The organism is Paraburkholderia tropica (assembly GCF_914484835.1).
Lineage (GTDB): Bacteria > Pseudomonadota > Gammaproteobacteria > Burkholderiales > Burkholderiaceae > Paraburkholderia > Paraburkholderia tropica_A.
Window position 1 is genome coordinate 1 of record NZ_CAJZAR010000072.1, and the last position, 56836, is coordinate 56836.

Sequence of the window (56836 nt, forward strand, 5' to 3'; positions counted from 1 at the left end):
GCGCCTGCGCGGCGGCGTCGCCGCGCAGCAGCACGTTAAGACGCGGCGCGGCGCGCACGGCGAAAGCGAGCACGACGGCAAGCGCCGCGAAAGCGGGCCACGGCGCGGCCACGCCGTTGAGATCGCCGGTCAGCCAGAACAGCATGCCGCGCAGACGCGCATCGGGCGCGAGCGTCAGCAGCAAGGTGATCAGCGCGCCCCACCCGGCCGCCGTGACGGCGCCCGTGAGCAGCAGACGCGGCGCGCTGTCCTGCGGCTCGCCGCGCCACAACTCGCGGCGCGCGAGACCGAGCACGAGCAGGATCGACACGAACGCGCCCGCGCAGGCGCTCGCCTGCACGGCCCACGTCGCGAGGCCCGCGATCATCGCGCACAACGCGAACGCCGCCGCGCCGCCCGAGACGCCGAGCACATACGGCTCCGCGAGCGGATTGCGCAGCAGCACCTGCAGCAGCGCGCCCGCGAGCGCGAGCAACGCACCGCACGCAAAGCCGCCGAGCGCGCGCGGCACACGCAAGGTACGGACGATTTCGGTGGTCATGTCGCTCGCGCCGGTGAGTGGCGTCGACATCGACGTCGATGGCGCGAGCGCATGCAGCGCCTGCGCGAACGTCACCGGCACGCTGCCGATCAGCAGCGACGCCGCGAACACCACGAGCGCCGCGAGCGCGAGCACGCACCAGATGACCGCCGCGCGACGCGCGTTCATGCCGCGACGCGGCGGCGCGCCACGCACGCCAGGCGCGTTCGGCGAGCGCTCGCGCGCGTGGCGCGGTTCATCGGGACTGGCGGTTCGCATCCTGGGTTCGGCGTGGCTGGGGTAATGGCGCGCTTACGTGCGGTTCGTGCGGTCGGTGCAGTACGTCGCGGCGTGTCGCAAATTCGAGATGTCGAGATGTTATAACGCGCTGCGCATTTGGCTGCGGATTCTCGCATCGGCATCGCGAGGCCAGGCATCGCGATGCCTACGCGTCGGGATGCACAAACGGATGCACGTCGGATGCAAATCGGACGTCCATCGGAAGCACTTCGGAAGCACTTCGCGCCCTCATTCGCAATGCGCACTACACGCGCAAGCAAAATGCAGCCGGAAAAAGGCGCAAAAAAATGAGGAAGTGGCGTCGAGCGAACGTCAAGAAAGCGCGATTATTGCCGTAAACGTGGCGATCGAACGTGAGCGCGCTTCGGACTCTGCTCGGCAAAATATGTTCCCGCAGCGCCATGCGCAACACGTCAAAGTTCAAAAAACGCAAGATGCAGGCACGAAGCGGGGCTGTTACGTCTGGAAACGACGCAATTATCGGAATACGCCGCAATCCGCGCTAGAATGCCTGTCTTTAGAGGACGCAGCACATGCTCAACGAACTCGAAACACTCTCACAAAACATCGGGCGGCTGATCGAGATCAATCAGCGCCATCACGAAGCACGCGTGGCGCTCGAAGAGCAACTCGCACAACTTCAAGCGCAATGCGAAGCCACGCGCACGGAACTCGAGCAGGTGCGCGAGGAGCGCAACGCGCTGCAAGCCGAACGCGATGGTCTGTCGGCGAAGATCGACGACGCCCAGGTCCGCCTGAACGCGATCCTCGAAAAGCTGCCGCGCGCACGCGCCGGCGCCGACCGTGACAGTCAGCTCGATCTGCTCGAACCGCAGCAAAGCGCCGACGACGACAACGCCGCTCGCCACGGAGAAAATGCATGACGACCAAACAGATCGAAGCGACCATTCTCGGCCAGAGCTATCGCCTCGCCTGTTCGCCTGAAACCGAAGCGGCGCTGCTCGAAGCGGTGGCGCGCGTCGACGCGGAAATGTCGAAGATCCGCAATCACAGCAACGTGCGCGGGCAAGACCGCATCGCCGTCATGGCGGCGCTTTCGCTCGCCTCGGAACTGCTGCGTTTGCAGACCAGCGTGCGTCACGGCGAAGCATTCCCTGCCGAGGAAATCCGTCGTACAATGCGCCAAATGAATGAACAGCTTGGCGCAGTGATCCAGCAATATGGCGTGCAATAAAACCGCCGCTGAATAATGCGCTAGAATGGTCTTCATCGAAACGTAGGAAGTGAATACGTTTCTAAACAGGTTTAAGCAGCTGTGGTTGTCATCAACGGCAGTTGCAATCAGTTCAGCTTCCCTGCCTGGTTCGCCAAGGTCATATATTCCTTGAACCAATGCCATGTGCACGGTTGCGGAAATTTGTAGCACGGGTGTGCGCGTCACTTGTCTGATGTACCCGAAGTGCTGCTAACTGCGACCAATTCTGAACCTCAGGTTCAGGATGCCGGCCTAGCGGCTAAGGCGGGGACCTATTCGAACGGCATCGGACACGCGTCCGATGCCGTTTTCCTTTTGTCGTCCCCTTTCTCCCCTTCTCCTTCGAATCGATCTTCACGTCATGCGCTACTGGCTGATGAAGTCCGAACCCGACGAAGCGAGCATCGACGATCTCGCCAACGCGCCGCAGCACTCGCTGCCCTGGACCGGCGTGCGCAACTATCAGGCGCGCAACTTCATGCGCGACACCATGCAGATCGGCGACGGCGTCCTCTTCTATCATTCGAGCTGTCCCGAACCGGGCATCGCGGGCCTCGCGCAAGTGTCGTCGACGGCCTATCCCGATCCCACGCAGTTCGATCCCAAGAGCCCTTACTACGACGCGAAATCCACGCAGGAAACGCCGCGCTGGATGCTCGTCGACGTGGTGTTCAAGAAGAAGTGCGCGTTGATTGCGCTCGCCACGCTGCGCGAGCATGACGAACTCGCCGAGATGCGCGTGCTCGCCAAGGGCAATCGCCTTTCGATTACGCCGGTCACGCGCGCCGAGTGGGACTTCATCACGAAGCGGCTGATGTAGCCGCGATGTAGCCTGATTTCCAGCGCTCAATCTTCAAACTTTGCAAAACAGCCCGCGCGCGGGAACCCGCACGGGAACCCCACACGCGGCGCATCGCCTAACCAGCACGCCCGGCCGCATCACACAACCCGCCGCGGCCCCGTACATGCAGCCGACACGCGCGCGCGAACTTCAGCACAATCATGCGCTCGTGCCGGGGCGCGTCTGCGCAGTGAACACACAGGCAGCCGCGCGATGTAGCGGGCAGCCGCGCGCCGCTGGCGCACTCGTTCTGCAAGGAGCCTCAATGAAGAAAAGAACCGCCGTCACGCTCGCCGCTGCACTTTCCGCCGCCATTCCGCTCGCCCTGACGCTCGCGCCCAGCGCCGCATTCGCGCAGAGCGACGCGCGCTATCAGCCCTCGGGCGTGCTCTCGCTGTCGGCCCAGGCGAGCGCCGAGGTGCCGCAGGACGTCGTCACGATCACCCTGTTCTACGAGCAGGAAGCGAGCGATCCCGCGTCGCTGACCGCCACGCTCAATCAGCGCGCCGACTCGGCGCTGCAAAAGGCCAAGGGCGTCGCCGGCGTGACCGCGCGCTCGGGCCAGTTCTCGATCTATCCGTCCACCGACCGCGACGGCCGCATCTCCGCATGGCGCGGCCGCACCGAGGTCGTGCTCGAATCGCGCAACTTCGCAGCGGCATCGAAACTCGCGGGCGATATTTCGTCGGTCATGCAGGTGGGCAACGTGGCGTTCTCGCTCTCGCCCGAAGCGCAGCGCGCCGCCGAGCAGAAGCTGTCGAGCGAGGCGATCGCGTCGTTCCGCGACCAGGCGTCCGCGAATGCGCGCGCGTTCGGCTACAGCGGCTACGCGATCCGCGACGTGAACGTGGGCCACTCTGGCGTGCCGCCGCGTCCGATGATGATGATGAGCGCGCGCGCCGCCAGCGCCGACGCGAAGATGGCGCCCATGCCGCTCGAAGGCGGTACGTCCACGGTGACGGTCAACGTCTCGGGCTCGGTGCAGATGAAGTAAGCGCGACGCGCTCGCACACGGGCACACGCTCGCGCGCAAAACAAAAAAGCCACGGCAGACGCCGTGGCTTTTTTCATGACACTTCAGCGTTTCGCTTCAGCTTTTCGCGGCAGCCGTCTGCTGCGTACCATTCGTGCGTTTCGCGCGGCGATACGCCCAGATCATCAGCAGCACGCCCACGATGATCATCGGCAGCGAGAGCCACTGCCCCATCGACAGACCGAGCGCGAGCAGGCCGAGGAAGTCATCGGGTTCACGCGCGAATTCCACCGTGAAGCGCGCGAGGCCGTAGCCGATCAGGAACATCGCCGAAATCGCGCCCACGGGACGCTGCTTGCGCGAGAACAGGATCAGCACGAAGAACAGCGCAATGCCTTCGAGCGCGATCTCGTACAGCTCGGACGGATGGCGCGGCAGCAGATGATATTGCGCGAACACTTCGCTCAGATGCCACTTCGCGGCCAGCGCCGGATGCGTTTGCAGCCAGGCGGCGTCGTCGTTCGCGGCGCCGGGGAACATCATCGCCCACGGCGAATCCGGCGAGGTCACGCGGCCCCACAGTTCGCCGTTGATGAAGTTGCCCAGACGCCCGGCGGCGAGACCCGTCGGCACCATCGGCGCGACGAAGTCGGTGACCTGCAGCCACGTGCGCCCGCGCTGCCACGCGAACAGGACCATCGCGAAGGTCACGCCGAGGAAGCCGCCGTGGAAGGACATGCCGCCTTCCCACACCTTGAAGATGTCGAGCGGATGCGCGAAGTACCAGCTCGCCTTGTAAAACAGCACGTAGCCGAGTCGCCCGCCGAGGATGGTGCCGAGCACGCCGTAGAACAGCATGTCGTCGATGTCCTTGGCGGTCCAGCCCTGCGCGGCCACGTAGGGCAGGCGCAGGCGCAGACGGCCGATCACGATCGCGAGAATGAAGCCGACGAGATACATGAGGCCGTACCAGCGCACGGCGAGCGGCCCCAGATGGATGGCGACGGGGTCGAAATTCGGGTGGATGAGCATCGTGAAGTGGATTCTTGTCGGCGGTGAGCTTGAAAGCGGGTTGCAAGATACGCCACGCGGGTTGCACGTTACGCGGCGCCGAGGGGTGACATTATCGCCGACGCCGGGGCGTGCGAGCCAAAATGCACATGTCGCGTTGACTCAGGATTTTAAGGGACAGGGATGAAGCCGCCGTGCACACGCCTCCGCGGCGCAGACTTCACGCGTCCCGCTTTGCGTTCACCGTCGCCGCATGCGCGCGCACGATCTCGATGAAGGCCGCCAGCACCGGGCTCACCTCCTCCGCGCGCCAGACGAGCCCCGTTTTAATCGTCGGCACGGCCTGCGCGAGCGGCCGGTAGACCACGCCCGTGCGCCGCAGATGCCGCAGCGATTGCGGCACGAGCGCGACGCCCATGCCCGCCGAGACGAGGCTCACGATCGTCTGCATCTGGATTGCCTCCTGACCCACGCGCGGCGCGAGCCCGGCCGCGCCGTAGCAGTCCATGATCGTGTCGTGGAATCCGGGGGCCAGATGACGCGGAAACACGACGAGCGGCACATCGGCGAGATCGCGCAGGTTCACGGGCGTGGCGCACCAGCCGTCGTCGGCGTCCGGCTCAACATCCGCCACGGCTTCCGGGCCGCCGATCTGCGCCGAGAGCGCGGCAGGCATCGCGATCACCAGCGGCTCGCGCGCGACCGGCAGATACGCAAGCTGCGCCGCGTGGCGCGGCGGCACGGGCGCGATCACGAGGCCCGCGTCGATGCGCCCCGCCACCAGTTCGTCCACCTGCACGTCGCTGGTCGCCTCGGCCAGTTGCAGGCGCACACGCGGATAACGCGCGCCGAAGTCGCGCAGCAAGAGCGGCAGCAGCCCGTAGTCGGCGGTCGAGACGAAGGCCAGCGCCAGCACGCCCGCCTCGCCGCGCGCGAGGCTCTGCGCGAGCGGCCGCAGCGCCTCCGCCGACGCCAGAAGGCGCCGCACCTCGGGCAGCAGGTCGGCGCCCACGGCCGTCAGTTCGACCGAGCGGCGCGTGCGCGCGAACAGTTCCACGCCCAGCGCGTCTTCGAGCGCGCGGATCGCCTGCGAGAGCGGCGGCTGCGTCATCGACAGACGCGCGGCGGCGCGGCCGAAATGCTGCTCCTCGGCCACTGCCACGAAGTAGCGCAACTGGCGCAGATCGGGACTCGCGAGACTCATCGTGCGCGCTCCATTGATATGTTTTTCGACTCAATAAGCCACGAATAATATATTGGACATTGCGCTCGCGACACACCATCCTGACACGCACGTCCCCACAACAATCGCAATCGAGACACGGAGCGTCCCCATGGCATACAACCGTCGTTCGAAGCACATCACGCAAGGCGTCGCGCGCTCGCCGAACCGATCGATGTTTTACGCGCTCGGCTACGAGAAGGCCGACTTCGACAAGCCGATGATCGGCGTCGCCAACGGCCACTCGACCATCACGCCCTGCAACGCGGGCCTGCAACGGCTCGCCGACGCCGCCGTGGACGCGCTCAAGGGCGCCGACGCCAACGCCCAGACCTTCGGCACGCCGACCATCTCCGACGGCATGTCGATGGGCACCGAAGGCATGAAGTACTCGCTCGTCTCGCGCGAAGTGATCGCCGACTGCATCGAGACCTGCGTGCAGGGCCAGTGGATGGACGGCGCGGTCGTGATCGGCGGCTGCGACAAGAACATGCCGGGCGGCATGATCGCGCTCGCACGCATCAACGTGCCGGGCATCTACGTCTACGGCGGCACGATCCGGCCGGGCCACTGGAAGGGCAAGGACCTGACCATCGTCTCGGCGTTTGAGGCGGTCGGCGAGTTCACGGCGGGCCGCATGAGCGAGGAGGATTTCGAGGGCGTCGAGCAGAACGCGTGTCCGTCGACGGGCTCGTGCGGCGGCATGTACACGGCCAACACGATGAGTTCGTCGTTCGAGGCGCTCGGCATGTCGCTGCTCTATTCGTCGACGATGGCGAACCCCGATCAGGAGAAGGTGGATTCGGCGGCGGAGTCGGCGCGCGTGCTCGTCGAAGCGGTGAAGAAGGATCTCAAGCCGCGCGACATCATCACGAAGGCGTCGATCGAAAACGCCGTGGCGCTGATCATGGCGACGGGCGGCTCGACCAATGCGGTGCTGCACTATCTGGCCATCGCGCACGCCGCCGAAATCGACTGGACCATCGACGACTTCGAGCGCATGCGCAAGAAGGTGCCGGTGATTTGCGACCTGAAGCCCTCGGGCCAGTACGTCGCCACCGATCTGCACGCGGCGGGCGGCATTCCGCAGGTGCTCAAGCTGCTGCTCGACGCGGGCCTGCTCAACGGCGACTGCATGACCATCACGGGCAAGACGATCGCCGAAGAACTCAAGGACGTGCCGTCGAAGCCGCGCGCCGACCAGAAGGTGATCTATCCGATCGACCAGGCGCTCTACAAGGAAGGCCACCTCGCGATTCTGAAGGGCAACCTCGCGACCGACGGCGCGGTCGCCAAGATCACGGGGCTGAAGAATCCGGTGATCACCGGCCCGGCGCGCGTGTTCGACGACGAGCAGAGCGCGATGGACGCGATCCTCGCCGACAAGATCCAGGCCGGTGACGTGGTCGTGCTGCGCTACCTCGGGCCGAAGGGCGGACCGGGCATGCCGGAGATGCTCGCGCCCACTTCGGCGATCATCGGCAAGGGGCTCGGCGAAACGGTCGGGCTCATCACCGACGGGCGCTTTTCGGGCGGCACGTGGGGCATGGTGGTCGGGCACGTCGCGCCCGAGGCGTTCGAAGGCGGCACGATCGCGCTGGTGCAGGAAGGCGATTCGATCACCATCGACGCGCACAAGCTGCTGCTGCAGCTGAATATCGACGACGCCGAACTCGCGCGCCGCCGCGCCGCGTGGAAGCAGCCCGCGCCGCGTTACACGCGCGGCGTGCTCGCGAAGTTCGCGGCGCTCGCGCGGCCTGCCAACAAGGGCGCCGTCACGGGCTAGGCACGCGGTCCCGGCACAGCGGCTGTGACAACGCAAAGGGCGCACGGAAAATCCGCGCGCCCTTTGCTCTTATAATGCGTCGACACAGCCGGCGCCTACGCTGGCGGAGACCAGCATGAAACAGAAGTCGCAAGCGAAGAACAAGACAGCGACGCTCGCCGCCGCGCTCACGCTCACGTTCGGCCTCGCCGCGTCGGACGCGCAGGCGCAGAACGGCCCCGGCGGACTCGCCCTGGCCCAGCAGCAGAACTGCATGAGCTGCCATTCGGTCACGCGCACGTTCATGGGCCCCGCGCTGCGCGACGTGGCCGCGAAATACGCAGGCAAGCCCGACGCGCAGAACTATCTCGCGCACAAGATCGCGGAAGGCAGCAGCGGCGTCTGGGGGATGGTGCCCATGCCCGCCAACACGCAGTTGAGCCCCGGCCAGGCGGCGACGCTCGCGAGCTGGATTCTCACGCTGAAATAACGAACGAGCACACGAAGAACAGCGCACGAAGAAACGCGTACAAAGCAACGCGCAAGACAGCACGCGCAATCAAGACGCGTGCGGCGCGCGCACATCGTGACGCGCCGCAGCGAAAGCGATCAGCGAAGCAAGATCAGGAAGCGTGCAGACGCGCTGCACATCACCCCGCTCAGACTTCGTGAGAACCGGTATGTCCGGCGCGCGCGGCCAGCTCCTCGCGCACGGCGGCCTTCACCCAGCCCTTCAATTCCGTTTCGAGTGCGAGACCGATCTCGCGTGAAACCTGCCCGACGATCCAGTGCGCGTGCTCCTGCATCGCGGCGCTGCAACGCGCCTCGATCACGCCGCGCCCTTCGCCGGTGAGCCAGCTCAAGGCGCGTCCGCGCAGACGCTCGACGAGCGCGTCGGCGTCGTGGGCGAAAAGACCTTCGGGTTCGTAAGCCGCCGACGATGGCACGGCCGGCTGAGCAGAAGGCGGCGCGGAGAACTGCGGCTCGGATGCCGCATGTGCCGCATGCGCCGCCGCGAACGCCGCAACGCCCGCGGGCAAAGCCGGCTCGGGCGGCACGAACGACATGTGCGGCTCGAAGCGGTCGACCAGTTCGGGCAGATCGTCGTGCTCGACAGGGCCGGGGGCAACCCGATGATCGGCATGAGCGGCTTCGTCCGCATGAACGGCCGCATGGGGCGCATCGGCCTGCGGCGCCGCAACGTGCTCGAACGGCGAGCGCGCGCGCAGCAGGTTGCCGTTGACCAGCACCTCGTCCAGCATGGGAATCGGCGCCTCTTCGACGTCGTGGAGATCGGGCATGATCGCCTCCTTCGAAAGTCGGTCAAGCAAGGCGGGGCGCGTCAACTGCCTTGCTTGTAGTTGTTCAGCGCATAGCCGCGATCGCGATAGAAGCGGTAGCGCTCGCGCCCGGACGCGAGTTCCTCGGGCGCGTCGCCGATCACTTCGAGCAGGCGCTCGAAGCGGGCGAACTGCGGCGGCACCTCAGCGCCGAGATTGAGCAGCACGCGATGATGCGGCGCGCGCTCGAGGTCCGTGGCGAGCACGATGGGCGTCTCGGCCGCGTGCGCGCTGTCGGCCATGCAATGCGGCACGAAGTCGAGCGGCGAAAACGTCCACAGCATCTCGTCGAACGCGCGCAGGCGTCCAGGCTCGGCCAGCACCACTGCCTGCTGGCCCGCCTGATACGCCTTGCGCACGAGACGGCACGCGTACAGCAGCGAGTCGCCGACATTCGTATGAAAGTCGATGCGCGTCATGCCCGCCCCGCCGCTATTTTCATGCCTGCCCCGCTTTGCACTGCCAGCATCATTGCGAAGCGCGATCGATCAGGAATTGCGCCAGCAGCGGCACCGGACGGCCCGTCGCGCCCTTCGCCGCGCCACTCTTCCATGCGGTGCCCGCGATGTCGAGGTGCGCCCACGGATACGCTTCGGTGAAGCGCGAGAGGAAGCACGCCGCCGTCACGCTGCCCGCCGGACGCCCGCCGATATTGGCGAGATCGGCGAAATTCGACTTCAGCTGATCCTGATACTCGTCGTCGAGCGGCAGACGCCAGGCCGGATCGCTCGCTTCGCGCGAGGCGTCGAGCAGCTCGCCCGCGAGCGCGTCGTCCTTCGAGAACAGGCCGCTGTTGTGATGACCGAGCGCGATGATGCAGGCGCCCGTCAGCGTGGCGATGTCGATCACGGCGGCCGGCTTGAAGCGTTCGGCGTAAGTGAGCGCGTCGCACAGGATCAGGCGGCCTTCGGCGTCGGTGTTGAGCACTTCGACCGTGAGGCCCGCCATCGTCGTGACGATGTCGCCCGGCTTGGTGGCGTTGCCCGCGGGCATGTTTTCGCACGCCGGGATGATGCCGATCACATTGAGCTTCAGGCCCATTTCGGCGACCGCGCGGATCGTGCCGAGCACCGAGCCCGCGCCGCACATGTCGTACTTCATCTCGTCCATGCCCTCGCCGGGCTTGAGCGAAATGCCGCCGGTGTCGAACGTGACGCCCTTGCCGACCAGCACGACCGGCGCCGACTTCGCGCTGGCGCCCTGGTAATGCAGCACGATGAATTGCGGCGGTTCGACCGAGCCCTTTGTTACAGAAAGAAACGAACCCATCTTGAGCGCTTCGATCTGACGCTGGCCCAGCACCTCGACCTTGAGCTTCCAGTCGCGCGCGAGCTTCTTCGCGGTGGCGGCCAGATAGGTCGGCGTGCAGACGTTGCCCGGCAGGTTGCCGAGGTCGCGCGTGAGGTCCATGCCGTTGGCGAGCGCCACGGCCTGCTTGGCGGCGACCTTCGCCACCTTCTCGTCGGCGGCGTCGACGCTGAACACCGTGCGCTTGAGCGCGCGCTGCGTGACGTCGGGCTTGCTCTTCATCTGCGTGAAGCGGTAGGTCTCGGTGCGCAGGACCTGAATGGCGGCGCGCACGCCCCATTCGCTGGTGCGCTCCTTGATGGGCAGCTGCGCGAGCGTGAAGGTCACCTGGGCGATGCGCGTGCCGAGGATCGCGCGCCATGCCGCACGCGCGGCATCGTTATAGGCTTTCTGGCCGAATGCATCCTGCTTGCCGAGACCGACCAGCAGAACCCGCGACGCGCCGATGCCCGTCACTTCGGGCAGGAACAGCGTGGAGCCGGCTTTACCGTCGATATCGCCGGCCTTCACGACGCGGGCGATCATGCCGCCGAGCGCCGCATTGAGCGCGAATGCCGCGCCCGAGAGGGTTTGGGCCTCGAAGACGCCCACCACGACGCAATCCGACTTGCCGGTCAGGAAGGGGCCTTCCCCGCCTTTGCTCCAATCACAGGCTTTTATGCTAAAGTCCATCGCGCTTGTCCTCGGATAAAATCAGGGCTTAGGATGAAAGCCGCAATTATCCGCTATTTTTCCCGCGGCGGCTCCTCGGCGGTTGCGCGAAAGGCGCGGCGCCTGGTCCGAGCCGCCCGCCCTGCCCATCTAGAATGATCTTCGAACGTTCCCTGCAGCGCGAACTCGCGTACACGGCTGGCGCTGTGTTCATGGTTCTGCTCACGATCATGCTGACGACGATGATGATCCGCATCGTCGGTTTCGCCGCTTCGGGCCAGATCGACCCGCGCGACGTGCTGGTCCTGATCGGCCTGACCGTGATCGGCTATCTCGCCGTGATGCTCATCGTCACGCTCTTCGTGTCGATCCTGTTCGTCCTCACGCGCTGGTACAAGGATTCCGAAATGGTCGTCTGGCTCGCCTCCGGGGTGAGCCTCACGCGCCTGATCAAGCCGATCGCCGTGTTTTCCACGCCGATCATCCTGGCGATCGTCTTTTTCGCGTTCATCGGCTGGCCGTGGTCGAACGCGCAGAGCAAGCTCATTCGCGCGCGCTTCCAGCAGCGCGACGAGGTGTCGCTGCTTGCGCCGGGCCAGTTCCGCGAATCGCCCACCACGCACCGCGTGTTCTTCATCGAGTCCATGAGCCCCGACCAGGGGCGCGTGGAAAACGTGTTCGTCACGAGCACGGAGAACGGCAAGGTCAACGTCATCGTCTCGAAGACCGGCCACACGGAAACCACGAAAAACGGCGACCGCTTCGTGGTGCTCGAAAACGGCCGCCGCTACGACGGCGAGCCGGGTCATCCCGACTTCCGCATTTCCGAATTCCAGCGCTACGGCGTCAAGGTCCAGAGCCAGCCGGTCGTGAACACGCCGTCGGCCAGTTCGACCTCCACGCCCGATCTGCTGCGCCACCCCACCGAAGACAATCTCGGCGAATTCGCCTGGCGCGCGGGCCTGCCGCTGATCGCGATCAATCTGATGCTGCTGGCGATCCCGCTTGCGTATCAGAATCCGCGCCGCAGCCGCACGATCAACCTCGTGATGGCCGTGTTGATCTATCTCACGTACTCGAATCTGCTCAACGTCGTCCAGTCGCAGATCGAGCAAGGCAAGATGTCGTTCGGCCTCGGGATCGCGGTGCTGCACGTGATCGTGCTCGCGCTCGTGGTCTTCATTTTCTGGCTGCGTGTGCGCAACCGGCCGCTCTTTACACGCGCGATGTTCAGCCGCGCGTCGCAGGGGAACTGACCGATGCGCATTTACGAGAAATACTTCGCGCGTCAGGTCTACCTGACGTTCGTGTTCATCCTGTTCGCCTTCTCGGGTCTGTTCTTCTTCTTCGACCTGATCAACGAACTGAACTCGGTCGGCCACGGCAATTACAAGTTCGCCTACGCGGTGCTGCGCGTGGGCTTGCAGGCGCCGTCGCGGCTCTATGAAATCATTCCCGTCGCGGCGCTGATCAGCGCGATCTATGTGTTCGCGCAGATGGCGGCCAGCTCGGAATTCACGATTTTCCGCGTCTCGGGTCTCGCGACCGGCCAGGCGCTGCGCTCGCTGCTCAAGATCGGCGTGCCGCTCGTGCTGCTCACCTATCTGATCGGCGAAGTCGTGGGCCCGTACACCGACCAGCTTTCGGAGCGCGTGCGTCTCGAAGCGCTGGGCTCGGCCGTGTCGAGCAACTTCCAGTCGGGCGTGTGGGTGAAGGACACGCTCACGGCGCGCGTCGACGGCGAGCAGGTCACGCGTTTCGTGAACGTCGGCAAGCTGCAGCCGGACGCGACCATCACCGACGTGCGCATCTACGAATTCGACAAGCAGTTCAAGCTCTCGAACGTGCGCATCGCGAAGACCGGCACCTATCAGCCGCCGGGCCACTGGCTGCTCAAGGACGTGACCGACACCGAACTGACGAGCGTGCCGCCGCCGCCGAACACGCCGACCGACGCGCTCGCGCCCGTCTATCGCGCGAGTCAGACGGCGCTGCCCGAATACTCGCTGCGCTCGGAACTGACGCCGCAGATTCTCTCGGTGCTGCTGGTGTCGCCGGACCGGATGTCGATGTTCAACCTGTTCCGCTACATCCAGCATTTGCAGGAAAACCATCAGGACACGCAGCGCTATGAAATCGCGCTGTGGCGCAAGCTGCTCTACCCGTTCGCGGTGTTCGTGATGCTGGTGCTCTCGCTGCCGTTCGCGTATCTGCATACGCGCGCGGGCGTGGTCGGCATGAAGGTGTTCGGCGGCATCATGCTCGGCATGAGCTTCCAGCTCGTCAACACGCTGTTCTCGCACATCGGCAACCTGAGCAGTTGGCCCGCGCCGCTTACAGCGGCCACGCCCGCGCTGATCTATCTCGCGCTCGGCCTAATCGGGCTGAAGTGGGTCGACCGGCACTAGCGGCGCACGTAGATCAGGGAGAATCGACGATGGGCACGCACGGCATGATTCTCTTCGGCCACGGCGCGCGCGACGCACGCTGGAAAGAGCCGTTCACGCGCCTCGCCGCAAAGCTCGCGGCGGCGCGCGGCGCTGACGGCGCCGAACACGAGAGCGGCCCCGTCGCCCTCGCCTTCCTCGAACTCATGGAACCCAGCCTGCCCGACGCCATCGCCGCGCAGGCCGCGCAAGGCTGCACGGTCATCACCGTGGTGCCGGTGTTCTTCGGCCAGGGCGGACATATCCGCCGCGATCTGCCCGCGCTCGTCGCGCAATGCCAGGTCGCGCATCCGGGCGTGCAGATCCGCTGCGCCACCGCCGTTGGCGAGGACGATGGCGTGCTCGACGCGATCGTCGGCTATTGCCTCACGCACGCGTCGCCCGGCGACGACTGAGTCCGTCGCGCTAAGGCGCGTCGGCGCGTCAGCGCGTCTAACAGCGCAAAAGAAAAGGGCCGCTTTTCAGCGGCCCTGTTCCCTTCTGCTTTCGTGCTAGCCCTACGCACAACCCCCGTTTTTTATGCTTTACGCGGCGGCGCGGCGCGGATCCTGTTCGTCCTGCATCGTGTCGTGCGAACCAGCGGCCTCGCCTTCCTGCTGCGCGGCGCGCGCGCGAAACGCCTCGCCGATCATCAGCAGGCTCGGCTGCGCCGCGTCGAGCCAATCCTGCGCCTCGCCCGCCTGCAGGCGCGCCAGCGTCAGCGTGAGCGAGCGCTCGCGCGCGGTGCTGCACGCCTCGACGATCGCCACCGGCGTCTCGCCCGCGCGGCCCGCTTCGATCAGCTGGCGCGCGATCTCGGGCGCGCTGTCGCGGCCCATGTAGAACACCAGCGAATCGGCGTTCACGTGCTCGCGAATTTCCTCGCTGCCCGCCGCGCGCGAATACGTGGCGAGCGCCACGCTGCGCGACACGCCACGCAGCGTCAGCGAGCGTTGCAGCGTCGCCGCGCTCGCGAGCGCCGCCGTGATGCCCGGCACGATTTCATACTCGATGCCCGCCGCTTCGAGCGCGCGCATTTCTTCGTCGGCGCGGCCGAACAGCATCGGGTCGCCGCCCTTCAGGCGCACGACCACGTCGTGCTCCAGCGCGGCATCGACGAGTTGCTTGTTGATGAAGTGCTGCGCCGTCGAGCGTTGCCCGCAGCGCTTGCCGACCGCGATGAACTTCGCGTCGCGCGGCGCGTACTCGAGCATCGCCGGCTCGACGAGCGCGTCGTGCAGGACGACCTGCGCCTGCCCGAGCAGACGCGCGCCGCGCACCGTGATGAGATCCGCGGCGCCCGGTCCGGCGCCGATCAGATAGACCTTGCCCATTTGCTAGAAGACTCCAAAACCGCACGCGCTGGACGCGCAAGCCAGGCGCTGCGCCGCGCGCCGCCACGTATCGTGAACCGGCGCGGGCGCGACGCGCAGCGGCGTCAGGCGGCGACTGCGCGGATCATGCCCGCGGCCACCGTGTGGTGCGTGGCTTCGTCGATGAGGACGAAGGCGCCGGTGCCCGGATGCACATCATACAGGTCCGCGACGAGCGGCTTTTGCAGCGTGAGCGAGACGCGGCCGATGTCGTTCATCGCCAGGTTGTGGCGGTCGACGGCGTGCGAGAGCGTATGCACGTCGAGCACTTCCTTGATCGCACCGATCTTCGCGAACACCGTGCTCGTGGTCTGCTTGAGCAGGTACTTGCGCTGCGGCGAGAGCGGCTCCTCGTCGAACCAGCAGAGGTCCGCTTCGAGCTTTTTGGCCGGTTGCGTGTCGTCGCCGGCCGGCACGAAGGTGTCGCCGCGCGAGACGTCGACGTCTTCCGCGAGACGGATCGTGACGGTCTGGCCCGCGAACGCGCGGTCGACCTGCGCCGTGCCGCCCGGCACCGGCGCGATGATTTCCGCGACCGTTGCTGCGCGGCCCGCCGGCAGCACCGTGATGGCGTCGCCGACCTTCACTTCGCCCGCTTCGACACGGCCCATGTAGCCGCGGAAGTCGTCGGCGCTCGAACCGTCCTGGCGCGCAACCCACTGCACCGGGAAGCGCAGCGCGTCGCCCGTCGCCTGCGCGACCGGCAGTTGCTCCAGCAGATCGAGCAGCGGCTCACCCACGTACCACGGCATACGCTCGCTCAGGCCGACGATGTTGTCGCCCTTGAGCGCCGACACCGGCACGAAACGCACGTTTTCCAGACCGAGCTGGCGCGCGAGTTCGACGTAGGCTTCGCGGATCAGGTTGAAGGTCGCTTCGCTGTAATCGACCAGATCCATCTTGTTGATCGCGACGATCACGTGTTGCAGACCGAGCAGCTTGACGATCGCGCTATGGCGCTTCGTTTGCGGCAGCAATTGCGTCACGCCGTTCTCGACCGTCACGCGCGTGGGGTCGATCAGGATGATCGCGGCGTGCGCCGTCGAGGCGCCCGTAACCATGTTGCGCGTGTACTGCTCGTGGCCTGGGGTATCCGCGATGATGAACTTGCGCTTGGCCGTGGCGAAGTAGCGATACGCCACGTCGATCGTGATGCCTTGCTCGCGCTCGGCTTCGAGGCCGTCCGTGAGCAGCGACAGGTCGATTTCGTCGCCGACCGTGCGCTTGTTCTTCGCGCGCGAAAGCGCCGAAAGTTGATCCGAAAGGACTGCCTTGCTGTCGTACAGCAGGCGGCCGATCAGCGTGCTCTTGCCGTCGTCCACGCTGCCCGCCGTGATGAAGCGCAGCACGCCGAGGTCTTCAGGTTGATGCGTCGTAACCATGTTCAATTCTTCCTCTGCGTGCTCTTTAGAAATAACCTTGCTTCTTGCGCTGTTCCATCGCGGCTTCCGACGCCTGGTCGTCCATGCGCGTGGCACCGCGTTCCGTGATTTCGGTCACGGCCGTTTCGGCGATGATCTTCTCGACGTTGTCGGCATCGCTCGCCACCGGGCAGGTGCAGCTGATGTCGCCCACGGTGCGGAAACGCACCTGCGCCATTTCGCTGACTTCGCCTTCCTTCATCGGCGTGAGCGGCGTGACCGGCACGAGCAGGCCGTTGCGGCGCACGATCTCGCGCTGGTGCGCGTAGTAGATCGACGGCAGTTCGAGCTTTTCGCGCTCGATGTATTGCCACACGTCGAGTTCGGTCCAGTTCGAGATCGGGAACACGCGCAGGTGTTCGCCGTTGTGCAGACGCGCGTTGTACAGGCTCCAGAGTTCCGGGCGCTGCGCCTTCGGGTCCCACTGGCCGAATTCGTCGCGGAACGAGAAGATGCGCTCCTTCGCGCGGGCCTTCTCTTCGTCGCGGCGCGCGCCGCCGATCATCGCGGTGTAGCCGTATTGATCGATGGTTTCGAGCAGCGTGACCGCTTGCGCGGCGTTGCGCGAGTCGGTTTCGCGGCGCAGACGCACCGTGCCCTTCTTGATCGAATCTTCGACGTGACCGACCACGAGTTCCGCGCCGATTTCAGCTGCGCGGCGATCGCGGAAGTCGATCACTTCTTCGTAGTTGTGGCCCGTGTCGATGTGAACGAGCGGGAACGGCAGCGAGGTCTTGCGGTTCGCGCCGAGACCGAACGCCTTGAGGGCGAGCGCCAGCACGACGACCGAGTCCTTGCCGCCCGAGAACAGCAGCGCCGGCTTGCTGCATTCGGCGACCAGTTCGCGCAGGATGTGGATCGACTCGGCTTCGAGCCAGTCGAGATGGTCCATGCGGTTCGCCGTCACCTGAAGCGGGGCGTTCACTGCGGAATCGAGCGTCGTGCTCATGTTCGGAATCCTTCGTCTGATCGCGCCCTTTGCGTCGGGCGCGTTACTCTGTATTCGACTTCGCTGCCGTTCGACGTTCGTTAAAACATCGAAAGCGGCGCGAAAACTTCAATCTTAGCTCGCCTGGCCGATCGGCGACACCGCCACCACCGGAATCGCGGACACCGACGTGATGTGCAGTCCGCATTCCTTCGTGTCGCGCGACTCCCACCACCAGCGGCCCGCGCGGCTGTCTTCGCCGGGACGGATCGCACGCGTGCAGGGTTCGCAGCCGATGCTCGGATAGCCGCGCGCATGCAGCGGGTTCACCGGCACGTCGAAGGCGCGCAGATAGTTCCACACATCGGCTTCGGTCCAGTCCGCAAGCGGATTGAACTTGTCGATGTTGCGCGCTTCGTCGCGTTCTTCCTCGTGCAGCTCCGCGCGCGTGACCGACTGCTCGCGGCGCTGGCCCGTGACCCACGCCGACACGCCCGACAGCGCGCGGTTGAGCGGCTCGACCTTGCGGATCTCGCAGCAGCGCTTGCGCAGATCGACGCTCTCGTAGAACGCGTTCAGGCCGTGCTGCGCGACGTATTCGTCCACCGCGTCCTGCTGCGGAAGGAACTGTTCGATCGCGTAGCCGTAGCGTTCGCGCACCGTGTCGAGCATGCCGAGCGTTTCGGCGTGCAGGCGGCCCGTGTTCAGCGAGAAGATGCCGATCTTCACGCCGCGCGACAGGATCGCGTGCGTGAGCAGCATGTCTTCGGCGGCGAGGCTGCTGGCTAGCTTGACGTCGGCGTGACGCGCGGCGATCGAGTCGAGCAGCGCATCGAGCCGCTCGATCTTCGCCTGCAGGTCAGCCGTGACTTCGCTGGCTGCGGTAGAAGCGGTGCTCATGCTGCCGAACCCGCTTGTGCCGCTTGTGCCGCACGGCGGCGGAACAGCGGCGACGGTTCGTCGAACGCGCCCTGGTACTGCACCGTGAATTCCGTGAACGCCTTCAGCGCGTCGTGGATGTCCTTGTCGGCGCGCAGCGCGTAGGCGTCGAAGCCGCAGCGCTCGTAGAAGCGCAGCTGGTCGCGCAGCACGTCGCCGATCGCGCGGATCTCGCCCTTGTAGCCATAACGCTCGCGCAGCAGACGCGCGATCGAATAGCCGCGGCCGTCGCGGAACACCGGGAAGTCGATCGCGATCAGCGCGATCTTGTCGAAGTCGGCGACCACGTCAGCCGGTTCGCTGTCCGGCGCGAGCCACACGCCGAGTTCGTCCTTGCCGCGCGCGGCCAGCGCGTCGCGGTTGGCCTGCCAGTACGCGAACGGAACCAGCACCTTGCCTGCGGGCAGCGCAGCCACGTCGGGCAGCACGCCGTCTTCCGCGGCGCGCACGACCTGCCAGCTGTCTTCAACGATCTCGCGATTCTTGATGATCAATGCCATTGCTTAACTCTCGTATCTCGTTGCGGGCGGATCAGGCGTGGGCCGGCTGGCGCGATGCGTACACGCGCTCCTTGAACGGGCCCATGCCGATGCGGTCGTACGTGTCGATGAAACGCTCGCCGTCGATGCGGTTTTCGACAAACGTGTCGATCACCTTCTGCACCACGTCGGGCATCTCTTCCGCCGAGAACGACGGGCCGATCACGCGGCCAAGGCGCGCGCCGTTGGCGCCGGTGCCCTGCTCACCGCCGAGCGTGACCTGATACCACTCCGAACCGTCCTTATCCACGCCCAGCACGCCGATATTGCCGACGTGGTGATGACCGCACGCATTAATGCAGCCCGAGATGTTGAACGTCAGGTCGCCCAGGTCGTAGACGAAATCGAGGTCGCTGAAACGCTGCTGGATCGCTTCGGCGATCGGCAGCGACTTGGCGTTCGCGAGCGAGCAGAAGTCGCCGCCCGGGCACGCGATGATGTCGGTCAGCAGGCCGACGTTGGCCGTCGCGAAACCGACTGCCTTCGCCTTTTCCCACAGCGCGAACAGGTCCTGCTTCTTCACGTCCGCGAGAATCAGGTTCTGCTCGTGCGAGACGCGCACCTGGCTGAACGAGTACTCGTCGGCCCAGTCGGCCACGGCTTCCATCTGCACGTCGGTCGCGTCGCCGGGGGCGATGCCCTGCGGCTTGAGCGAGAGCGTGACCGAAGCGTAGCCCGGCACGCGGTGCGGACGCACGTTGCGCTCGACCCAGCGTGCGAACGCGCGGTTTTCGAGCAGATGCTTTTCGTACGAGGTGTCGGTGTCGGTCAGCTTTTCGTAGGCCGGCGGCGCGAAGTATTGCGACACGCGGTCCACTTCAGCCTGCGTGATCGTCGACGGGCCGTCCTTCAGGTGCTGCCACTCTTCTTCCACTTGCTGCGCGAACTTCTCGGGCGACAGCGCCTTCACGAGAATCTTGATACGCGCCTTGTAGAGGTTGTCGCGGCGGCCATAGCGGTTGTACACGCGCAGCACGGCTTCGCAGTAGGTCAGCAGATGCTGCCACGGCAGGTCGCGCTTGATGATCGCGCCGATGATCGGCGTACGGCCCAGACCGCCGCCCGCGAGAATGCTCGCGACGACTTCGCCCTGCTCGTTGCGGTCGAGGTAGACGCCCAGATCGTGAATCTGCACGGCGGCGCGGTCTTCCTTCGAACCCGAAACGGCGATCTTGAACTTGCGCGGCAGCCACGCGAATTCGGGGTGGAACGTCGACCACTGACGCATGATCTCGGCCCACGGACGCGGATCGATGACTTCGTCGGGCGCGACGCCCGCGAACTGGTCGGCGGTGATGTTGCGGATGCAGTTGCCCGAGGTCTGGATGCCGTGCATCTGGACCGACGCGAGCTTGCGCAGGATTTCGGGCGTTTCTTCGAGCTTGATCCAGTTGTACTGGATGTTCGAGCGCGTCGAGAAGTGGCCGTAACCGCGGTCGTGCTCGCGCGCGATGGTGCCGAGCATGCGCATCTGGTCGCTGCGCAGATTGCCGTACGGAATCGCGATGCGATGCATGTAGGCGTGGCGCTGGTAGTACAGGCCGTTTTGCAGACGCAGCGGGCGGAATTCTTCTTCGCTCAATTCGCCCGACAGGCGGCGGCGAACCTGGTCGCTGTATTGCGCGACGCGCTCGTCGACGATGGTCTGGTCGTACTGATCGTATTGGTACATTCGGGGACCCCAGGGTTGTATCAATCGCGGCGTTCCGGTTACGCCGCGCTCTCCGACTTCGACTTCGCTATTTCTGTTCCAGCCCGACCGGCACCTTCAACTCGCCGGTCATTTGCTAATGACCAAAACAGATATCCATATTGGAAAAGTTGGGGAAATGGTAATAAACTCGCCTTATATTTCAAACGATTCAAAAATCAGGTTGATATGCCAAGGGGTTATATATGAACCTCCACCAGTTCCGCTTCGTGCGCGAGGCCGTGCGCCAGAATTTCAACCTCACGGAAGCGGCGAAGGCCCTGTATACCAGTCAGCCCGGCGTCTCGAAGGCGATCATCGAGCTGGAGGATGAATTAGGGGTCGAAATCTTCACGCGCCACGGCAAACGCGTGCGCTCGCTCACGGAACCCGGCCGGATCATCCTCGCCTCCGTGGAGCGCATTCTTCAGGAAGTGGAGAGCCTCAAGCGCGTAGGTAAGGACTATGCGGCCCAGGATCAAGGCAACCTGGTGATCGCGGCCACGCACACGCAGGCGCGCTACTCGCTGCCGGGCGCCATCGCCGAGTTCAAGCGGCGCTTCCCGAAGGTCCACCTTTCGATTCTGCAAGGTAGCCCGACCCAGGTCGCGGAGATGGTGCTGCACGACCAGGCCGACCTGGCGATCGCCACCGAGGCGATCTCCAACTATAAGGAACTGGTCTCGCTGCCCTGCTTCACCTGGCATCACGTGGCCGTGATGCTACCCGATCATCCGCTGCTGGAACGCAAGCCGCTCTCGCTCGACGATCTGGCCCAATTTCCGCTGATTACCTACGACAACGCGTTCGCGGGCCGCACCAAGATCAACGAGGCGTTCCGCCTGCGCGGGCTCTCGCCCGACATCGTGCTCGAAGCCATCGACGCGGACGTGATCAAGACCTATGTGGAACTGGGTCTGGGCGTGGGGATCATGGCCGATATCGCCTTCAACGCCGAGCGCGACCGCCATCTGCGCGCCGTGCCGGTGGGGCACCTGTTCGGCAGCAACGTGACGCGCGTGGCGCTCAAGCAGGGCGCGTATCTGCGCAGTTATGTCTACACGCTCGTGGAACTGCTTTCGCCGAGCCTGAACCGCAAGCTGATCGAACAGGCGCTCAAGGGCGAGCACGAGACCTACGAGCTGTAAGCGAAGGGAATGTTGGCGACAGGCACGCCGGATGTGGGGTCGGCGGCCCGTCGGCGGCCGCGCCGCGCTCACTCAGGTTCACACCCACTACTAACTAGATAGAACGCTTCTCGCTTTTTTCCTTCCTGGAGACCGCTGCATGAAGTCGTATCTGCGTCTGAGTCGTCTGAGTTCCCTGCGCCCTGCCTTTCGTCCACTGGCCGTCGCCGCCGCCTTCGCGCTCGGCGCTGCCGCCCCGGCCGCGCACGCCGACCTCAAGGTGGGCATCGACCTGTCGAGCACCGGCCCCGCCGCCGCCATCGGCATCACGAGCAAGAACGCCATGCTGATGTGGCCGCCGACCATCGCCGGGCAGAAAGCCGATTACATCGTGCTCGACGACGGCTCGGACCCAGGCGCCGCGGTGCGCAACATCCGCAAGCTCATCAACGAGGATCACGTCGACGTGATCGTCGGGCCGAACATCACGCCCGCCGCGCTCGCGGCGCTCGACGCCGTGGCCGAAAGCAAGACGCCGATGATCACGCTGGTGGGCTCGGCTTCCGTGGTCGAACCGCAGCAAGGCGCGCGCACCTGGGCGTTCAAGATGGCGCAGACCGACGCCGCGATGGCCGACGTGATGACGCGCTACATGGCCGCGCACGGCGTGAAGACGGTGGGCTTCATCGGTTTCGCGGACAGCTACGGCGATAGCTGGCTCAACGAGTTCACGAAATTCGCGAAGGAACGCAACCTCCAGATCGTCGCGACCGAGCGCTTCAACCGCAGCGATGCGAGCGTGACCGGCCAGATCCTCAAGCTGATCGCCGCGAAACCCGACGCCGTGCTGATCGCGGGCGCGGGCACGCCGACCGTGCTGCCGCAGCGCACGCTGGTCGAGCGCGGCTACAAGGGCGCGATCTATCAGACGCATGGCATTGCCACGCCCGAATTCATCAAGCTGGGCGGCAAGGACGTGGAAGGCACGCTGTTCCCGACCCAGCCCGTGGTGGTGGCGCGCACGCTGCCCGCCGACCAGCCCGCGCAGAAAGCGGCGCTCGCTTTCGTGGATGCCTATGAGGCCAAATACGGCCCCGGCACCGTCACGCAGTTCGCGGGCGACGCCGCCGGCGTGTACCCGCGCCTCGCGGACGCCGTGACGCGCGCGCTCAAGACCGCACAGCCCGGCACCGAGGCGTTCCGTGTGGCGCTGCGCAGCGAACTGGAGCACGCGCACGAACTGGTCGTGCCCAACGGCGTGGTCAACACGAGCGAGAAGGACCACGTGGGTCTGGACCAGCGCGCGAGCGTGATGGGCACGATCCGCGGCGGGAAGTTCGTGTATCTGGCGCAGTGAGTTGGTGAGGCGACATGAAGCGGCGCTAGCTTCGGCGCGCGCGCCGCTTCGCGAAATGCGCCTCGACCGCCTCGGCCTCCACGGCGGGGCGCGGGTCTTCGAGCGCTTCCCGCACTTTCGCGCGGAACCACGCGTCGTGCGTGGCCGGATCGACGGCGAAATCGACCGGCAGCGCGCCCTCGTTCGCGACGCGCGTCAGCAGGATGCGCACGGCATCCGACACCGTGAGCCCCATCTTTTCCAGCACCACCGTGGCGCGCTCTTTCAACGCCGGATCGATGCGGACCTGTACCAATGCGCTTGCGCCCATCGCCTGACTCCCTCGCGTGGTAATCGACGCCGCATTGTAATTCAACTGTATGACGTTAGACATGAGCATCCTTGAAGCGTGTTAGACACGCCGCAAGTTTTGCCCTGTCCCGAAATACGCGCCATTCATCCGAATGGCTAACGAGCTAACGATGCTCGCCGATCCGCGAACTCACGCGAGCGCGCGCCACGCCCCGTCGGCGGCACTACTGGCCAGCACCGCTTCGATAAAGCGCAGCCCGGCCACGCCGTCGTCGACGGTCGTGAGCAGACGGCTTGCGGGCGGCGGCGGCTGACCCGCGTCGCGCGCGCGGATCTGCGCCGCCGCGTCGCGGTACAGCTGCGCGAACGCTTCCAGATACCCTTCGGGATGCCCCGGCGGCACGCGCGTCGCGTGCGATGCCGCCGCGCCCGTCACGCGTCCGCGCGTGAGCCGCTGCGCCTCGCCGCCCTGCGGCGTGAGCCACAACACGTTCGGTTCCTCCTGATCGAACGCGAGCCCCGCCTTCGTGCCGTAGACGCGCAGCCGCAGCGCGTTCTCCGCGCCGCTCGCCACCTGGCTCGCCCACAGCATGCCGCGCGCGCCGTTCGCGTAACGCAGCATCGCCTGCACGTGATCGTCGATACGCCGTCCCGGCACGAACGTATGCACCTCCGCGGCGACCGCCACCGGCTCCATACCACTCACGAACGCCGCCAGCTGATACGCATGCGTGCCGATATCGCCGAGACAACCGGCCGGGCCCGCCAGCGCCGGATCGGTACGCCAGCTCGCCTGACGATTGCGGCTGTCGGCGCCGCCCTGCTCGATCGGATTCGCGAGCCAATCCTGCGCGTACTCCACCTGCACGACGCGCACCTCGCCCAGTTCGCCCGCCGCCACGAGTTCGCGCGCGTGACGCACGAGCGGATAACCGGAATACGTATGCGTAAGCGCGAACACCACGTTCGCGTCGCGCGCGTGCCGGGCGAGCGCGCGCGCTTCGTCGAGCGACACCGTCAGCGGCTTATCGCAGATCACGTGGATGCCCGCATCCATGAACGCATGCGCAACGCTCGCGTGCAGATGATTCGGCGTAACGATCGCAACCGCGTCGATGCCATCCGTGCGCCCGCCCTCCTCGCGCGCCATCTCGCGCCAGTCGGCGTAACTGCGCGCGAGGCCGATCGCTTCGGCGCTCGCCTGTGCGCGGGCCGCATCCGACGACAACGCGCCCGCCACCAGTTCGAAGTCGTCGTCGAGACGCGCCGCGATCCGATGCACCGCGCCGATAAACGCGCCCTCGCCGCCGCCCACCATGCCGAGTCTCAATCTGCGTGTCATTACCTTGCTCCTGGTTGTCCTCCGTTACCTGTCAGAGACCCAGCACGCCTTTCAGTTGCGCGTCGTCCACGCCGCTGCCCGCGAAGTCGTCGAACGCATGCTCAGCCACGCGGATCAGATGCCGCTTGATGAACTCCGCGCCCTCGCGCGCGCCGTCGTGCGGATGCTTGAGCGCGCATTCCCATTCGAGCACCGCCCAGCCCGGAAAGTCGTACTGCGTGAGCTTCGAGAAGATCGCGCCGAAATCGATCTGCCCGTCGCCGAGCGAACGAAAACGTCCCGCGCGCTCGACCCAGCCGCTGTAGCCGCCATACACGCCCTGCTTGCCCGTGGGCCGGAACTCCGCATCCTTCACGTGAAAAGCCTTGATGCGCGCGTGATAGATGTCGATGAACGCGAGGTAATCGAGCTGCTGAAGCACGAAATGGCTCGGGTCGTAGAGGATGTTCGCGCGCGGATGATCGTCCACGGCGGCGAGAAAGCGCTCGAAGGTCACGCCGTCGTGCAGGTCCTCGCCCGGATGCAGTTCGTAGCAGACATCGACGCCCGCTTCGTCGAACGCATCGAGTATCGGCCGCCAGCGGCGCGCGAGTTCGTCGAACGCGGCCTCGACGAGACCGGACGGACGCTGCGGCCACGGATACACATACGGCCACGCGAGCGCGCCCGAAAACGTCACGTGCGCGCTCAAGCCCAGATTGCGCGAGGCGCGCGCGGCCAGCTTCAGTTGATCGATGGCCCACGCCGTGCGCGCCTCGCGATTGCCGCGCACGTGCGGCGCGGCGAAGCCGTCGAACAGCGCGTCATACGCCGGATGCACGGCCACCAGTTGCCCTTGCAGATGCGTCGACAACTCGGTGATCGCGATGCCCGCATCGTCGGCGGTCTGACGCAGCTCGTCGCAATACGCCGTGCTCGTGGCCGCCTGTTCGAGATCGATCAGGCGCGTATCGGTCGGCACCTGAATGCCTTTGTAGCCCAGCTGCGCGGCCCACTGCGCCATATGCGCGAAGCTGTCGAACGGCGCTTCCTCGCCCAGAAACTGGGCGAGGAAGATCGCCGGACCCTTGAGTGTTTTCATCGGTCCGAATCCTCGGCTGGGCCGCCGCGCCTCGCGCGAACGCCACGCGATGCCACGCGACGCAACACAACGCGGCGGCGGTTAACTCACGAAGAAGCTCGCGCGTTCAGAACGGCGAATCCGGGAAATAGAACTGCCTGGCGTTCTCCTTCGTGATCAGCACCGAAGGAATGATCGTGGTCGGCGGCAGCGACTTGCCCGCGAGCCGCGCCTCGGCCGTGAGCTTGATCGCGTCGTAGATGAACTTCGGCGAATACGACACGTCGGCCTGAATCAGCGGATCGCCGTCCATCACGCGCTTGACCATATCCTTCGAGCCCGCGCCGCCGAACACGATCTTGATGTCACTGCGTTTGGCCTGATCGATGGCCTTGAGCACGCCCACGGCCATGTCGTCGTCGGCGGCCCAGACGGCGTCGATGTGCTTGAAGCGCGTGAGAAAGTCCTGCATGGTCTTGAAGGCGTCGTCGCGATTCCAGTTCGCATACTTCGCGTCGAGAATCTTCATGCCCGGATAGTTCTTCAGCACCGCCGTGAACGCGTTCCAGCGCTCGTTGTCGAGCGTGGTCGGAATGCCGCGCAGCGCGACGATATCGCCCTTGCCGTTCAACTGCTTCGCCAGATACTCGGCGGGAATCTTGCCGAACGCCGTGTTGTCGCCGGCCACGTAGGCGTCCTGCGCGCTCTTGTCGGTCAGGCCGCGATCGACCACCGTCACGTAGACGCCCTTCTTCTTCACCTGCGCAACCGGCTGCGTGAGCGAAGCCGATTCATACGGGAAGATCACCAGCGCGTTGATCTTGTTGACGGTCACGAGGTCCTGCAACTGGTTCGCCTGATCGGGCGCATTGGCCGCCGTCTTGACGATGATCTTCAGGTCGGGATGCGCCTTCTCCAGATCCTTCTTCGCCTCGTTCGCCCACCAGACGATGCCGCCCGTGAAGCCGTGGTCGGCCGTGGGGATGGCGACGCCGAGCGTCACCTTGTCGTCGGCGCGCGCCGGGGTTGACGTGAAAGGCGAAGCGAACATCGCCGCCACGCCGAGCGTCAGCGCGCCTGTCCACATCGCACGAATCGTATTCTTCATGATGCCGTCTCCGATGATTGTTGTGCGGGCGCGCACGCCCGTCCTGTGAAAGCGTCTTGCACCGACGTTTTTGATTCGCCATCCGAAACAATTTCGACTCGACCGCCTACCGCCTGCCACGCTGCAAAAACGCCACGGCGATAATCGCCACGCCCTGCACCGCCGCATTCAGATACACGCTGATGATGCTGGTGAGATTCAGAATGTTCGCGATCACTGAAAGCAGGATCGCGCCGACCACCGTGCCCGCCACGCGCCCTTCGCCGCCCTTGAGCGCCGTGCCGCCCACCACCACGGCCGCGATCGCCTCGAGTTCCCACAAGATGCCCGTGGTCGGCGTGGCCGAGCCGAGGCGCGGCACGTAGAGCACCGTCGCCACGCCCACGCACAGGCCGAGCAGCACGTAAGTCGCGCACTTCACGCGATCGACGCGAATCGCCGCATAACGCGCGACCTGCTCGTTCGAGCCGATCGCCTGCACGTGCCGCCCGAACGCCGTGCGGTTGAGCACGAGCGCGCCGCCCGCCGCCATCGCCGCGAACACCCACACGGGCACCGGCACGCCGAACAGGCTCGCGTAATACACAGGCCCGTAGAGATCGACGAGATTGTTTTGCAGCGTGAGCGCGCCGCCGTCCGCGAGCCACGTGAGCACGGAACGGAAAATGCCCAGCGTGCCGAGCGTGACGATGAATGGCTCGATGCGTCCGCGCGTGATCAGCAGCCCATGCGCGAGGCCGAACATCGCGCCCAGCACGAGCGCGATCGCCATGCCGATCGCAACGATCGCGAGCGGCGCGAACGCATGACCGCCCACGCCCGCCGCGAGCGTGTTCATCACCCAGATCATCACGCCCGCGATCAGCGCCGCCATCGAGCCGACCGACAGATCGATGCCGCCCGAGATGATCACGAAGGTCATGCCCACCGCGATGATGCCGATGAACGAGGTGCGCGTGAGCACGTTGAGCAGGTTGTCGACGGTGGCGAAGTCGCGGTTCAGCAAGGTGCCGACCACGCACAGCGCGACGAGGCCGATCAGCGGCCCGACGCCCGCGAGCCGGTGCGCGAGCCGCACGACGAAGCGCCGCGTGCGCGCGTGGGCGCTCGCCGCTTCAGTGGGTGCCGGTTGCATGGGCGATCAGCTCCTCTTCGTTCAGATGTTCGTGTCCGAGCGTGGCGACGAGCCGTCCCGCGCGCATCACCGCGACGCGATGCGCGAGCCCGATCAATTCGATCAGCTCCGACGAGATCACCACCACCGCGCGCCCCGAGGCCGCGAGCCGCTCGATCAGGAAATAGATGTCGCGTTTCGCGCCGATATCGACGCCGCGCGTGGGTTCGTCGAGCACGATCACGCGCGGATCGGGCTGCAGGAATTTGGCGAGCGCGAGCTTCTGCTGATTGCCGCCCGAGAGCATGCGCGCGCGGCTCGACAGGTCGCCGGTGCGAATGCCGAAGTCGCGCACCGCTTTTTCCAGCGCGGCGCGCGCGGCCTTCAGATCGAGCAGCGGATGGCCGTAGCGCTCGAGCGTCATCAGCGTGAGGTTGTCCTGCAGGCTCAGATTCAGATGCAGACCCTTGCCCTTGCGGTCCTCGCTCAGATACGTGAGGCCGTGGCGCATGGCGTCGCGCGGATGCTTGAGCGTGACCGCGCGTCCGCCGATTTCCACTTCGCCCGCGTGCTTGCGGCGCAATCCGACCAGCGCCTCGAAAGCCTCGCTGCGGCCCGCGCCCACGAGTCCCGCGAAACCAAGTATCTCGCCCGCGCGCACCTCGAAGCTCAGGTCCTCGACCCAGCCCGGCACGGTCAGGCCGCGCACGCGCAGCGCGACGGGCGCATCGTCGGCGGCGATGCGCTTGTCGGGGAACATGTCGGAGACGTCGCGGCCCACCATCAGGTTCGCCATCTGCTGGCGCGCGAGTCCCGCCGTCGCGCTCGCGGCCACGAAGCGGCCGTCGCGCATCACGATCACGTCGTCGGTGATGCGCTCCACTTCGTCGAGCTTGTGCGAGATGTAGACGATCGTCGCGCCGTCCGCGCGCAGCTTCGTCATCAGCGTGAAAAGGCGCGCGGTTTCGCTCGGCGTGAGCGTGGCCGTGGGTTCGTCCATGATGAGCAGGCGCGCGTGGCGCGCGAGCGCCTTGGCAATCTCCACGAGCTGCTTTTCGGCGACGATCAATTCGCGCACGGGCGTGTCGGGATGGCGTTCGAGCCCGACCTGGGCGAGCAGCGCGCGCGCTTCGCGGCGCATCGCGGTGTCGTCGACGAACAGGCCGCGCTTCTTTTCGTGGCCCAGAAAGATGTTCTGCGCGATCGTCAGATGTTCGGCGAGATTGAACTCCTGATGGATCAGCACGATGCCCGCGGCTTCGGCGGCGCGTGAGCCGTCGAACTGGCAGGCGCGGCCGTCGACGAGCATCTCGCCCGCGCTCGGGCGCTCGTAGCCCGCGAGGATCTTCATCAGCGTGGACTTGCCCGCGCCGTTCTCGCCGAGCAGGCCATGAATGCGGCCCGGCGCGAGTTCGAAGCTCACGCCGTGCAGCACGCGCACGGGGCCGAAGTCCTTGCGGATATCGTTGAATCGCACGGCGACGCTCATGGCCGCTCGCTCCTCCGGTTCGGGCGGGGTCCGGCGGGCGGCGCGCACGTTGTACGACCGGTGCGACGCCGCCCGCCTTCTCTCGCGGGTCTCCTCAGCTAATCACTTTTGTCCTGCGTTCAAACAGGTTCAATCACGGCGACGCTCGCTCAAGCACGCTCAAGCGCTTTGCCTTACCACCAGTCGATGCGGCAGCAACACGCCCGGCACGCTCGCGCGCGGATCGGCGAGCCGCGTCAACAACAGGCGCGCGGCCGTCTCGCCGAGCGCGCGCATCGGTTGCGCGATGGTCGTCAGCGGCGGATCGATCTGCGCGGCCAGCGCGATATCGTCGAAACCGACCACGGCGACGTCCTCGGGCACGGCCCAGCCGGTGCCGCGCAAGCCGTTCACGACGCCCACCGCGAGCGTGTCCGAAACGGCGAAGATCGCGTCCGGCTTCGCCGCGCGCGACCCGCGTTGCTGCATGAGCGCGGCGGCGGCCTGCGCGCCCGCGTCGTAATCGAGACAGTTCAGGTTCACGCGCCACGCCTCGCGCGGCTCGATGCCCGCCTCGGCGAGCGCGGCGAGGTAGCCGTCGCGGCGCTGCTGCGCATACTGATAGTGATCGTCGGAATTGATCAGCGCGATGCGCCGCCGTCCGCGCGCGATCAGATGGCGCACCGCGTCGCGCGCCGCCGCGAAGTTGTCGATGCCCACGTAAGGCACGCCCGCGGCCGGATCGAACTCGCAGCACGCGACCCACGGCAGCGCCGGTTCGTGCGCGGCGGCGCGGTTGGCCTGCTGGACCGTCGCCGGATCGAGGCAGATCGCGCCGTCCGCGCGATGGCGGCGCAGCAGGTCGAAGTAGCCGCGCTCGCGGCCCGCGTCGGCGCCCGTGTCGCAGAGCAGCATGAAATAGCCGTGCTGGCGCGCGACGCTGTCGATGCCGCGCACGATCTCCGCGTAAAACGGGTTGCCGAAGTCCGGCACCATCGTCAGCAGCAGGCGGCTTTCCGCCGTGCGCAGATTGCGCGCGAGTTCGTTGACGCGGTAACCGCTCGTCTCGATCTCGGCGAGCACGCGCTCGCGCGTGGCGGGCCGCACGTTGGCGTGACCGTTGAGCACGCGCGACACCGTGGCCACCGAGACGCCCGCGCGCCGCGCCACCGAGGCGATCGAGCCGCCGCGACCTTCGCCGCCGTCGTCGCGCTCACCATCGACGCCCTCGCCCGCGTCGGCGAGACGCGCCGGATCGGCGTGGGCGGCATGCGGCTGGGCGGGAATCGTCATGGCGATGGCGGTCGATGGGAGCCGTTCGTGGCCATTCTTGGCCGTCCTGCTTCGGGAAAATGTAATCGATTACATTTTTGATACGCGGACGGCGAAACTTCAAGGCGCACGGAGCCAGGACAAATACTGATCCCGCGCCGGCCCGGCACTGCCGACGGGCAGACGCCGCCGCAAAGGCCTTTGGTACAATCTCGCGATTGCCTGGCACCGTTTTTCGCGGCGGTCCGCGAGACCCGCTCCGCTCGATCAGCGCCAGGCAGCCTGTCCAAATCCGTGTCGAACCGAACTTCAACCCGAACTTCGAACCGAACCATAACGCCGAGTCACCATGAACATCGAACAAGCGCGTTTCAACATGATCGAACAGCAGATTCGCCCCTGGGACGTGCTCGACCAGGACGTGCTGAATCTGCTCTCGATCGTCAAGCGTGAGCATTTCGTCCCCGCGGCCTATGTCGATATCGCGTTCGCCGACCTGGAACTGCCGCTGCCCAATGGCCAGCACATGCTCGCGCCGCGCGTCGAAGCGCGCGTGCTGCAGGAACTCGCGGTGAAGAAGCACGAAAGCGTGCTCGAAATCGGCGCCGGTTCGGGCTACATGGCCGCGCTGCTCGCGCACCGCGCGCAGCAGGTGCTGACGGTGGAAATCGACACGGAACTGGCCGAATTCGCGCGCGCCAACTTCGTGAAGAACGGCGTGCTGAACGCCGAAGTCGCGGTCGGCGACGCCGCGCGCGGCTGGGCCGCGAACGCGCCCTACGACGTGATCTGCGTCTCGGGCGGCCTGCCGGTCGTGCCGCAGGAACTGCTGGAGCAGCTCAAGGTCGGCGGCCGTCTGGCGGCCTTCGTCGGCAGCGCGCCGGTCATGGAAATGCAGATCATCACGCGCATGGACGAAAAGCAGTACCGCATCGCGGGCGTGTTCGAAACTTACGTCGAGCCGCTGCAAAACGCCGTGCAGCCGTCGCGCTTCAAGTTCTAAAATGGTCGCCGGGCCGCGCGTGCGGCCCGTTACCGTATTCGTATTCCGCTGGTTCCGTTTATCTTCCGATTGAGTCTCCCATGCAGATCCTGACCGCCCCCGCCCTCGCCGAATGGCTCGCCGACTCCGCGCGCCCGGCGCCCGTCCTGCTCGACGTGCGCGAGCCGTGGGAGATCGAGACCGCGAAGATCGACGGCAGCATCTCGATCCCGATGGCGCAGATCCCCGCGCGCAGCGAAGAACTCGACGACGACGCGCAGATCGTCTGCATCTGCCATCACGGCGCACGCAGCGCGCAGGTCGCGATGTTCCTCGAATCGCGCGGCCATACGCAGGTGTTCAACCTGCAAGGCGGCATCGACGCGTGGTCGCGTCAGGTCGACCCGAAGGTGCCGACGTACTGATCGCGGCGGGATCGGCGCAACGCCGGTCCGCTTGAGGTCGATGTCACGCATCGCCAGAAGGGCGCGGCTCATCCCGCGCCCTTTTGCATTTCTGCGCGTGTCTCTCTATCACGCGTAACACCCAGGCCGCCCCGGCCCGCCTCTGTCCATCTCCTTGTCTGCACAACGATGTAGCGCGCGGACAGCCTTCCCTGCCTGTTGAATGCATCGGGCATGCACCCGAGATGCACACGAACACCTCGCCATGCACTGCGCGCGACGCATGCACCGCGACGGTCACCCCGCGCCACGCACGCGCGCACTGCAACGATGCAGCGCGCCCGAAAGCGCGTCCCCTTGCACCAGATTCGCCCGCGCATCGCGCGCCGCATTCGCAAACTTGCGTGCGCCCTCATCCGCCGAGGCCCGCGCGACGCTTGCCCGCGCACGCCGGGCGCGTTCCACGCGGGTGCATCGCGCAAAACACACGCGCTGGCATAGCCTTTGCAGTAACAACCCCGCAAGGCTGGACACACCAACGGGGGCGCGTAATCAGACGCGCCGAGACCCACGACTTCACCCATAGGGGCATCTACATGAAACGTCGCAGTCTGTTGAAACTCGGGACGATGTCGGGCGCACTCGCCGTAGCGGGACGCGTGCCGTTCGCACAAGCTGCCGACACCGGCAGCGGGCCGATCAAGGTCGGCATTCTGCATTCGCTCTCGGGCACGATGGCGATCTCGGAGACGTCGCTCAAAGACACCGCGTTGATGACGATCGCCGACATCAACAAGAACGGCGGCGTGATGGGGCGTCAGATTCAGCCCGTGGTGGTCGACCCCGCATCGAACTGGCCGCTGTTCGCGGAGAAGGCGCGCCAGCTGCTCACCCAGGACAAGGTCGCGTGCGTGTTCGGCTGCTGGACCTCGGTCTCGCGCAAGTCGGTGCTGCCGGTGTTCGAGGAACTGAACGGCCTGCTCTACTACCCGGTGCAGTACGAAGGCGAGGAAATGTCGCGCAACGTGTTCTACACGGGCGCCGCGCCGAACCAGCAGGCAATTCCGGCCGTGGAATATCTGATGAGCGCGGAAGGCGGCGGCGCAAAGCGCTTCTTCCTGCTCGGCACCGACTATGTCTATCCGCGCACGACCAACAAGATCCTGCGCGCCTTCCTGCACTCGAAGGGCGTGCAGGACGCCGATATTCAGGAGGTCTACACGCCGTTCGGTCATAGCGACTATCAGACCATCGTCGCGAACATCAAGACCTTCTCGCAGGGCGGCAAGACCACCGTCGTCTCCACCATCAACGGCGACTCGAACGTGCCGTTCTACAAGGAACTCGGCAACCAGGGCATCAAGGCGACCGACGTGCCCGTGGTCGCGTTCTCGGTGGGCGAAGAAGAACTGCGCGGCATCGATACGAAGCCGCTCGTCGGCCACCTCGCGGCGTGGAATTACTTCATGTCGGTGAAGGGCGGGCAGAACACGAAGTTCAAGGAACAGTTCGAAGCGTGGGTGAAGGCGAACAATCTGCCGGGCGGCAGCAAGCGCGTCACCAACGATCCGATGGAAGCGACCTTCGTCGGCATCCATATGTGGAAGCAGGCGGTCGAAAAGGCCAAGAGCACCGATGTCGACAAGGTGCGCACGGCGATGATCGGCCAGACCGTGGCGGCGCCTTCGGGCTTCACGCTGACGATGGACGGCAACCATCACCTGCACAAGCCGGTGATGATCGGCGAGATTCGCGGCGACGGCCAGTTCAACGTCGTGTGGCGCACCAAGACTGCGATCCGCGCGCAGCCTTGGAGCCCGTTCATCGCCGGCAACGAAGGCAAGCCGGACGTCGTCAGCCAGGACGTGCTGCCGAACTTCCTGCGCCGCTCGCGCACGGCCTGATCGTACGGTCGTCATGCCTGCCACGCGCGGCGCGTCTCTAGCGCCGCGCGCGTTCTGCCCACGGGCCGCCGCGCCAGACGTCGCTTCCCCTGTCGTTCGCGCGGCGCGGCGGCCCGCATCATAAAGACCTCATCATGGCTCTCTCATTCCCGAGGTTCGCCCGCGTGCTCGGCAACGTCACGCTGTGCATGACGTTCTGCGCCGCGTTCGCCACGTCCGCGCACGCGCTCGAAGCCGCCGATGTCGCCCCGCTCGGCGGCGACGACTTCGACGCCAAGGCCGCCGCCGTCGACAAGCTGATCGCCACCCACGACGCCGCCTCGCTCGCGCTGCTCAAGGCGCTCGCCGACGACAACGTCAGCGCCACCGATGCCGGCGAAGTGCTCGTCACCGACGGCGACACCGCGCGCGACGCCGCCACCGGCAAACCGGTCGCCGCCGACGTCGCGTCGAGCGCGCAGCCCATCACGCTGAACAATCTGCTGCGCTCGAAAGTCGCGGGCGCGGTCTCGGGCCTGCAACTCGCCTCGCCCGATCTGGAAACGCGCCGCGCGGCCATCGCGGAGCTGCTGAAGAATCCCGATCCGTCGATGAAGCCGATGATCGACGCCGCGCGCGCCAAGGAAACGGATCCCGCGCTCAAGCGCCGCCTCGACACGCTCTGGGCCATGACCGCGCTGCGCGATCCGAACGCGGCCACGCGTCTCGAAGCGACGAAGCTCGTCGCGGCGCGCCACGATCTCGACATGTATGAACTGCTGCGCCCGCTCGTCGCGAAGAACGCGAGCGGCGCCTTCAACGAACCCGATGCCGATGTGCGCGCCGTCGCGCAACAAGGCATCGACGCGCTCGACTCGATCCAGCGCCGCAGCGAAATCGCGGGCACGCTGTTCGCGGGTCTCTCGCTCGGCAGCGTGCTGCTGCTCGCGGCGCTCGGCCTCGCGATCACGTACGGCCTGATCGGCGTGATCAACATGGCGCACGGCGAGTTTCTGATGATCGGCGCGTACGCCACCTATGTCGTGCAGACGCTGTTCCAGCGCTACGCGCCGGGCGCGTTCGACTGGTATCCGCTGCTGGCGATTCCGGCCTCGTTCGTCGCGGCCGCGCTCGTGGGCGCCGTGATCGAGCGCCTCGTGATCCGCCATCTTTACGGACGTCCGCTGGAGACGCTGCTGACCACCTTCGGCATCAGCCTGATCCTGATTCAAGCCACGCGCATGATCTTCGGCGCGCAGAACGTGCAGGTCGAAAACCCCGCGTGGATGAGCGGCGGCGTGACCGTGATGCAGAACCTGATCCTGCCGTACAACCGCCTCGCGATTCTCGCGTTCGCGCTGATCGTGGTCGGCATCGCGTGGACCGTGCTGACGAAAACGCGCCTCGGCCTGTTCGTGCGCGCCGTCACGCAGAATCGCCGCATGGCCGCCTGCGTGGGCGTGCGCACCGCGCGCGTCGATGCGTGGGCGTTCGCGTTCGGCGCGGGCATCGCTGGACTCGGCGGCTGCGCGCTCTCGCAGATCGGCAACGTCGGCCCGGACCTCGGCCAGAGCTACATCATCGATTCGTTCATGGCCGTGGTGCTCGGCGGCGTGGGCCAGATCGCCGGCACCGTGATCGGCGGATTCGGGCTCGGGCTCGTCTCGAAGGCCATCGAGCCGTTCTGGGGCGCGGTGCTCGCGAAGATCGCCGTGCTCGTGCTGATCGTCCTCTTTATCCAGAAGCGCCCGCAGGGCCTGTTCGCCCTCAAGGGCCGCAGCGCGGAGGCTTGATCATGACGACCGCCACTTCCACTTCGCCGCGTCCTTCGCTCGCGCCGCACGACGGCAGCGCCGAGACCTTCGCGCTCGGCCTGCCCGCGCGCCCCGCCCTGCTCTCGCGGCGCGCGTGGCTCGCACTCATCGCGCTGATCATCGTGATGGGCGTGGGCGTGCCGCTGTGCGCGCTGGTGCTGCCGCAATCGAGCGCGCTGCATCTCTCGGCCTACACCATGACGCTCGCGGGCAAGCTCATGTGCTACGCGATCGCCGCGCTCGCGCTCGATCTCGTCTGGGGCTACTGCGGCATCCTGAGTCTCGGCCACGGCCTGTTCTTCGCGCTCGGCGGCTACGCCATCGGCATGTATCTGATGCGCGAGATCGGCCATGACGGCAAGTACGGCAGCGATCTGCCCGACTTCATGGTGTTTCTCGACTGGCACAGCATGCCGTGGTACTGGAGCGGCACGCAGCATCTCGGCTATGCGCTGCTGCTCGTGGTGCTCGTGCCCGCCGTGGTCGCGTGGGTGTTCGGCTTCTTCACGTTCCGCTCGCGCGTGAAGGGCGTGTATCTGTCGATCATCACGCAGGCCATGACCTTCGCGGCGATGCTGCTGTTCTATCGCAACGAGACCGGCTTCGGCGGCAACAACGGCTTCACCGATTTCAAGCGCATCGCGGGCATGCCGATCACGCATCCGGGCACGCGCACGGTGCTGTTCCTGCTGACCTTCGCCACGCTCGTGCTCGCGTTTCTCGCGGCGCGCGCGATCGTCACCTCGAAGCTCGGGCGCGTGGTCACGGCCGTGCGCGACGGCGAAACGCGCCTGATGTTCCTCGGCTACAGCCCGCTCGGCTACAAGCTGTTCATCTGGACCGTCTCGGCGATGTTGTGCGGCATCGCGGGCGCGCTCTATGTGCCGCAGGTCGGCATCATCAATCCGAGCGAAATGTCGCCGGGCAACTCGATCGAAATGGCGATCTGGGTAGCCGTGGGCGGACGCGGCACGCTGATCGGCCCGATCATCGGCGCATTCGCCGTGAACGGCGCGAAGAGTTTCTTCACCGCCTACTTCGCCGAATACTGGCTGTTCTTCCTCGGCCTCATTTTCGTGCTCGTGCCGCTGTTGCAGCCCAACGGCATCATGGGCCTGATCGAACTCGCCGCGCGGCGCCTGAAGCTCGCGGCAGGAGGCAAGCGCTCATGAACGGACACATCATGCTCAACGATCCGCTCAATCACAATCCGTTCGACGAGGAAGGCCTCACGCTCTCGGGCGTCGCCGATATGGGTCACGTGGTCGAGCCCGGCGTGATCGACACCTCGCACGGCACGATCCTGTATCTCGAAGACGTGACCGTGAGCTTCGACGGCTTTCGCGCGCTCAACAAGCTCTCGCTGGAGATCGACTCGGGCGAGCTGCGCTGCGTGATCGGCCCGAACGGCGCGGGCAAGACCACGATGATGGACGTGATCACCGGCAAGACCTCGCCCGATTCGGGCAAGGTGTTTCTCGGCCAGACGCTCGACCTCACGCGCATGAACGAACCGGCGATCGCGCGCGTGGGCATCGGCCGCAAGTTCCAGAAGCCGACCGTGTTCGAGCAGCATCCCGTGTGGGAAAACCTCGAACTCGCGATGAAGGCCGACAAGGGCTGGTTCGCCACGCTGCGCGCGCGACTCGGGCGCGACGCGCAGGCGAAGATCGAACAGACGCTCGAAACGATCCGCCTCGAAAGCGACGCGCGCCGACTCGCGGGCGAGCTTTCGCACGGCCAGAAGCAGCGCCTCGAAATCGGCATGTTGCTGATGCAGAAGCCGCAACTGCTGCTGCTCGACGAACCCGCCGCCGGCATGACCGACGACGAGACGATGGAACTCGCCGCGCTGCTCAATCGTCTGCGCGGCAGCTGCTCGATGATGGTGGTCGAGCACGACATGGAATTCGTCGCGGCGCTCGCGGGCGAGACCGGACGCGTGACCGTGATGGCCGAAGGCCGCGTGCTCGCGCACGGCACGCTCGACGAGGTCAAGCGCGACGAGACAGTGATCGAATCGTATCTGGGCCGCTAAGCCGCTTCCACCAAGCCCGACAAGGCATCGACATGCTCACAATCGAATCGCTGAACCAGTATTACGGCGGCAGCCACATCCTGCGCAACGTCTCGATGACGGTGCCCGAAGGCGAACTCACGGTGCTGCTCGGACGCAACGGCGTGGGCAAGACCACGCTGCTGCGCTGCCTGATGGGCGTGGTGCCGACGAAGAACGGCAGCATCGCGTGGGGCGACACCGCACTCACGAAAATGCCCACGCATGCGCGCGTGGCGCATGGCCTCGCGTATGTGCCGCAAGGGCGCGATATCTTTCCGCGTCTCACGGTCGAGGAGAATCTGCTGGTGGGCGCGGCGAGCAAGAAGCGCATGCCCAAGGGCGTGCCCGAGCACATCTACACGCTCTTTCCCGTGCTCAAGGACATGAAGGCGCGGCGCGGCGGCGATCTCTCGGGCGGCCAGCAACAGCAGCTTGCCATCGGCCGCGCGCTGATGAGCGAACCGCAACTGCTGATTCTCGACGAGCCGACCGAAGGCATTCAGCCTTCCATCATTCAGGAGATCGGGCGCACGCTGCGACGGCTCGTCGAAGAAATGAACCTCACGGTGCTGCTGGTCGAGCAGTATTACGACTTCGCGAAGGCCATCGCCGATCGTTACTGGGTGATGAGCCGTGGCGAGATCGTCGCGGGCGGCGCGGGCGCGCAGATGGATGCGGACGGCGTGCGCGAGCTGATCGCCGTTTAATCAGGCAATCACGCGGATTTTGCACCGGTCGGGACGCGCGGCCTCGCATGCTATCCTCCACGCCAACTTCCGCACTGGTCCGCACGAAATCCGCATGTCGCTTCACGAAGATCACGCCGCGCTCGCCAACACCACGCTGCGCAACGCCGCGCAACCCGAATGGGCCGCGAAGCTCGAACTCGGTTTCGAGCTTCAAAAGACGTCGCGCACGGCGCTCACGCATCGTCTGCATGTGGGGCCGCTGCGCGTGCAACGTCCGCTCTATCCCGAAGGCGATGCGATCTGCCACGCGGTGATCGTGCATCCGCCAGCAGGCATCGCGGGCGGCGACCGGCTCGATATCGACGTGAACGTCGGCGACGGCGCGCACGCCGTGATCACCACGCCGGGCGCGACCAAGTGGTACAAGTCGAACGGCCGCGTCGCGCGCCAGCGCATCAAGGTGCATGTCGGCGACGGCGCGAAGCTCGACTGGCTGCCGCAGAACAATCTCGTCTTCGATGACGCGCACGCCGAGCAGGACTTCGCGCTCACGCTCGGCGCGGGCGCGACGGCCATCGGCTGGGACGCGACGCAACTGGGCCGCCAGGCGGCGGGCGAGCGCTGGTCGGCGGGCATGCTGCGCGCGCTCACGCGCGTCGTGCGCACGGCCACGCCCGACGCGGAAGAACAACTGCTCTGGTTCGAGCGCGCGCTGATCGACGCTGCCGATCCGTTGCGCGACGCGCCGCAAGGTCTCGCGGGTTTTCCGGCGTTCGGCGTGCTGTGGGCGATCGGCCCCGCGTGCACCGACGCGCTCGCGCAGGATCTCGCCGCCACGCTGCCCTTCGACGACACGCTGCGCTCGGGCGCGAGCTGCGTCGCGCCGGGCGTGCTGCTCGTGCGCGTGGTAAGCCGCTCGATGGAGCCGCTGCAAGCCACGCTCGCGCAATGCTGGACGCAGCTGCGCCCGTTCGTGCACGGCGTGAAGGCCGCGCCGCTGCGTCTCTGGACGACCTGAGCCGCATACTCGTCGCACCATCCTGGCGCGCACTCGCGCGCCTGCGCACAATCTCGCGCCATCGATACGCCAATGCGGTGCACAAAGACCGCATGAATGGTGCATCCACGCTGTCCCCTTCATTGGCACACACCTTGCTGTGAGCTTGCATCGAATCGTGCGCGCCGCGCGCGAGGCAGCAAGCTGTCCGTAACGTGGCTCCCGTAAGCTGAACGCACGCTCCACGCCAGCCGACTTGCCCCAACCGAACCAGAACGATGAAGCTCACGCCACGCGAGAAAGACAAGCTCCTGATCTTCACCGCCGCGCTGCTCGCCGAACGGCGCCGCGCGCGCGGCCTCAAGCTCAACTACCCGGAAGCCGTGGCGTTCATCAGCGCCGCGCTGATGGAAGCCGCCCGCGACGGCAAGACCGTCGCCGAGGTCATGCACTACGGCACCACGCTGCTCACGCGCGACGACGTGATGGACGGCGTGCCCGAGATGATCCCCGATATCCAGGTCGAAGCGACCTTCCCCGACGGCACCAAGCTCGTCACCGTCCACCATCCGATTCCCTGAAGGACGCGCCCATGATCCCCGGCGAAATGCTGATCGACGACGGCGAAATCGAACTCAACGCGGGCCGCGAAACGGTCAGCGTGACGGTCGCGAACACGGGCGACCGCCCGGTGCAGATCGGCTCGCACTACCACTTCTACGAAGTCAACGAAGCGCTCACGTTCGACCGCGAAGCCACACGCGGCTTCCGCCTGAACATCGCGGCGGGCACGGCCGTGCGTTTCGAGCCCGGCCAGGAGCGCACCGTCGAACTCGTCGCGCTCGCGGGCGAGCGCGCGGTCTACGGCTTCAACGGCAAGGTGATGGGCCCGCTCTGACGCGGCGCGCCTCACGACGCCTCGAATTCATCAGGAATCCGATATGACATTGAAGATCGGCCGCCGCGCCTACGCGGAGATGTTCGGCCCCACGACCGGCGACCGCGTGCGTCTCGCCGACACCGAACTGCTCATCGAGATCGAGCGCGACTACACCGTCTATGGCGACGAAGTGAAGTTCGGCGGCGGCAAGGTGATCCGCGACGGCATGGGCCAGTCGCAGCGCCTGCACGCCGAAGTCGCCGACACGGTCGTGACCAACGCCGTGATCATCGATCACTGGGGCATCGTGAAGGCCGACATCGGCATCAAGGACGGCCGCGTCTGGCGCATCGGCAAGGCGGGCAATCCCGACGTGCAGCCGGGCGTGACGATTCCGATCGGCGCTTCGACCGAAGTGATCGCGGGCGAAGGCCAGATCGTCACGGCGGGCGGCATCGACACGCACATCCACTTCATCAGCCCGCAGCAGATCGACGAAGCGCTCGCGAGCGGCGTGACGACGATGCTGGGCGGCGGCACCGGCCCCGCGACGGGCACCAACGCCACCACCTGCACGCCGGGCCCGTGGCACATGGAACGCATGCTCCAGGCCGCCGACGGCTGGCCGATCAACCTCGGCTTTCTCGGCAAGGGCAACGTGAGCCTGCCCGCGCCCGCCGAGGAACAGATCGCGGCCGGCGCGATCGGCCTGAAGCTGCACGAGGACTGGGGCTCGACGCCCGCGGCCATCGACAACTGCCTGAGCGTGGCCGACGACACCGACACCCAGGTGGCGATCCACACCGACACGCTCAACGAATCGGGCTTCGTGGAAGCGACCGTGGGCGCGTTCAAGGGCCGCACGATCCACACGTATCACACCGAAGGCGCGGGCGGCGGCCACGCGCCCGACATCATCAAGGTCTGCGGCGAAGCGAACGTGCTGCCCTCCTCGACCAATCCCACGCGCCCGTACACCGTCAACACGCTCGACGAACACCTCGACATGCTGATGGTCTGCCATCACCTCGATCCGTCGATTGCCGAAGATATCGCGTTCGCCGAATCGCGCATCCGTCGCGAAACCATCGCCGCCGAAGACATCCTGCACGATCTCGGCGCGCTGTCGATGCTTTCTTCGGATTCCCAGGCAATGGGCCGCGTGGGCGAAGTCATCATCCGCACGTGGCAGACCGCGCACAAGATGAAGGTGCAGCGCGGCGCGCTGCCCCAAGACAACGCGCGCAACGACAACTTCCGCGTCAAGCGCTACGTGGCGAAGTACACGATCAATCCGGCGCTCACGCACGGCATCTCGCACGAAGTGGGTTCGATCGAGCCGGGCAAATGGGCCGACCTGGTTTTCTGGGACCCGGCGTTCTTCGGCATCAAGCCTTCGCTGATTCTCAAGGGCGGCATGATCGCGCTCGCGCAGATGGGCGACCCGAATGCGTCGATTCCGACGCCCCAGCCGGTGCATTATCGCGAGATGTTCGGCACGCGCGGACGCGCGCTCACGCAGACCTCGCTGACCTTCGTTTCGCAACTCTCGCTCGACAAAGGCATCGTCGATCGTTATGGTCTGCAAAAGCGCGTGGTCGCGGTGCGCAACTGCCGGAGCGTGACGAAGGCCGACATGATCCACAATGCATGGCAGCCGTCGATCAGCGTCGATCCCGAAACCTACCAGGTGGTCGCGGACAGCCAGTTGCTCACCTGCGAACCCGCCACGGTGCTGCCGATGGCGCAGCGGTATTTTCTGTTCTGATCTGTTCGGGTTACGCGAACAGATACGACGAAGTTTGAAGTATTACTATGCGCACGATCGACAAACGACTCAACGCGAAGCTCGCACCGGTACTGGTCAAGCGCGCGCCCACCCTCACGCTCGCCTACGACGAGCGCTGCAAGAGCCGCCTCGCAGCCAGGCTCGACACGGGCGAGGACGTGGGCGTGGTGCTGCCGCGCGGCACGGTGCTGCGCGACGGTGACATGCTGGTCGCCGACGACGGCGGCCTCGTGCGCGTGATCGCGGCGGCGCAGAACGTGCTGCGCGTGCGCGCGCACGACCGCCTCACGCTCACGCGCGCGGCGTACCACCTGGGCAATCGCCATACGCCCGTGGAAGTGGGCGTCGACGAACTGAAGCTCGAAGCCGATCCCGTGCTCGAAGACATGCTCAAGCGCCTCGGCGCGCAGGTCGAGCGCGCGGAACTGCCGTTCCAGCCCGAGTCGGGCGCGTATGGCGGCGGTCATCGGCATGGTCACGACGCGACCTTCGCCGAAGACTACGCGCTCGCGCAGCGCGTGTATGGCGAGCATCACGGGCACGATCATGCACACGATCATGGTCATGATCACGGCCACGCTCATGCGCACGATCACGCGCACGATCACAGCCATGATCACGGCGACGATCACAATCATGATCACAACCACGATCACGAATGCGGCCACGACCACGGTCATTGCGACGGCCACGCGCACGACCACAGCCATGAACATCGCTGAACTCACCGCGCTGCTGCATCTTGCGTCGCCGGCGCTGCCGATCGGCGCGTTCAGCTATTCGCAGGGCCTCGAAGCGGCCATCGACGCCAAGCTCGTCGAGACCGCCGACGACGCCGCGCACTGGATCGCCCACGGCCTCGCCAACGTACTCGCGCCCGGCGAACTGCCGTTCCTCGCGCATCAGCTCGAACGCTGGCGCGCACACGACGACGATGCAACTCAAGCGCTGATCGACGCCAACGCCGAATTCATCGCGAGCCGTGAATCGGCGGAACTGCGCCGCGAGACCGCGCAGATGGGCTGGTCGCTGCGCCAGCTCTGTGCGCAGCTCGAATGGGGCGACGCCGCGCGCCGCGCCACGCTCGAGCGCATGACGCCCGTCGCGCAACCCACGGCGTTCGCCTTCGCGGCCTACGCGCACGAGGCGTCCACGGATGCGACGCTCGCCGCCTACGCGTTCAGCTGGGTCGAGAACCAGACCGCCGCCGCGCTCAAGGCGGTGCCGCTCGGTCAGGTCGCGGGACAGCGCATCGTCGTCGCGCTGCGGCCCGCGATCGCCGACGCCGTGGCTCGCGCGCTCGCCACGCCGCCCGACTCGCTCAACACGTTCGCACCGCAGCTCGGCATTCTGAGCGCGCGCCATGAATCGCAATACTCGCGGCTGTTCCGTTCCTGAGCGCCGCGCTTTACGTTACTTCGCGTTAGCCACTCACCCATGAATTCGCCCAATACTTCGTCCAATAAGCGCACCAAGAAACTGCCGCCGCTGCGCGTCGGCGTCGGCGGCCCGGTTGGCTCCGGCAAGACCACGCTGCTCGAAATGCTTTGCAAGGCGATGCGCGAGCGCTACGACCTCGTCGCCATCACCAACGACATCTACACGAAGGAAGATCAGCGCCTGCTGACCGTCGCGGGCGCCCTGCCCGCCGAGCGCATCATGGGCGTGGAAACGGGCGGCTGCCCGCACACGGCGATCCGCGAGGATGCGTCGATCAACCTCGAAGCCGTCGACCAGATGCTCACGCGCTTTCCCGATGCGGACATCGTCTTCATCGAGTCGGGCGGCGACAATCTCGCGGCCACCTTCAGCCCGGAGCTGTCCGACCTGACGATCTACGTGATCGACGTGGCGGGCGGCGAGAAGATCCCGCGCAAGGGCGGCCCCGGCATCACGAAGTCGGATCTGCTGGTGATCAACAAGACCGATCTCGCGCCGCTCGTGGGCGCGAACCTCGACATCATGGCCTCCGACGCGCAGAAAATGCGCGGCGAGCGGCCGTTCGTGATGTGCAATCTGAAGGCGCTCGACGGCCTCGATCAGGTGATCGGATTCATCGAGAAGAAGGGATTGCTGCTGGGTTGAACGCTCGGCTCACGATGCGTGCCGAGCGGCGCGCGTCGTGAGAACGTCGTTCAGATTCAGAGATCGAGCGTCGTGGCCGAGGCGCGTTCGGGCAACAGCGTCGTGAGCACGTCGACCGTGCGCGCGGTCGCGCCGCGATGGCGCGATGCGAAGGCCGCCGCCGCCGCGCCCATCGTCACGCGGCGCGATTTGTCCTCGAAGAGTTCGCGCAAGGCGCGCGCGAGATCGGCCGGGTCCTGCACTTGCAGCGCCGCGCCCGCCGCCACGGCGTCGGCGGTGGCCTGCGTGAAATTGAACACGTGCGGGCCGATCAGCACCGGCGTACCCACCGCGCAGGCTTCGATCAGATTCTGCCCGCCCAGCGGCAGCAAACTCCCGCCGATAAACGCGACATCGGCGGCCGCGTAATACGCGCCCATCTCGCCCATCGAATCGCCGAGCAGCACGTTCACGTCCTGCGGCAAGGCGCTTACATCCGCGTGCGCGGTGCTCGTGGACGCCGGCGCCCACTGCGAGCGCCGTTCGAGCTTCAGATTCTTGCGCGTGACCAGCGCGGCCACTTCGTCGAAACGCTGCGGATGACGCGGCACGAGAATGAGCAAGGCGTCGGGCACGTTGAGCGCCGCGAACGCTTGCAGCACGAGTTCTTCTTCGCCCTCGCGCGTGCTCGCCGCCACCCAGACGGGACGCGCGCCGATCGCACGATGCCAGTCGCGGCCGCGCGCGATGAGCGCGGGCGGGCTCGCCATATCGAACTTCAGGTTGCCGAGCACGGCCACGTTGCGCGCGCCGAGCGCGGTGAGGCGTTCGGCATCCGCCGGACTCTGCGCGAGCACGCGCGTGATGCCGCCGAACACCTCGCGCGCGCCTGCGCCGAACTTCGCCGCGCGCTTGAACGAACGGGCTGACATGCGCGCGTTCGTGAGCACGAGCGGCACGTCGGCGCGCTTGCATTCGTCGATGAGCGTGGGCCACACCTCGGTTTCCATCACGAGGCCGAGCGACGGCCGCCACGTGCGCAGAAAACGCCGCACCGCGTGCGGCATGTCGTACGGCAGATAGCAGCGCAGCACGCGCTCGCCGAACAGCTGCTCGCCTTGCGCGCGCCCGCCCGGCGTCATGTGCGTGAGCAGGATGCGCGCGTCGGGGCGCGCCGCCAGCAGCGCGTCGATGAGCGGCTGCGCCGCGCGCGTCTCGCCGACCGAGACCGCATGCACCCAGATCAGCGGCGTGTCGTCTTCGGGCAGGCGTCCGGCCGCATAGCCGAAGCGCTCGCACACGTGTTCGCGATAGCCGCGCTCGCGCCGCGAGCGGATGAACAGGCGCAGCACCGCGAGCGGCGCGATCAGCCACCAGGCCGCGCGATAAACCGCCCTCAGCATCGGGCCTCCGCGATCGCAGCCACTGCGCGGACGAACGCGCGAGGCGCGGCGGCGGCGCGGACAACCCGCGCGCCCGAGTCCCTGCTCGAATCGAAGATCAAACCAGTTCCTTACCCTTGAGACGTTCGAGAATGCCGAGCGGCGCCCACTCCGGGTGCACCATGCCCTTCGCCGGCAGGAAGAAGGTCTGTTCCATCATGAACTGGCCGGACATCACCGCGTGCGAAGTGTGATCGGAGAAACACACCCAGACGCTGCCCGGCGGAAAGTTGATGGTCTGCTGCGGGCTCGACTTCTGATAGTCGAGATCGGCCTTCATGCCGTCGTGCAGATTGAGCATCAGATGGTCGTACTCGCTGCGCGGCGACTTGGTGATGTGCAGCAGATTCTGCAGCCACGCCGAGCCCGGAAACTGCGGCTTGATGTTCGGCAGGAAGCGCTTCGCCATGTCCTCGAACGGCTCGCCGACGCGCCACACGCGCGGCACGCCGTTCGGGTTCACGTTGGTGAAGACGCGCAGAATGCGCTCGCCGTAGTTCGGACGCGACGGAAACGCATCGACGTGCAGACGCGCATCGTCCTTGCGCCACGAGGTCTCGCGCGTTTCCACCTGATGCAGACGCAGGCTCGTGGGCGCCACGCGCAGCTTGCCCGTGTACTCGGGAAAGAGACCGTCGACGAGCGAGCGCGCGCACGCCTGATAACGCGCGATCAGCGCGCGCACGGCCGACTGCGTGACGGTGTCGCCGAGCACGCCGTGCAGCGCGCCGCCGTTCGGATCGAGGCTGATGTTCTTGCGCTTCGGGTCGGCGATGGCCGGATCGAGCAGCGCGCGCTCGCCGCCTTCGATCGCGAATTCGAGCTTCGGAAAGTACAGCACCTTGCCCTGCTCGACGGCATCGAGCAGCGTCTCTCGCGGCATCGCGAGACCTTTGCCCTGCCAGTCGGCGGAAGTAATTTCGATGATCTGGGATTCTTTCATGGTCGCCCCTGCAAGCGATTGGATCTGGTTGCCCGGCCTGTGCGTCGCGCGCGCGGCGTGCGTGATATCGGCGAGATCGGCGAAATCGACGACATCCGCGACGCTCACGGCCCGGCCCGAAGTGGCGCGCGGCGGGCGTTGCCTTGCCGCACGCGCCGCTCCTTATACCCCGCGGGCCGCACGGCGCGCTTTGATGCGACGCAGTCTGTCAGAGATTGCCTGTCGAGCCCGTCGCCCGTCCGGCGCCTCGCGCCGTCACAGCAGCCCGAAGCCGGCCAGCGCGGCCTTGACCTGCGCGAGCGTGGGCGGCTGCCCCGCAGTGCCGAGATTGACGACGTTCGGCGACCAATAGCCGCCGGTGCGCCAGGCGGTCGCGAAATTGTACAACTCGACGGTCGGCCGCTTCAGCGCCGCCGCGATGTGCACGAGACCCGTGTCCACGCCGACCGTGGCCGCCGCTCCGTCGATCAGGCCGACCACGGCGGGCAGCGAGAGCTTCGGCGGCACGATGGCCGCCTCGCCGAACTCGCGCGCGAGGCGCTCGCTGGTCGCGCGCTCGGCGTCGCTGCCCCAGGGCAGCACGAGCGACGCGCCACGGCGCACCAGCGCCTGGCCAAGCTCGATCCAGTGGGCGTCCGGCCACTGCTTGTCGGCGCGCGAGGTCGCGTGCACGAACACCACGTACGGCACCGGCAGATTCAGGCCGACGCCCGCGAGCGCCTGCGCGGCGCGGTAGGTGTCGAGGCCGAAGTCGATCTCGTCGGTGGGCTGCGGTGCGGGTAGTTCAAGCGCCGCCGCGACCAGCTGGCGCGTGCGCTCGACCACGTGCGTGCGCGGCTCGATGCGGATCGAGCGGTCGTAAAAGAAGCGCACCGGCCATTCATAGCCCGCGCCGTCCGTGCGATTGCCGAGCCCGACGAGCGGCCCGCGCGCCCAGCTCGCGACCCACGCGGTCTTGATGAGGCCCTGGCAGTCGATCACGAGGTCGTACTTTTCGGCGGCGAGCGCGCGGCGGAACGCGCCGATCTCGCGCCAGTTGGCGCCCGAGAGCAGGCGCTTGCGCCAGCGCCGCAGCGAGAACGGGATCGGGCGGCGCACGCCCTGCACGAGCTCGACGAGCGACTGAAAGCTTTCTTCGACGAGCCAGTCAATCTGCGCGTCGGGATACCGCCGCCGGATATCGGCGATGGCGGGCATGTTGTGGACGACGTCGCCAAGCGACGACACGCGCACGATGAGGATCTTTTGCACGCTCAAGGCAGGAAGGGCGGACAGGTTGAAAGGTCCGCAATTTTAGCGCGCCCGAGGCGTTGGGCGAGAGCTGGCGTGAATTGGGGGGGGAAAGTGCGTGTTTTCCGAGGGGTGTGGTGGGAGGGATGGGTTGTGGTGCCAGATCGGCGTGGTGATTGAGGCGCGGTGGCCCTTGCGCGCCTCGATGCTTGTCACGGCGCTATTTCGACGGTTCTTAGCCAGGCTTCAAGCGGGGGCTTTCCGGGGCTGGAAAAGCGAATCCGCGTCCAGTCGGGGCCCTTTTGTCGCGTAGGGCCAGCCGCCCGGTGTGCGGCGGGCTACCTTCTGAAAAGCAGCCGCTCCCCCAGAGAGAGCGGCTGACGCCAGCCCAAGCCGCCCGTATTAACAACGGGCTACCTGGGCGGTAATGCGGGACTCACCGCATTGGCGTCGGAGAATCGATAGAACGCCTCATGAACGCATCAATTTCCGGATTCATCGCCCGCGCGATCATGCCGTTCGAGTAATCGGAAACATGATCGCCGTAGCTGTACAGGAATTTACCGTCACGGCTAATCGGGCAAACCCCTGTGTCGATGTCACACAGGATGGGCGTCGGATCAAAGATCAGGATTTCAGGACGGAGGCGATGCACGTTGGCCAGCATCGCACGGTAACTGGCCGACTCTTGCATGTGGCTCGCGTAGCTGATCACGCACGGATCGACCTGACTACCACGCACAAATTTCGTGACGGGACGACCGATAGCGGTGTGCGCGAACTGCCGTTCCATGCATTGCTTCGGGTCAGGAAGAGTCGGGTTGTCAACGATCAACATAACGCGCTTGCCAGCGCGCTCGAGCTTCTCGATGTCATCTACCAAGAGTTTCTCGGCTGCGTTCGGATCAATTGTCGACGATCCCACAGGCACCAGTTGCTGAGCCAGCACTCGGGCAGCAGCAACGATGGCCACGCCCTTAACATGCGGATCCTCGATGATCGACTGCATTGCAAGCTCGGAGGCATGCAAACACTCTTCGGGCGTCCCGCCCCCGTTTGGCGCGGCCGTTTCATAGGCCGTGGTCGGGACGCAACCCGGACGCGTCATCAGCCTCCACCGGTTCCCCGGCGTGGAGTTCCGGATGAATCCCCAGGACATGACGTCTGCTTTGCTGTCACCCCACATGACGAATGCGGGCGGATCGCGGCTATCCGTTGCACATGCAAGAAGCTTCTGGCTTGCCGGAATAGGTCCGCACTCGGATCCGGCAAACTGGTGCCCATCGCCTTCGCTTGCGGTGGCGGGATCAGGAATTTGCGCAACCCGATCGCCGCCGGGCAAATGTTTCGCATATTGCGCGCTAACACCGGTGCCGGCGATGCACAGCAAAATTGCGCACGGAAGCGCGATGCTCGCGCCGCGTGGCATCTTGAACCTGATGGGATTCTCGATCAAAGCGTACGTCGCCCATGCCAGTAAGACGCTCAAGACGACAAGCGTGATGCGCACATGGAGATCGGGCGTATCTTTGGCCAGCACCGTGCTGAAAGCGAGCAACGGCCAATGCCAGAGATACAGGGGATAACTGATCTTTCCCAGCCAGACTGCGGGTCGCAGCGAAAGAATAAATCGGTTGATCAGTGCGTCCTTCCCCGCTGCAATGATGAGGGTGGCGCCTGCGACCGGGAGCGCGGCCCACCAACCCGGAAACACGCGGGATTCATTGATGAAGACCACAGAAAAAGCAATGAGCGCCGCGCCAATCAGCGAGGCCAGCGATCGCGCCTGATGCAATCCTGACGGTCGGCAGCAGGCAAGGATGCTTCCAGCCATCAGCTCCCAGAATCGCGAAGCCGGCGAGTAAAAATCGGCCGCGGGATGATTTTTCGAAAGGACAACATTGATGACGAAGGAGATGACAAAAAGCGCAGAGGCGATCTCGAGCACGCGGCGCTTTTTGTGCGCCATCGCGAGAAGCAGCGGCCACACGATGTAGAACTGCTCCTCGACGCCAAGCGACCACAAATGCAGCAACGGCTTGAATGCGGCGGAGCGATCAAAATATCCGGTATCCGCCCACAAGCGCAGGTTTGCGACAAACAGGGCCCCCGCAACAACATCGCCCGCCAGTTTGCGTAGCTCGTCTGGAAACAGAATGAACCATCCCGCTACGCAGACAAAGGCCAGCACCGTAATCAGCGCAGGAAATATCCGCCGTACTCTTCGCTCGTAAAATGCCGCAATGCTGAATCGGTCGCTCTTGATCTCGTCGAGCAGGATTCTCGTGATGAGGAATCCCGATATCACGAAGAAAATATCGACGCCAACAAACCCGCCGGGCACCAGCTTTGGAAAAGCATGGAACAGTACGACCGACAGTACTGCGACTGCTCGCAAGCCATCAATATCCGAGCGATATGCGTTCGGGACGCGGTCATGGCTCCCCGCGTGGGTAGCGTCTCTCATAGGTCAGCCTGCATTCTCGGCGCACGATTCGCAACGGATTGAGCGGATGCGCCTTTCTTGTATGAGTAAGAAAAAGCAATATATTACACGCCCTTTCCTCTCCGACATCACGCGTCGCATGAACACCGTTGCAGCACTTCGGATCGGCAGTCGGTCCGTGGGGCAGGCAAGTCGGGCGGGGACAGATTTCCAATACGGCCGCCACCCGCGCACCTCAGCGCACACCGACGGGCCGATCACAGCGGATGTATTGATCGAGCGAACTCCTGCTCACGCCAAAGTGGACGAAAAGACGATGAGCACGAAGGTGAGTGAAGACACCAGACGATCGACTGCGAGGCGCCAGAGCGCGCTGGTGCCGGGGATCACTCAAGGCAACACGGCAGTTGCAGAGGCTAGGCGAGCCTACGATCTATGGCCCTCTGAAGTCGAGAGCAGGGTCGAAGACGGCAGGCCCGGCATGGAGAACACCATGTGCGCAAATGCGCAGGATGTGAAGGAGTAGCACGAGCGACCGATCAAGGCGCTGATCGAGCCATGTTGGCGGTCTTGACTATGCCGAACGTGCGCTCGTCGACCGTTACGTGCCGCGTCTGGACTGATTGCGATGGCTGGAGAACGCTGACGCTGGTGATCGACAGCCATACGTGGGAACTGCCTCGCTGGCATCTGTCGCGTAGAGCGGTAAGGCCGGCAGCGCCTCGATAGTGCCGGAGCATGCTCCGATTGCCCGGTTCGGGCTGGCGCGGGCAGTGCCGAAGCCGCTCCTGCCAAGGAGCGACAACGGGTCGGTCTTCTCGAGCCGAAACTACACGGTCTCAGATCGTAGCTATGTTCTGCGCCATCACTCCGAAGCAGCAGGCATCCGGCGAGACATACCGCTGCGTTGCCAAGACTCGGCGAAGTCGATCGAAGCGCGCTGGCTCCGACTTCAAGCTGAGGCACTCGTGGGATTGACACGCGGGCGCAACATGGCACTCCGCAGCATCCGTTGAGCGGGCCGCTCGAAATAGCGATAGCAGATCGCCCCACATCCGAATACGACAATAACGTAGGCGGCGAAAAGCGACCTCGATCGACAGTCAATGTGAATGCCCAGCGCCATGGCGATCGTAACGGTCGTGAGTATCAAGGGGAAATGCAGCATATAGACGGAATAGGTCAACTCCCCGGCGCGCTGCACCCACCTGGTTATCGGCAATTGTGGAATCGGCAAGCAAACAAACGCGAGCACGACTGGCGGAATGCAGATCACCATCCGGAAGTAGCCACTCGGCGGCCAAAAAGATCGGCACCACGTCAACGCCCCGTAGTACGCGAACAGCCCGGCAGCGGCAACAAGCGTGAGCCTGTACTTCACCAGCCATCGGTGGACAATGCAGGCACATCCGCCGAAAAAGAATAGCGCGAAACACTGCAGAAATTTATTGTTCGGCCAGAACTCGATGAACGCGACAGAGCATGCCAGCGCAACGACCAAAGCCGCGCAACCTGATTGCTTGATATATTTGCAGATCACAAAGAACGAGATATACGCAAATACCTCAACAGATACGCTCCAGGTTACGCCGTTGAACGAGGTATGGTAGGGCTGCTGAATGTTGCCGAGCATCAGCAGGTGCTGGAGAAAATGAAACGGCGTATTTTCGACGTAGGTAAAAAAACTGCCGGTCATCGAGTGGTAGCCCAACTGGACAGTTGCGATGTAAAGCAGCGTCACAATGTGCAGCGGGTATAGCCGGGTAAAGCGCAGCACGAAGAATTCGCGTGCACCAAGTCCTTCTTTCAGCGACTGCTGATATCGCCAGAAAAAAATAAATCCGCTAATGCACCAGAAGTATTGGACAGCAAAAAAACCACGATCATAGAACGCGCCTACTTCCGAATAGAACGGCAACTGATCATGCGGGATGGTGTCGGGCTGACCACCGACATAAGCAAAGACGTGGTAATGAAACAAGAGCACCGAGACAGAGCATAAAAATCGCAAAATCTCAAGGTTGGCAAGTTTATGTTGTGGCGCGTTAGTCATTCAATCCAACTCTGTTCGGAAGGCGGCGACATGTTACACCGCCTCCGCACTCTGTACAGAATTGCGCCATCAGAACGTGCGTTGCGTGCGCGGCGAGCGGCCCTGTGACACCTGCGCTCACGCCCGCTCATTCAGGAATAGTATCGATCGGGCAAGCCGAAGCAGTTGTAACTGACCTTCGCTCCGTCTGGAGCGCCAAGCAGCAAATTCGCTTTATTTTCGACGTGCATGCCGGTCGGCATTGCAACCCTGACGCCTATTAATCAGGAGGCGCCCTATGGCGGCGACGAACCGAGGAAGAGAAAGTGCATGAATTTGCAGATCAGGGCGAGAATGCGATTTACTGCGATGGCCGGACGACACGCTTCGCACAACGGATTGCGAAAGGATTGATGGCCGTTTGCCTGACTTGAACACCAGCGTCTCTGCTACGGTTTCGGCCAGCTTCGGGCCGCCGCCCCATTGATCGGGCCGTTCGTCGAGAACGGCGGACAAACCAGCGCAGCGCCCAACTCGGCAACCGCGCCAGTCACCCATCCGTTGCGGCGTCACCCACCGCAACGGACATCAACGAAACAATCAAAACGGCAACTTCGCATCCGGCTTCTCAGCCAGAATCACGCGCTTGAAATCCGCCTGGATACGCGCAAGCGCCGCATCGTTATCGGCCTCAAAACGCATCACCACCACCGGCGTAGTATTCGACGAACGCGCGAGCCCAAACCCATCCGGATACTCCACACGCAGACCGTCGATCTTGATCACCTCATCGGCGCCCGTGAATTTCGCGTTCTCCTGCAGCTTCGCGATCAACGCGAAATTCTCGCCTTCCTCGAGCTTCAACTGCAGCTCCGGCGTCGCATGCGAGTTCGGCAGATCGTTGAGCAGCTTGCTCGGATCGGCCACGCGCGCGAGGATTTCAAGCAGACGCGCGCCCGTATACAAACCGTCGTCGAAACCATACCAGCGGTCCTTGAAGAACACGTGGCCGCTCATTTCGCCCGCCAGCGGCGCGCCGGTTTCGCGCAGCTTCGCCTTCACGAGCGAGTGGCCCGTCTTCCACATCAGCGGCTCGCCGCCCTTCTCCTTCACCCACTTCGCCAGGTTGCGCGTGCACTTGACGTCGTAAATGATCTGCTTGCCCGGGTTGCGCGACAGCACTTCCTCGGCGAACAGCATGAGCTGACGATCCGGATAGATGATCTCGCCATCCTTCGTGACCACGCCCAGACGGTCGCCGTCGCCGTCGAACGCGAAGCCCACTTCGGCGTCGGTTTCCTTGAGCGCGCGGATCACGTCCTGGAGGTTTTCCGGGTGCGCCGGGTCCGGGTGGTGATTCGGGAACGTGCCGTCGATTTCGGTGAACAGTTCGACCAGTTCGCAGCCGAGCGCCTTGAACAGACGCGGCGCGAGACCGCCCGCCACGCCGTTGCCGGTATCGACGACGATCTTCAGCGGACGCGCGAGCTTGATGTCGCCGACGATGCGGTCGATATATTCATCGCGAATATCGTAATCGGCATAGGTACCCGCGCCGGTTTCGAAACGCTGGTCGACGATGCGCTGATAGAGCGCCTGGATCTGGTCGCCGTAGATGGCCTTGCCGCGCAGGACCATCTTGAAGCCGTTGTAGTCGGGCGGGTTGTGGCTGCCCGTCACGACGATGCACGAGTCGATGCTGCGTTCGCCCGTGGCGAGCTTGAGCGGCACGCTGGCTGCGAAGTAGCCGACCGGCGTGGGCACCATGCCCACGTTGACGACGTCAACGCCCGCCGAGCGCAGGCCGTCGGCGAGCGCGGCGGACAGGTCAGGGCCCGAAAGGCGGCCGTCGCGCGCGATCACCACCGCGTCGCCGCCCTGCGCACGCACCTCGCTGCCGAAGGCCTGGCCGATGGCGCGTGCCGTGTCGGTGTCGAGCGTCTTGCCGATCACGCCACGAATGTCGTAGGCCTTGAAAATCGATTGAGAAATCATGATGAGGCTCACCGTGCGATGGAAAGTCGGGGGCTTATTCGTAACACGTTTCTGCGGGGTGCCGCGACCCTGCGTTACGAAAAGTCGGAACCGTTACAAACTATAATTGCCGTTTTTCGGCGTCCGCCGAAGGTTATGCACCCATTTTAATGCCTCGCCGTTTCCTCCTGACGACAAAATCCGCGCCGGGTCTGGCGCCTCGCGCCAGCAAGCGGCGTTCCCAGCCTTGCCGGCATGCCTTGGGCCGCCAGCGTCGCCAGGACGGTCCGGCATGCTGAGCCTCAAGCGCCACGCGAACCCCGACGTCACGCGCGCGTTCGCCAACATCGTCTGGCTCGGTCTCGAACGCGTCACGCAGATCGCCGTCGCCATCGCCATCAGCGGCGTGCTCGCCCGCTATTTCGGTCCCGACGTGTTTGGCAAATGGCAGTACGCCAATACGCTGCTGCTCGTGCTCTCGCCCATCACCTGGGTCTGCGGCGCCGAAATTCTCGTGCCGACAATCGTCAACAAACCGCGCGAGGAAGTCGGCACGGTGCTCGGCAGCGCGTTTGCGCTGCGCATCGGCGTCTCGGCGGCGGCGCTCGTCGTCACGTGGATCGGCATCGGGCTCGGCGCGACCGATCCGATGGTCGGCGCGATGCTCGCCGGGCTCGCCGTCACCATGCTGTTTCGCGAGCCCTTCGTCGGCGTGATCAACGCGTGGCTGCAGAGCATGACGTACAGCAAGCCACAGCTTATCGCGAGCATGAGCACGGCGATCGTCAAGGCGCTGCTCGTGTTCCTGCTCGCGCGCGCCGCCTTCGCGCCCGCCACGTTCGGCTGGCTCTGGGCGCTCGAATCGGCGGCGATCGGCGCGGCGCTGGTGCTCTATTTCCGCAGGCGTCACGGCGGCAAGCTCGGCTGGCACGTCGACCGCGCACTCTTCAAGCATTTCGCGACGGCGGGCACGGTGTTCTGGCTCGGCCTGATCTGCATGTATCTGTTCCTGAAGCTCGACCGGCTGATGCTCGAACGCACGATTTCGTTCGCCGATCTCGGCCGCTATTCGGCCGCGCAGCAGCTCAACGAAAACTGGATCACGCTCGCGCTGATGCTCTCGCAGACCATCGCGCCCGCCTTCGTCTACCGCGTGCAGCAAGCCGCGCAGCTGCGCCGCAACCTCGTGCGCCTGTTCGCGATGACGGGCGTCATCATGATCGCGGGCGCGCTGGTGCTCGACGCGCTCGCGGGCTTCATCATCCATCGCGTGTTCGGCCCGGATTACGCGGGCGCCGTGAATATTTTCCGCTGGGCCGTGTGGCTCTCGGTGCCCGCGGGCATCGAGGCGATCGGCAACCTCGTGGTACTCAAATATCAGGCGAAGTTCGTGCTGCTCGCCAAGTGGCTGCTCGCGCTCGCGGTGGCGTTCGCCGTGAATCTCGTGGCGATTCCGCGCCTCGGCGCTTACGGCGCGCTCGTCGGGCTCGCGTGCGGCTACCTCGCGGCGGCCTGCGTGAACTTCTATTACATCCGCTTCAAACTGTCCTGAACCTCGCTTCCGAAGCCCGCCTCATGACGCAATCCCCCGCCGCCGCGCGCGCACGCACCGGCGCTCTCGCCGATGTCGCCGTGCTGATGCCCGCCTACAACGGTCAGGCCGATGTCGACCGCACGCTCGCCTCGTTCGAGGAAGACGCACCGATCTATGCGCTCGTCATCGACGACGGCAGCACGCCGCCCATCGTCGCGCCGAACGTGCCCGGCATGGAGATCGAAGTATTTCGCATGCCAAAAAACGGCGGTATCGAACGTGCCTTGCAGGCGGGCGTCGAGGCGCTGGCCGCGCGCGGCTTTCGCTATGCGGCGCGCATCGACGCGGGCGATCTGGCCGCGCCGCAGCGACTCGCGAAACAGCGCGCGCGCATGGAAGCCGAGCCCAGGCTCGCCGCGCTCGGCACGTGGACGCAGGTCGTGAACCGCGCGGGCGAGCCGCTTTTCATGCTGCGCCCGCCCGCCGACGCGCGTGCGCTGCGCCGCACGCGCATGCTGCGTTCGCCGCTCGTGCATCCTTCGGTGATGCTGCGCATCGACGCGGTGCTCGCCGTGGGCAACTATCGCGTGCAATATCCGGCCGCCGAGGATCTCGATCTGTTCCTGCGTCTGATGGAGCGCTACGACTGCGCGAATCTGCCCGAGCTCGGGCTCTATTACGAGCTCAACGAAGGTGGCATCAGCGCGACCAAACGGCGTCGGCAGATCGTGTCGACCTTGCGTTTGCAGGCGCGCTATCTGAACGTGCTGAACTGGCGCGACTGGGCCGGGCTCGCCAAAAATACGCTGCATCTCGTCACGCCTTACAGACTGCTTTATCTGCTGAAGACGCGCCTCGTCGGCAAGCGATAACGTCGGCGTCAAGGTCCGGGCCAACGCAAAAAGTCCCTCGCGGCGGTGTGCGCCGACGCACAAACGTTCGTCCGCCCCTCGTCCAGAATAGGCCGTTCGCATTCGGACGTTATCGGACGACGCATCAAGCGTCTGTGCAGCGGCGCAGTCATAGCGCCGCGCAGGTCCGTGCGCGTTACGAGTCCGTCACGGCGCGCTTG

Annotated in this window: 53 protein-coding genes and 1 other RNA gene; 29 read left to right on the forward strand and 25 right to left on the reverse strand. The window is 65.5% G+C overall.

The annotated features are described in order from the left end of the window. Positions 1–709: iron chelate uptake ABC transporter family permease subunit (locus LDO54_RS27505; RefSeq protein ID WP_224014071.1), on the reverse strand; the 709-nt coding region annotated here is incomplete at its 3' end. Positions 710–1353: 644 nt separating this feature from the next. Here LDO54_RS27505 and LDO54_RS27510 point away from each other — a divergent pair. The 5 genes from LDO54_RS27510 to LDO54_RS27530 all read left to right on the forward strand — a co-directional run bounded on the left by LDO54_RS27510 (position 1354) and on the right by LDO54_RS27530 (position 3871). Beyond that, entirely contained in the window at positions 1354–1704 is a 351-nt protein-coding gene (locus tag LDO54_RS27510) for an ATPase (protein WP_176080467.1), read from the forward strand. Then, entirely contained in the window at positions 1701–2015 is a 315-nt protein-coding gene (locus tag LDO54_RS27515; RefSeq protein WP_027816635.1) for a cell division protein ZapA, read from the forward strand. The genes LDO54_RS27510 and LDO54_RS27515 overlap by 4 nt, the downstream gene beginning before the upstream one ends. A 115-nt stretch (positions 2016–2130) precedes the next feature. After that, positions 2131–2311: non-coding RNA, 6S RNA (gene ssrS / locus LDO54_RS27520), on the forward strand. An 86-nt stretch (positions 2312–2397) separates the two neighbouring features. After that, positions 2398–2856, forward strand: a complete 459-nt coding sequence (locus LDO54_RS27525) for an EVE domain-containing protein (RefSeq protein WP_224013923.1) — start codon at positions 2398–2400, stop codon at positions 2854–2856. 286 nt (positions 2857–3142) lie between these two features. Next, complete coding sequence (locus LDO54_RS27530) at positions 3143–3871, forward strand: SIMPL domain-containing protein (RefSeq protein WP_224013925.1); 729 nt, start codon at positions 3143–3145, stop codon at positions 3869–3871. Positions 3872–3967: 96 nt separating this feature from the next. Here the strand turns inward: LDO54_RS27530 and lgt are convergent, their stop codons facing one another. Both lgt and LDO54_RS27540 read right to left on the reverse strand, forming a co-directional pair. Next, on the reverse strand, positions 3968–4882 hold the full coding sequence (gene lgt / locus LDO54_RS27535; protein WP_224013926.1) for a prolipoprotein diacylglyceryl transferase: 915 nt from the start codon (positions 4880–4882) through the stop codon (positions 3968–3970). A gap of 199 nt (positions 4883–5081) precedes the next feature. Then, complete coding sequence (locus LDO54_RS27540; RefSeq protein ID WP_224013929.1) at positions 5082–6065, reverse strand: LysR family transcriptional regulator; 984 nt, start codon at positions 6063–6065, stop codon at positions 5082–5084. A 130-nt stretch (positions 6066–6195) separates the two neighbouring features. Here LDO54_RS27540 and ilvD point away from each other — a divergent pair, with 130 nt between their 5' ends. Both ilvD and LDO54_RS27550 read left to right on the forward strand, forming a co-directional pair. After that, the gene (gene ilvD / locus LDO54_RS27545) at positions 6196–7869 is read left to right on the forward strand and encodes a dihydroxy-acid dehydratase (RefSeq protein ID WP_224013931.1); all 1674 of its coding nucleotides are present in this window, start codon (positions 6196–6198) and stop codon (positions 7867–7869) included. Positions 7870–7984: 115 nt separating this feature from the next. Continuing rightward, complete coding sequence (locus LDO54_RS27550; protein WP_224013933.1) at positions 7985–8338, forward strand: c-type cytochrome; 354 nt, start codon at positions 7985–7987, stop codon at positions 8336–8338. Positions 8339–8507: 169 nt separating this feature from the next. Here LDO54_RS27550 and LDO54_RS27555 read toward each other — a convergent pair whose 3' ends face one another. From LDO54_RS27555 to LDO54_RS27565, 3 genes are read right to left on the reverse strand one after another with little or no spacing between them, the layout of a single operon-like run. Then, a complete protein-coding gene (locus tag LDO54_RS27555; protein ID WP_224013935.1) occupies positions 8508–9149 on the reverse strand; it encodes a DUF2486 family protein in 642 nt (213 codons plus the stop codon). Positions 9150–9190: 41 nt separating this feature from the next. Further along, the gene (locus tag LDO54_RS27560; protein WP_065057321.1) at positions 9191–9607 is read right to left on the reverse strand and encodes a DNA polymerase III subunit chi; all 417 of its coding nucleotides are present in this window, start codon (positions 9605–9607) and stop codon (positions 9191–9193) included. A gap of 49 nt (positions 9608–9656) precedes the next feature. After that, a complete protein-coding gene (locus tag LDO54_RS27565) occupies positions 9657–11168 on the reverse strand; it encodes a leucyl aminopeptidase (RefSeq protein WP_224013937.1) in 1512 nt (503 codons plus the stop codon). Positions 11169–11302: 134 nt separating this feature from the next. Between LDO54_RS27565 and lptF the strand changes: the two genes are divergently transcribed. From lptF to LDO54_RS27580, 3 genes are read left to right on the forward strand one after another with little or no spacing between them, the layout of a single operon-like run. Next, positions 11303–12403: an LPS export ABC transporter permease LptF gene (gene lptF, locus LDO54_RS27570; protein ID WP_224013939.1), complete on the forward strand. Its 1101-nt coding sequence runs from the start codon at positions 11303–11305 to the stop codon at positions 12401–12403. Positions 12404–12406: 3 nt separating this feature from the next. After that, entirely contained in the window at positions 12407–13555 is a 1149-nt protein-coding gene (gene lptG, locus LDO54_RS27575) for an LPS export ABC transporter permease LptG (RefSeq protein WP_224013941.1), read from the forward strand. Positions 13556–13584: 29 nt separating this feature from the next. Then, positions 13585–13989 (forward strand): sirohydrochlorin chelatase, encoded by a 405-nt coding sequence (locus LDO54_RS27580; RefSeq protein ID WP_224013943.1) that lies wholly within the window; start codon positions 13585–13587, stop codon positions 13987–13989. Between the two features lie 129 nt (positions 13990–14118). Here LDO54_RS27580 and cobA read toward each other — a convergent pair whose 3' ends face one another. The 6 genes from cobA to LDO54_RS27610 all read right to left on the reverse strand — a co-directional run bounded on the left by cobA (position 14119) and on the right by LDO54_RS27610 (position 20445). Further along, positions 14119–14907, reverse strand: a complete 789-nt coding sequence (gene cobA / locus LDO54_RS27585) for a uroporphyrinogen-III C-methyltransferase (RefSeq protein ID WP_224013959.1) — start codon at positions 14905–14907, stop codon at positions 14119–14121. 104 nt (positions 14908–15011) lie between these two features. Then, positions 15012–16328 carry a sulfate adenylyltransferase subunit 1 gene (locus LDO54_RS27590; RefSeq protein WP_224013960.1) on the reverse strand — a complete coding sequence of 439 codons (1317 nt, stop codon included), beginning with the start codon at positions 16326–16328 and terminating at the stop codon, positions 15012–15014. A gap of 25 nt (positions 16329–16353) precedes the next feature. Beyond that, positions 16354–17316, reverse strand: a complete 963-nt coding sequence (cysD, locus tag LDO54_RS27595) for a sulfate adenylyltransferase subunit CysD (protein WP_224013962.1) — start codon at positions 17314–17316, stop codon at positions 16354–16356. A gap of 114 nt (positions 17317–17430) precedes the next feature. Next, positions 17431–18195 (reverse strand): phosphoadenylyl-sulfate reductase, encoded by a 765-nt coding sequence (locus LDO54_RS27600; RefSeq protein WP_224013964.1) that lies wholly within the window; start codon positions 18193–18195, stop codon positions 17431–17433. After that, the gene (locus LDO54_RS27605; RefSeq protein ID WP_224013966.1) at positions 18192–18734 is read right to left on the reverse strand and encodes a DUF934 domain-containing protein; all 543 of its coding nucleotides are present in this window, start codon (positions 18732–18734) and stop codon (positions 18192–18194) included. Before LDO54_RS27605 ends, LDO54_RS27600 begins: the two co-directional genes overlap by 4 nt. A gap of 31 nt (positions 18735–18765) precedes the next feature. Next, the gene (locus LDO54_RS27610) at positions 18766–20445 is read right to left on the reverse strand and encodes a nitrite/sulfite reductase (RefSeq protein WP_224013968.1); all 1680 of its coding nucleotides are present in this window, start codon (positions 20443–20445) and stop codon (positions 18766–18768) included. A 224-nt stretch (positions 20446–20669) separates the two neighbouring features. Between LDO54_RS27610 and LDO54_RS27615 the strand changes: the two genes are divergently transcribed. Both LDO54_RS27615 and LDO54_RS27620 read left to right on the forward strand, forming a co-directional pair. After that, a complete protein-coding gene (locus LDO54_RS27615; RefSeq protein ID WP_224013970.1) occupies positions 20670–21611 on the forward strand; it encodes a CysB family HTH-type transcriptional regulator in 942 nt (313 codons plus the stop codon). Positions 21612–21750: 139 nt separating this feature from the next. Next, positions 21751–22947 carry an ABC transporter substrate-binding protein gene (locus LDO54_RS27620; RefSeq protein ID WP_224013972.1) on the forward strand — a complete coding sequence of 399 codons (1197 nt, stop codon included), beginning with the start codon at positions 21751–21753 and terminating at the stop codon, positions 22945–22947. 25 nt (positions 22948–22972) lie between these two features. Here the strand turns inward: LDO54_RS27620 and LDO54_RS27625 are convergent, their stop codons facing one another. The 7 genes from LDO54_RS27625 to LDO54_RS27655 all read right to left on the reverse strand — a co-directional run bounded on the left by LDO54_RS27625 (position 22973) and on the right by LDO54_RS27655 (position 30623). Beyond that, the gene (locus LDO54_RS27625; protein ID WP_224014073.1) at positions 22973–23257 is read right to left on the reverse strand and encodes a type II toxin-antitoxin system RelB/DinJ family antitoxin; all 285 of its coding nucleotides are present in this window, start codon (positions 23255–23257) and stop codon (positions 22973–22975) included. 171 nt (positions 23258–23428) lie between these two features. Next, a complete protein-coding gene (locus LDO54_RS27630; protein WP_224013974.1) occupies positions 23429–24580 on the reverse strand; it encodes a Gfo/Idh/MocA family protein in 1152 nt (383 codons plus the stop codon). Between the two features lie 31 nt (positions 24581–24611). Then, positions 24612–25661 carry a sugar phosphate isomerase/epimerase family protein gene (locus LDO54_RS27635; protein ID WP_224013976.1) on the reverse strand — a complete coding sequence of 350 codons (1050 nt, stop codon included), beginning with the start codon at positions 25659–25661 and terminating at the stop codon, positions 24612–24614. A gap of 106 nt (positions 25662–25767) precedes the next feature. Beyond that, positions 25768–26748, reverse strand: coding sequence for a substrate-binding domain-containing protein (locus LDO54_RS27640; protein WP_224013978.1), 981 nt, complete (start codon positions 26746–26748; stop codon positions 25768–25770). A 106-nt stretch (positions 26749–26854) separates the two neighbouring features. Further along, a complete protein-coding gene (locus LDO54_RS27645) occupies positions 26855–27883 on the reverse strand; it encodes an ABC transporter permease (protein WP_224013980.1) in 1029 nt (342 codons plus the stop codon). Beyond that, positions 27864–29351, reverse strand: coding sequence for a sugar ABC transporter ATP-binding protein (locus tag LDO54_RS27650; protein ID WP_224013981.1), 1488 nt, complete (start codon positions 29349–29351; stop codon positions 27864–27866). The genes LDO54_RS27645 and LDO54_RS27650 overlap by 20 nt, the downstream gene beginning before the upstream one ends. 159 nt (positions 29352–29510) lie before the next feature. Next, on the reverse strand, positions 29511–30623 hold the full coding sequence (locus LDO54_RS27655; RefSeq protein WP_224013983.1) for a LacI family DNA-binding transcriptional regulator: 1113 nt from the start codon (positions 30621–30623) through the stop codon (positions 29511–29513). Positions 30624–30951: 328 nt separating this feature from the next. Between LDO54_RS27655 and LDO54_RS27660 the strand changes: the two genes are divergently transcribed. From LDO54_RS27660 to ureG, 14 genes are all read left to right on the forward strand, one after another. After that, positions 30952–31605 carry a protein-L-isoaspartate O-methyltransferase family protein gene (locus LDO54_RS27660; protein ID WP_224013985.1) on the forward strand — a complete coding sequence of 218 codons (654 nt, stop codon included), beginning with the start codon at positions 30952–30954 and terminating at the stop codon, positions 31603–31605. An 80-nt stretch (positions 31606–31685) separates the two neighbouring features. Next, positions 31686–32009 (forward strand): rhodanese-like domain-containing protein, encoded by a 324-nt coding sequence (locus tag LDO54_RS27665; protein ID WP_065057301.1) that lies wholly within the window; start codon positions 31686–31688, stop codon positions 32007–32009. Positions 32010–32584: 575 nt separating this feature from the next. Continuing rightward, positions 32585–33892 carry an urea ABC transporter substrate-binding protein gene (gene urtA, locus LDO54_RS27670; RefSeq protein WP_224013987.1) on the forward strand — a complete coding sequence of 436 codons (1308 nt, stop codon included), beginning with the start codon at positions 32585–32587 and terminating at the stop codon, positions 33890–33892. Between the two features lie 188 nt (positions 33893–34080). After that, positions 34081–35664 (forward strand): urea ABC transporter permease subunit UrtB, encoded by a 1584-nt coding sequence (urtB, locus tag LDO54_RS27675; protein ID WP_224014075.1) that lies wholly within the window; start codon positions 34081–34083, stop codon positions 35662–35664. Positions 35665–35666: 2 nt separating this feature from the next. Then, a complete protein-coding gene (gene urtC / locus LDO54_RS27680) occupies positions 35667–36857 on the forward strand; it encodes an urea ABC transporter permease subunit UrtC (RefSeq protein WP_224013989.1) in 1191 nt (396 codons plus the stop codon). An 11-nt stretch (positions 36858–36868) separates the two neighbouring features. Next, a complete protein-coding gene (gene urtD, locus LDO54_RS27685; protein WP_224014077.1) occupies positions 36869–37723 on the forward strand; it encodes an urea ABC transporter ATP-binding protein UrtD in 855 nt (284 codons plus the stop codon). Between the two features lie 32 nt (positions 37724–37755). Further along, positions 37756–38451, forward strand: coding sequence for an urea ABC transporter ATP-binding subunit UrtE (gene urtE, locus LDO54_RS27690; protein ID WP_224013991.1), 696 nt, complete (start codon positions 37756–37758; stop codon positions 38449–38451). A gap of 94 nt (positions 38452–38545) precedes the next feature. Then, a complete protein-coding gene (locus LDO54_RS27695) occupies positions 38546–39451 on the forward strand; it encodes an urease accessory protein UreD (RefSeq protein WP_224013993.1) in 906 nt (301 codons plus the stop codon). Positions 39452–39708: 257 nt separating this feature from the next. Continuing rightward, positions 39709–40011, forward strand: coding sequence for an urease subunit gamma (gene ureA / locus LDO54_RS27700; protein WP_065057295.1), 303 nt, complete (start codon positions 39709–39711; stop codon positions 40009–40011). Positions 40012–40022: 11 nt separating this feature from the next. Beyond that, the gene (locus LDO54_RS27705; RefSeq protein WP_224014002.1) at positions 40023–40328 is read left to right on the forward strand and encodes an urease subunit beta; all 306 of its coding nucleotides are present in this window, start codon (positions 40023–40025) and stop codon (positions 40326–40328) included. A 43-nt stretch (positions 40329–40371) separates the two neighbouring features. Continuing rightward, positions 40372–42078, forward strand: a complete 1707-nt coding sequence (gene ureC / locus LDO54_RS27710; RefSeq protein ID WP_224014004.1) for an urease subunit alpha — start codon at positions 40372–40374, stop codon at positions 42076–42078. A gap of 47 nt (positions 42079–42125) precedes the next feature. Next, a complete protein-coding gene (ureE, locus tag LDO54_RS27715) occupies positions 42126–42821 on the forward strand; it encodes an urease accessory protein UreE (protein ID WP_224014005.1) in 696 nt (231 codons plus the stop codon). Further along, positions 42808–43497: an urease accessory protein UreF gene (locus tag LDO54_RS27720; protein WP_224014079.1), complete on the forward strand. Its 690-nt coding sequence runs from the start codon at positions 42808–42810 to the stop codon at positions 43495–43497. The genes ureE and LDO54_RS27720 overlap by 14 nt, the downstream gene beginning before the upstream one ends. Positions 43498–43536: 39 nt before the next feature. Beyond that, positions 43537–44184 (forward strand): urease accessory protein UreG, encoded by a 648-nt coding sequence (gene ureG / locus LDO54_RS27725; RefSeq protein WP_224014007.1) that lies wholly within the window; start codon positions 43537–43539, stop codon positions 44182–44184. Between the two features lie 56 nt (positions 44185–44240). Here the strand turns inward: ureG and waaA are convergent, their stop codons facing one another. The 4 genes from waaA to LDO54_RS27745 form a co-directional block, all read right to left on the reverse strand. Then, a complete protein-coding gene (gene waaA, locus LDO54_RS27730; protein WP_224014009.1) occupies positions 44241–45566 on the reverse strand; it encodes a lipid IV(A) 3-deoxy-D-manno-octulosonic acid transferase in 1326 nt (441 codons plus the stop codon). A 97-nt stretch (positions 45567–45663) separates the two neighbouring features. Then, the gene (locus LDO54_RS27735) at positions 45664–46548 is read right to left on the reverse strand and encodes a Kdo hydroxylase family protein (protein ID WP_224014011.1); all 885 of its coding nucleotides are present in this window, start codon (positions 46546–46548) and stop codon (positions 45664–45666) included. Positions 46549–46803: 255 nt separating this feature from the next. Continuing rightward, positions 46804–47799, reverse strand: coding sequence for a lipopolysaccharide heptosyltransferase I (gene waaC, locus LDO54_RS27740; RefSeq protein WP_224014013.1), 996 nt, complete (start codon positions 47797–47799; stop codon positions 46804–46806). A 415-nt stretch (positions 47800–48214) separates the two neighbouring features. Continuing rightward, positions 48215–50245: an acyltransferase family protein gene (locus LDO54_RS27745; protein ID WP_224014015.1), complete on the reverse strand. Its 2031-nt coding sequence runs from the start codon at positions 50243–50245 to the stop codon at positions 48215–48217. Between the two features lie 61 nt (positions 50246–50306). On the opposite strand from LDO54_RS27745, the gene LDO54_RS39310 reads away from it, so the two are divergent. Then, positions 50307–50750 carry a hypothetical protein gene (locus LDO54_RS39310; RefSeq protein ID WP_436975702.1) on the forward strand — a complete coding sequence of 148 codons (444 nt, stop codon included), beginning with the start codon at positions 50307–50309 and terminating at the stop codon, positions 50748–50750. A 426-nt stretch (positions 50751–51176) separates the two neighbouring features. On the opposite strand, the gene LDO54_RS27755 is transcribed toward LDO54_RS39310, so the two are convergent. Together LDO54_RS27755 and LDO54_RS27760 are read right to left on the reverse strand one after the other, a co-directional pair. Then, a complete protein-coding gene (locus tag LDO54_RS27755; RefSeq protein WP_224014016.1) occupies positions 51177–52277 on the reverse strand; it encodes an acyltransferase family protein in 1101 nt (366 codons plus the stop codon). 579 nt (positions 52278–52856) lie between these two features. Continuing rightward, positions 52857–54251, reverse strand: coding sequence for a phosphomannomutase/phosphoglucomutase (locus LDO54_RS27760; RefSeq protein ID WP_224014018.1), 1395 nt, complete (start codon positions 54249–54251; stop codon positions 52857–52859). Between the two features lie 271 nt (positions 54252–54522). Here LDO54_RS27760 and LDO54_RS27765 point away from each other — a divergent pair, with 271 nt between their 5' ends. Further along, positions 54523–55782 carry an oligosaccharide flippase family protein gene (locus LDO54_RS27765; protein ID WP_224014020.1) on the forward strand — a complete coding sequence of 420 codons (1260 nt, stop codon included), beginning with the start codon at positions 54523–54525 and terminating at the stop codon, positions 55780–55782. Between the two features lie 23 nt (positions 55783–55805). Further along, the gene (locus tag LDO54_RS27770; RefSeq protein WP_224014022.1) at positions 55806–56636 is read left to right on the forward strand and encodes a glycosyltransferase; all 831 of its coding nucleotides are present in this window, start codon (positions 55806–55808) and stop codon (positions 56634–56636) included. Positions 56637–56836 lie beyond the last annotated feature (200 nt).

Coding starts and splice junctions, on each gene's coding strand:
- LDO54_RS27555 (WP_224013935.1), bottom strand. CDS start 9,149: ATGCCCGATCTCCACGACGTCGAAGAGGCGCCGATTCCCATGCTGGAC.
- LDO54_RS27620 (WP_224013972.1), top strand. CDS start 21,751: ATGAAGTCGTATCTGCGTCTGAGTCGTCTGAGTTCCCTGCGCCCTGCC.
- LDO54_RS27720 (WP_224014079.1), top strand. CDS start 42,808: ATGAACATCGCTGAACTCACCGCGCTGCTGCATCTTGCGTCGCCGGCG.
- LDO54_RS27665 (WP_065057301.1), top strand. CDS start 31,686: ATGCAGATCCTGACCGCCCCCGCCCTCGCCGAATGGCTCGCCGACTCC.
- LDO54_RS27745 (WP_224014015.1), bottom strand. CDS start 50,245: ATGAGAGACGCTACCCACGCGGGGAGCCATGACCGCGTCCCGAACGCA.
- ureC (WP_224014004.1), top strand. CDS start 40,372: ATGACATTGAAGATCGGCCGCCGCGCCTACGCGGAGATGTTCGGCCCC.
- ureG (WP_224014007.1), top strand. CDS start 43,537: ATGAATTCGCCCAATACTTCGTCCAATAAGCGCACCAAGAAACTGCCG.
- LDO54_RS27515 (WP_027816635.1), top strand. CDS start 1,701: ATGACGACCAAACAGATCGAAGCGACCATTCTCGGCCAGAGCTATCGC.
- LDO54_RS27695 (WP_224013993.1), top strand. CDS start 38,546: ATGTCGCTTCACGAAGATCACGCCGCGCTCGCCAACACCACGCTGCGC.
- urtD (WP_224014077.1), top strand. CDS start 36,869: ATGCTCAACGATCCGCTCAATCACAATCCGTTCGACGAGGAAGGCCTC.
- LDO54_RS27605 (WP_224013966.1), bottom strand. CDS start 18,734: ATGGCATTGATCATCAAGAATCGCGAGATCGTTGAAGACAGCTGGCAG.
- LDO54_RS27625 (WP_224014073.1), bottom strand. CDS start 23,257: ATGGGCGCAAGCGCATTGGTACAGGTCCGCATCGATCCGGCGTTGAAA.
- ureE (WP_224014005.1), top strand. CDS start 42,126: ATGCGCACGATCGACAAACGACTCAACGCGAAGCTCGCACCGGTACTG.
- LDO54_RS27600 (WP_224013964.1), bottom strand. CDS start 18,195: ATGAGCACCGCTTCTACCGCAGCCAGCGAAGTCACGGCTGACCTGCAG.
- LDO54_RS27615 (WP_224013970.1), top strand. CDS start 20,670: ATGAACCTCCACCAGTTCCGCTTCGTGCGCGAGGCCGTGCGCCAGAAT.
- LDO54_RS27560 (WP_065057321.1), bottom strand. CDS start 9,607: ATGACGCGCATCGACTTTCATACGAATGTCGGCGACTCGCTGCTGTAC.
- waaA (WP_224014009.1), bottom strand. CDS start 45,566: ATGCTGAGGGCGGTTTATCGCGCGGCCTGGTGGCTGATCGCGCCGCTC.
- LDO54_RS27660 (WP_224013985.1), top strand. CDS start 30,952: ATGAACATCGAACAAGCGCGTTTCAACATGATCGAACAGCAGATTCGC.
- LDO54_RS27610 (WP_224013968.1), bottom strand. CDS start 20,445: ATGTACCAATACGATCAGTACGACCAGACCATCGTCGACGAGCGCGTC.
- lptF (WP_224013939.1), top strand. CDS start 11,303: ATGATCTTCGAACGTTCCCTGCAGCGCGAACTCGCGTACACGGCTGGC.
- ilvD (WP_224013931.1), top strand. CDS start 6,196: ATGGCATACAACCGTCGTTCGAAGCACATCACGCAAGGCGTCGCGCGC.
- LDO54_RS27540 (WP_224013929.1), bottom strand. CDS start 6,065: ATGAGTCTCGCGAGTCCCGATCTGCGCCAGTTGCGCTACTTCGTGGCA.
- LDO54_RS27645 (WP_224013980.1), bottom strand. CDS start 27,883: ATGCAACCGGCACCCACTGAAGCGGCGAGCGCCCACGCGCGCACGCGG.
- urtE (WP_224013991.1), top strand. CDS start 37,756: ATGCTCACAATCGAATCGCTGAACCAGTATTACGGCGGCAGCCACATC.
- LDO54_RS27525 (WP_224013923.1), top strand. CDS start 2,398: ATGCGCTACTGGCTGATGAAGTCCGAACCCGACGAAGCGAGCATCGAC.
- ureA (WP_065057295.1), top strand. CDS start 39,709: ATGAAGCTCACGCCACGCGAGAAAGACAAGCTCCTGATCTTCACCGCC.
- cobA (WP_224013959.1), bottom strand. CDS start 14,907: ATGGGCAAGGTCTATCTGATCGGCGCCGGACCGGGCGCCGCGGATCTC.
- LDO54_RS27550 (WP_224013933.1), top strand. CDS start 7,985: ATGAAACAGAAGTCGCAAGCGAAGAACAAGACAGCGACGCTCGCCGCC.
- LDO54_RS27630 (WP_224013974.1), bottom strand. CDS start 24,580: ATGACACGCAGATTGAGACTCGGCATGGTGGGCGGCGGCGAGGGCGCG.
- lptG (WP_224013941.1), top strand. CDS start 12,407: ATGCGCATTTACGAGAAATACTTCGCGCGTCAGGTCTACCTGACGTTC.
- LDO54_RS27765 (WP_224014020.1), top strand. CDS start 54,523: ATGCTGAGCCTCAAGCGCCACGCGAACCCCGACGTCACGCGCGCGTTC.
- LDO54_RS27650 (WP_224013981.1), bottom strand. CDS start 29,351: ATGAGCGTCGCCGTGCGATTCAACGATATCCGCAAGGACTTCGGCCCC.
- LDO54_RS27770 (WP_224014022.1), top strand. CDS start 55,806: ATGACGCAATCCCCCGCCGCCGCGCGCGCACGCACCGGCGCTCTCGCC.
- LDO54_RS27655 (WP_224013983.1), bottom strand. CDS start 30,623: ATGACGATTCCCGCCCAGCCGCATGCCGCCCACGCCGATCCGGCGCGT.
- LDO54_RS27735 (WP_224014011.1), bottom strand. CDS start 46,548: ATGAAAGAATCCCAGATCATCGAAATTACTTCCGCCGACTGGCAGGGC.
- LDO54_RS27530 (WP_224013925.1), top strand. CDS start 3,143: ATGAAGAAAAGAACCGCCGTCACGCTCGCCGCTGCACTTTCCGCCGCC.
- LDO54_RS27565 (WP_224013937.1), bottom strand. CDS start 11,168: ATGGACTTTAGCATAAAAGCCTGTGATTGGAGCAAAGGCGGGGAAGGC.
- LDO54_RS27705 (WP_224014002.1), top strand. CDS start 40,023: ATGATCCCCGGCGAAATGCTGATCGACGACGGCGAAATCGAACTCAAC.
- LDO54_RS27640 (WP_224013978.1), bottom strand. CDS start 26,748: ATGAAGAATACGATTCGTGCGATGTGGACAGGCGCGCTGACGCTCGGC.
- LDO54_RS27760 (WP_224014018.1), bottom strand. CDS start 54,251: ATGATTTCTCAATCGATTTTCAAGGCCTACGACATTCGTGGCGTGATC.
- LDO54_RS27580 (WP_224013943.1), top strand. CDS start 13,585: ATGGGCACGCACGGCATGATTCTCTTCGGCCACGGCGCGCGCGACGCA.
- LDO54_RS27635 (WP_224013976.1), bottom strand. CDS start 25,661: ATGAAAACACTCAAGGGTCCGGCGATCTTCCTCGCCCAGTTTCTGGGC.
- LDO54_RS27590 (WP_224013960.1), bottom strand. CDS start 16,328: ATGGTTACGACGCATCAACCTGAAGACCTCGGCGTGCTGCGCTTCATC.
- LDO54_RS27755 (WP_224014016.1), bottom strand. CDS start 52,277: ATGACTAACGCGCCACAACATAAACTTGCCAACCTTGAGATTTTGCGA.
- urtB (WP_224014075.1), top strand. CDS start 34,081: ATGACGTTCTGCGCCGCGTTCGCCACGTCCGCGCACGCGCTCGAAGCC.
- cysD (WP_224013962.1), bottom strand. CDS start 17,316: ATGAGCACGACGCTCGATTCCGCAGTGAACGCCCCGCTTCAGGTGACG.
- urtA (WP_224013987.1), top strand. CDS start 32,585: ATGAAACGTCGCAGTCTGTTGAAACTCGGGACGATGTCGGGCGCACTC.
- LDO54_RS27510 (WP_176080467.1), top strand. CDS start 1,354: ATGCTCAACGAACTCGAAACACTCTCACAAAACATCGGGCGGCTGATC.
- urtC (WP_224013989.1), top strand. CDS start 35,667: ATGACGACCGCCACTTCCACTTCGCCGCGTCCTTCGCTCGCGCCGCAC.
- lgt (WP_224013926.1), bottom strand. CDS start 4,882: ATGCTCATCCACCCGAATTTCGACCCCGTCGCCATCCATCTGGGGCCG.
- LDO54_RS39310 (WP_436975702.1), top strand. CDS start 50,307: ATGAGTAAGAAAAAGCAATATATTACACGCCCTTTCCTCTCCGACATC.